The organism is Sphaerisporangium sp. NPDC049002 (assembly GCF_040649355.1).
Classification (GTDB): domain Bacteria; phylum Actinomycetota; class Actinomycetes; order Streptosporangiales; family Streptosporangiaceae; genus Sphaerisporangium.
Genome location: NZ_JBEZFH010000021.1, coordinates 1 through 57,671, shown reverse-complemented (window position 1 = coordinate 57,671; position 57,671 = coordinate 1). Strand labels below are relative to the sequence as shown.

Genomic DNA, 57,671 nt, shown 5'->3' with positions numbered 1-57,671 from the left:
CTGGTGGCCTTTACCACGCTGATGCTCCAGCTCGTGTGGCCGATCGCGTCGCTCGGCTACATCCTGGCGATGGCGCAGGAGGCGATGACCTCGGCCGACCGGGTCATGGAGGTGCTCGACACCGAGCCGGAGATCGTCGGCGGCGCGGAGGTGATCGAGCGGCCGCGCGGGCACCTGCGGTTCGAGGGGGTCGGCTTCCGGTTCCCCGGCGGCGAGCGGCCCGTACTGCGGGACGTCTGGCTGGAGGTGCGGCCGGGGGAGACGGTCGCGATCGTGGGGGCCACCGGCTCGGGCAAGACGACGCTGACCGCGCTGGTGCCGAGGCTGGCCGACGTCACCGAGGGCCGGGTCACGATCGACGGGCGGGACATCCGTGACCTGACGCTGCCCGCGCTGCGGTCGGTGGTCGCCACCGCCTTCGAGGAGCCGACGCTGTTCTCGATGAGCGTGCGGGAGAACCTCACACTCGGCCGGGGCGAGGCGGCCGAGGAGGAACTGCGGGAGGCGCTCGATATCGCCCAGGCCACCTTCGCCTACGACCTTCCATGGGGGCTCGACACCCGGATCGGCGAGCAGGGCATGTCGCTGTCCGGCGGCCAGCGGCAAAGGCTCGCCCTGGCCCGCGCGGTGCTCAGCAAGCCGAGGATCCTCGTGCTGGACGACACCCTGTCGGCTCTCGACGTCGAGACCGAGGCCCTGGTCGAGCAGGCGCTGCGCGGGGTGCTCGCTGACGCGACAGGCCTCGTCGTGGCGCACCGCGCGTCCACCGTGCTGCTCGCCGACAAGGTCGCGCTGCTCCGTGACGGCACCATCACGCACGTCGGCCTGCATCGCGACCTGCTGTCGAAGGTCCCCGAGTACCGGGAACTGCTCGCGCAGGACGCCGGCCTCGACCACGAGGAGGCGCTGCGATGAGCCGTACGGCCACCGGCGCGAAGGACGGCGCGCGAGCGAGCACGGCCGGCGAACCGGGACGTTGGCGCGGCGTCGCCGCGGAGAAGCAGGAGGACCTGCCGGACAAGGTGTCGGTGCTGCTGCGCGCGCGGTCCCGGCGGCTGCTCGGCGACCTGCTGCGCCCGCACCGGCGGGCCATCGCCCTGCTGATCGCGATCATCGTGGTCTCGAACGCGGCCGGCCTCGCGATCCCGTACCTGGTGAAGGTCGGCATCGACACCGGCATCCCGCCCATGCTGCGGCACGAGGACGCCGCCACGCTGCTCGTGGTCGTCGCGGCGATCCTGGCCGCCACGCTGACCCAGGCGCTGACCCGCCGGGTGTTCCTCCGGATATCTGGGCAGATCGGGCAGGACGTCCTGCTGGAGCTGCGCCGCCGCGTCTTCGACCACTTCCAGCGGCTGTCGATCGGGTTCCACGAGCGGTACACCTCGGGGCGGGTCATCGCCCGGCTCACCTCGGACATCGACGCGATCGCCGAGATGCTGCAGTCGGGCTTCGACAGCATCGTCACCGCCGTCCTCACCCTGTTCGGCACCGCCGTCCTGCTCCTGGTGCTCGACCTCCCGCTCGGCGCGGTCGCGCTGGTGCCGCTGCCGATCCTGCTCCTGTTCACCCGGTGGTTCCGGCGTGAGTCGAGCGTCGTCTACCGCCGTACCCGTGAGGCGGTGGCGCTGGTCATCGTCCACTTCGTGGAGTCGATGACCGGGATCAGGGCGGTCCAGGCGTTCCGCAGGGAGCCGCGTAACCAGGCGATCTTCGAGGAGCTCAACACCGGCTACCGGGACGCCAGCGCGAGCAGCATGTACCTGGTGGCGGTGTTCATGCCGGGCATCAAGCTGATCGGCAACGTCACGGTCGCGGCGGTCCTGGTGTACGGCGGCCGGCTCGCGCTCCACCACGCGGTCTCGGTCGGCGTGCTCGCCGCGTTCCTGTTGTACCTACGGCAGTTCTACGAGCCGATGCAGGAGATCTCCCAGTTCTACAACACGCTCCAGTCGGCGGGCGCGGCGCTCTCCAACCTGTCCGGCGTGCTGGAGGAGCGGCCCGTGGTGGCCGAGCCCGAGCATCCGGTGCCGCTCGCGCGCCCGCGCGGTGCGGTGCGGTTCGAGGGGGCCGAGTTCTCCTACATCGACGGCGTGCCGGTCCTGCCCCGGCTTGACCTGGAGATCCCCCCTGGGCAGATCGTCGCGGTCGTCGGGGCGACCGGCGCGGGCAAGACGAGCGTGGCGAAGCTGATCGCCCGCTTCTACGACCCGACGGCGGGCCGCGTGCTGCTCGACGGCGTCGATCTGCGCGACCTCGACGAGGCCACGCTGCGGCGGGCCGTGGTGATGGTGACGCAGGAGAACTTCCTGTTCACCGGGACGGTGGCGGACAACATCAGGTTCGGCCGTCCGGACGCCACCCCGGCCGAGATCGAGGAGGCGGCCCGCGCGATCGGCGCGCATGAGTTCATCGCGGCGCTGCCCGACGGGTACGGGACCCAGGTGGGCAAGCGCGGGGGCCGCATGTCGGCCGGGCAGCGGCAGTTGGTGGCGTTCGCCAGGGTCTTCCTCGCCGATCCGGCCGTGGTGATCCTCGACGAGGCGACCTCCAGCCTGGACGTCCCCAGCGAACGTCTCGTCCAGCGCGCCCTGCGCACGGTCCTCGCCGGCCGCACCGCCCTGATCATCGCCCATCGTCTGTCCACCATCGAGATCGCCGAACGGGTGCTCGTCATGGACGCCGGCCTCATCGTCGAGGACGGCCCCCCGGACCGCCTCATCGGCGAAGCCGGCCGTTTCGCCGGCCTCCACCGCGCCTGGCTCGACAGCCTGGCCTGAGTACCGTGACGATCCGTGACCGGGGGATACGGCAACACCGGCGTACCCGCCCACCAGGGGGGACGCGAGCTCACCATCGGCCGTCCTGACGACCCGGACGAGGCCATGGCCGACATCTGCGCGGGCGAGTTGATCGCTCTCATCCAGGGTGGGCGATCCTCCGCCGGAACGGCCCGGGCGCGGCTGGCCCGCCGCGCGCACGAACGCGCCCGGGGCGGACGCGCCCTCGTCCTGCAACGGGCGATCGGCCTTGAGATCGAGATCCCCGTCCCCATCGACCAGCTCACCCCGGCCCAGCTGACGCAGCTCAAGTTGGAGGTCGCCCAGGAGTACGTCGCCGGACTCAAGTTCAAGCAGGGGCACCGGATGACCGCCGTCGGTATCCGCGACACGGTCGGCGGCGTCGCGTACGGGCGGATCCAGAATCCCGCCAACGGCTTCCGGGTCGACGCCGATCATGACAACCGGGTGACACCCGCGAACCCGATGACGACAGACTGGCCGGTCCGCCAGGGCAGCCGGGACTCGATCATGGAGATCGTCATGGAACCCCCGGCGACCACCCAGGCGTCCCTCACCGCGACCATGAACAACATCGACGCCTTCGTCACCCAGATAAACGCGCAGACCAACAACCTCACCACCCGCTGGGTCAACGCGTTCCCGTCGCTCGGCACGCCCACGATGCCCCTACCGGTCAGCGTGGGGCCCGTCGACTACACCGACACCGGCACGCACCCGCCCCTCCGGCTGCCCCTGCACAACTTCCAGGGCAGCATCCAGGTGAACATCGGCATCGACCTGCGCGAGTACCACAGCCTCCTGAAGTGGTACGTCGAGTCCGACTACGCGACGGCGGCCCGGGTGCCCGACCCGCTATCTCAGGCGATCTACCGCGACATCAAGGAGCACATCCGCGAGGCGATCGAGATCGGGCGGACGCTCACCGACCAGGCGTACTCGGCCGCGACCACGGCGGAGCGCCAGCAGGCGGGCAACTTCCGCGGCCTGCGCGGATGGCTCACCCACCTCGCGCTCTATCTTCGCCGCGGCGCCCTGTCGATGGCCAACCTTGGCGGTTCGGCGAAGAACCTCGCGCCGGTCCTGATCAAGAGCCCGAACTCCGTCATCACCACATACGGCATGACCCTGGCGGAGCGGAACCACTTCATCAACAACAAGACCACTCTGATGAACGCGCTGTTCAACGCCACGGGACGCCCCGGCGACGTCGGGCAGCCGCTCGCCGCCATCGACGTCTTCGCCGCGTCGCCGGGCGACACCGACGCCGACGCCCTGACGGACCTGACGGCCGGAGCGGCCGACGTCGCGCTGACCGGCAAACCCGTGCCCAACCCGACCGGAGTGGGCGGCACGCGCATGGGCAACGCCGCGGTCCAGGGCCTGCCCGCCGTCCCGCCCGGCAACGTGGGCGGCGGCGCGAACACCCGCGGCGGCCTGGTCGCCGAGTTCCGGACGCTGCCCGGCTTCTACGACGGCCCGGCCCAGTGGCGAGCCGTCGCGCAGGCGTTCTTCGACGCGGCGGAGACCCGCAACGCCCGCGACGGCATCTCCGACAACTGACGACCCACCCCTCCCTCAATGGATCCAGAGCGCCGGGCGACCCCTCCCCGGCGCTCTGGAATCAAGCGGACGGGCAGACCAGTCCTCGGGCCTGGTGGTTCATATAGGTGAACTGCTTGACAGTATATGGAACCAGGCTGAGAATGGGCCCCGACGTCCGGTGAGAGAGGGGGAGTCGCCGTGCCGGCTCATGTCAGCCAGACGCCCGGCGCGGGCCCCGCCGCCGGTCTGAGTTTCGAGACCCTCACCCCGACGGCCCTCCTCGACAGGGCCGCGGCGGTCCACGCCGGCCGTACGGCGGTGATCGACGGGCCGCTCCGGCTGACCTACCGCGAGCTGCACGATCGGTGCCTGCGCCAGGCGGGCGCGCTCGCCGGTCTGGGCGTGCGGCCGGGCGATCGTGTCGCCGTGCTCGCCGCCAACAGCCCGCTGCTGCTGGAGTCGCATTTCGGCGTGCTGTACGCGGGGGCGGTGCTGGTCACCCTCAACATCAGGCTCTCGGCCGGGGAACTGCGTCACATCGTCGAGCACTCGGGCGCCAGGCTGCTGCTTTTCGACCCCGAGTTCGCCGAGCTCGCCGCGGCGGTCGCCGGGCCGCTGGACGGGCTGCGGACCGTGGGCCCGCGGGAGTACGAGCGGCTGCGCGCCGGCGCCGCGCCGCACCAGGTGCCCGTGGCGGACGAGCGCGCGCTGATGGCCCTGAACTACACCAGCGGAACCACGGGTCATCCCAAAGGGGTCATGTACCACCATCGGGGCGCCTACCTCCAGGCGCTGGCGATGGTCGGCCACTTCCGCCTCACGCCGGAGGCCGTCTACCTCTGGACGCTGCCGATGTTCCACTGCAACGGCTGGGCGTTCCCCTGGGCGGTCACGGCCGTCGGCGGCGTCCATGTCTGCCTGCGCAAAGTCGACCCGCCCGAGGTGTGGCGGCTGATCGCCGCCGAGCGGGTCACCATGCTGTGCGCCGCGCCCACCGTGCTGATCTCCCTGGTCGAGGCCGCTCCCGCCGCGCTGGACGGCCACCAGGTGACGGTCGCGGTGGGCGGCGCGCCGCCGTCGCCCACCCTGCTCGAAGGCTGCGCCCGGGTCGGCTTCGACGTCACCCACCTGTACGGCCTGACCGAGACGTTCGGCCCGGCGGCCATCTGCGACTGGCGGCCGGAGTGGTCGGCCCTGCCCGCCGGCGAGCAGGCGCTGCTGCGCGCACGCCAGGGCGTCTCCAACCTGGTGTCGTGCGCGATGCGCGTCCTCGGCCCCGAGGGCCTGGACGTGCCGTGGGACGGGGAGACGATCGGCGAGGTCGCGCTGCGGGGCAACACGGTGATGCTCGGCTACTACCGGGACGAGGAGGCCACCCGGGCCGCCGCGCCCGACGGCTGGTTCCGCACCGGCGACCTCGGCGTGCTGCATCCGGACGGCTACCTGCAACTGCGCGACCGCGCCAAGGACATCATCGTCTCCGGCGGCGAGAACATCTCCTCGATCGAGGTAGAAGCGGCCCTGGCGAGCCATCCGGCGGTCCTGGAGGCGGCGGTGGTCGGCGTTCCCGACGACCACTGGGGCGAGCGTCCGGTGGCCTTCGTGACCCTCAGGCCTGGCACGGAGGCCTCGGCGGAGGAGCTGCGCGCGCACGTGCGCGGCCGGCTCGCCGCGTTCAAGGCACCGGACCGCATCGAGTTCGGGGAACTGCCCAAGACGTCCTCCGGCAAGATCCGCAAAGTGCCGTTGCGGGCCCGGGCCAATGCGCGCTAGCGCCGCCGGTCATGGGCGTGGACCACCGCGCGTGGGCGGTCGGGCGACCCTTGCCGGGTCTTCCTCCGCGCGTCAGCGAAGCGGGTAAGGTACCTCTAGCCGAACCCCGGTTTATCTACATGAACGGCCTTCCATCCTCATGAACCCACTCGTCAAGTCGGCGGACCGCACCCTCGCCATTCTGGACCTGCTGACCGACCATCGCGACGGCCTGACCCTGACCGAGATCCAGCGCCTGCTGGAGCTCCCCAAGAGCAGCACCTACACGCTGCTGGTCACGATGGCCACCCGGGGGTTCCTGGAACAGGACGCCGAGACGCGGCGCTTCCGCGTCGGCATCCGGCTGTGGCAGGCGGGCCAGAGCTACGTCGCGGTCGCCGACCTGGAGAAGGCGGCGCTGCCGTACATGGAGGAGCTGCGGGACACCTTGAACGAGACCGTCCAGCTGGCCACGCTCGACGGCACCGACAACGTCTACATCGCCAAGGTCGACCCCGACCACCAGCTGCGGCTCGCCTCCCGTGTCGGCGTCCGGCTGCCGGCGTACGCCACCGGCATCGGCAAGGCCCTGCTCAGCCAGCTCGGCGACGAGGAGATCCGGGAACGGTTCGCCGAGGTCCGCTTCGTGCAGTACACCCCGCAGACCATCACGTCGCTGCCCGACCTGCTCGCCGCCGTGCGCGAGGTGCGCGAGAACGGCTACGCGACCGACAACTCCGAGTACACCCCCGGTGTATTCTGCATCGCCGCCTCCTTCAGCGGCCACCGGGGCGGCGGCCGCGCCGCGATCAGCGTCTCGATCCCCGAGATGCGCAAGACGCCGGCGCTCATCGCCACGACCATCGAAAACGTCCGCTCAACCGCCCACCGGCTCTCGTCGCGCATGGGCTTCCAGGATGGCGCGGGCGGCAACACCTAAGGACTGACATGGAACTCTTCCGGTTCGGCCCCGCCGGGTCAGAACGCCCCGCCGTCCGGCACGAAGGCCGCGAGTACGACCTCACCCCGCTGACCGCCGACCTCGACGGCGCGTTCTTCGCGGCCGACGGCATCGAGCGGGTCGCGGCCGCACTGGCCACGGGCGAGCTCGCGGAGACCGGCACGGCCGGGCAGCGCATCGGCTCGCCCATCGCGCGGCCGGCCGCCGTGGTGTGCATCGGGATGAACTACGCCGCCCACGCGGCCGAGTCCGGCGCCGCCCCGCCGGAGCACCCCGTGGTCTTCCTGAAGCACCCGGGCTGCGTGGTCGGCCCCGGCGACGAGGTGGTCCTGCCCCGCGGCTCGGTCAAGACCGACTGGGAGGTCGAGCTCGCCGTGGTGATGAAGCGCACGCCGCGTTATCTGAGCGACCCCGCCGAGGCCCTCGACTACGTGGCGGGCTACGCGCTGTCCAACGACCTGTCGGAGCGGGCGTTCCAGATCGAGGTGTCGGGCGGGCAGTGGTCCAAGGGCAAGTGCGCCGAGACGTTCAACCCGCTCGGCCCGGTGCTGAGGCCCGCGGCCGAGATCCGGCCCGACCGGCTGCGGCTGCGCTCCTGGGTCAACGGCGAGCCACGGCAGGACTCCAGCACCGCCGACATGATCTTCTCGGTGCCCGAGCTCATCGTGCATCTGAGCCACCACATGCTGCTGCTGCCCGGCGACGTCATCAGCACCGGCACGCCCGAGGGCGTCGGCCTCTCCGGCCGCTTCCCGTACCTGAAGGCCGGCGACGTGGTGAGCATGGAGATCGACGGGCTGGGCCGGCAGGAGCAGAAGGTGGTCGACTACCAGCCCGCGCCCTGAGGGGGAGCCGCGCCCGTGAGCGGCCGGGACACGCGGACCAGCCGCGGCCCCGGCCGATTCCGGTCACCGACCGGGGACCGCCGCGACGACGCCGTCCGGGTAGCGGGTGAGCTGGCCGGCGTCGTACAGGGTCAGCGGCACGTCGGCCACCCTGCGGACCCGCTCGTGGGCCGCCATCGCCTCGTAGATGTTCTCGCAGATCCCGATCGGATGGTCGGTGTCGAGGTTGCGGCGGGTGAAGTAGGCGTCGGTCACCGTGACCACGCCCGCCGTGCTGTCGATCTCCACGGCCATGGAGGCGCGGTGGTGCGAGCCGGTCCACCAGGTGCGGATCCCCGGCACGACCTCGTCCTCGTCGGCGAGCAGCCGGACCCGGTCCCACGCGTCGTGGGTGAGATAGCTCAGCACGTGCGGCGGCAGGCAGGCCCACCGGTCGTCGTGCGGGTGCCGCTTGGTCCGGTGGAAATGGGTCCAGCCGCGCTCGGTCAGGCAGAACCGCGCGTTCGGGAACAGCGGGATGTTCGAGGTGGTGTAGAGCTGCAACGGCGTCAGCAGGACATGGGTGACGTCCTCCAGCGCGACCCCGTGCGCGGCCAGCTGGTCGGGCAGCCACTGGCCCTGCTCGCGCCGCATCGCCGCGCGCTCGCCGAGGAAACCGGCCCACTGCTCGTTCATCGGGCCGAGGTCCTCGGCCGGCCCCGTGCCGACGAGCGCGGTGACCCCCTCGCCCTGGATCAGGACGGCCTGGAAGGCCAGCCGGTACCACTGGTCCCAGTCGGACATCCAGTAGACCTCGGGCCCCGGCACGTCTCCGTCGCCCAGATGAAGCAGGCGTACACCGAACATCTCACTCCTCTCCCCACGGGCGCAGCAGCGCCTTGACGACATCCTGGCGACCCCCCATGAGCTCCCCGAAGATGGCCGCGCCGTCGGCCAGGTCGAAGCAGGACGTCCAGTCCAGCGCGAGGTCCCCGGCGAGCCGCACGGCCTGGGCGAACTCGGCGGCGGTGTAGCAGTACGAGCCGACGACGTGCTTCTCCTCGCGGACGATCTGCTGCCCGTCGAAGGCGGCGTCGCTGCTGAGCAGCCCCACCCACACGGCGGTCCCGCCCGGCCGAAGGTGCTGCACCGACATGCGGTGCGTCGCCGCCGCGCCGACGGCGTCCACGACGATGTCGAACTCGCCCCGCAGGGACGTGGTGACGCCGGTCGCGCCCAGCCGGCCGGCCACCTCCAGCCGCTCCGGCGACAGGTCGCAGACCACCACCTGGTCGGAGAACCGCCTGGCCACGAGCATGGAGACCAGGCCGATCGTGCCGGCGCCCAGCACCGCGACGCGGGCCCCCTCGGCAGGACGTGCGAGGTTCAGCGCGTGCACGCCGTTGGCCAGCGGCTCGATCACCGCCGCCGTCTCGAACGACATGGACGGCGCGAGCGGATGCAGGGCCTTCTCCGGCACCGAGACGTACTCGGCGAACGCCCCCGGCCGGTGGATGCCCAGGATGGCGCGCTCGCGGCAGAGGTGGTCGCGGCCCATCAGGCACAGGTCGCACGCCCCGCAGCTCAGCAGGGGGTTGACCGTGACCCGGCGGCCGTCGGGGGTGGTCCCGGCGAACTCGTGGCCCATGATCAGCGGTGGCCGCCGGAAGCCGCTGTCACGGATGCCGTGCAACTCGCTGCCGCAGATGCCGACCGCGCGGACCTTGACCAGGACCTCTCCCTCGACCGGCTGGGGATCCTGGACGTCGAGCAGCTCGACGGTGCTCGGCTTGGTGAAGACGAGGGCGCGCACCGTCTCAGCCCGCCGTCGTCAGCAGGTCGCGCATGATCTCGGCGGCCCGCCGCTGGAGCATCGGGAGCGACCGCGTCGAGAGGTAGGCGACATGCGGGGTCACCAGCACGCGGTCGTGCCCGGCCAGCTCCGCCGAGACCCCGGACGGCGGCTCCCCGGCGAGCACGTCCAGCGAGGCGAAACCCAGCGTGCCCGCGGAAAGCGCGGCCAGCAGCGCGTCCTCCTCGACCAGGGCTCCCCGGGCGGTGTTGACCAGATGCCCGGCCGGGCCGAGCGCGTCGAGCACCGTCCGGTCCACGATGCCGCGGGTCTCCTCGGTCGAGGGCACGTGCAGCGTGAGGTGGTTGACGGCCGCGGCCAGTCCGGCCAGCGTCGCGTGCCCGGTGACGCCGGGCGGAAGGTCGGCCACGTACGGATCCCACACGTGTACGGGGAAGCCGAGCGCGGCGGGATCCACGATCGTCACATCTTCTGTCGCAAACCCACGGGGCTTACCCAAACGTGTGCGAAGCACCTCGTCGGTGAATCTAACCATGAATGAGACGATTGAGTTCGGAGTGTAGTAAGAGCCGCTTTCCTTCCGAAGCTCTGGATCGTAGAGCTCCAGGAAGTTCTCATACAGATGAAGGTAGGAGTCGGCCGATCCATCGCTGATCTGATCCCAGTTGACCGCTCCGATGACCCGCAGCAGCGTGGTGGCCACGATGCTACGCCCTTCCACCGTGTCCGCGGTCAGCACGCTCAAGGCCTTGCCCATGAGCGAATGCTTCTTCCCGAGCAACCGTGCAATGTCGGCCAGATGGGACCCCTGAAAGCCGATGCCCTCTACTCGGGCGAGCAGAAGGGCGAACGTCACGGTCTGGGCGTAGGCATCGGCGAACTTCTCCCCTGCGAGACCAGGAAAGAGAAGCCGACCCCAGTCATCCGCGAGCTCACTGAAGACCTTGTCGCGCTCCTCTCCGCGCCTCTCTCGATCCAGCGAGTCAAGAACTTCGCCGCGAAGTACCCGGCACAGGCCGGCGACGGCTTTGACAAGCTGCCGGATGCTACGGGGGGGCTCGGGCTCCCACAGTAAGAACTCCGAGATAACCCGCACGAACTCACCGTCAACGGGTTGTAACTTGTCGGCGGCCTTCCTGAGATCTCCATGGAATCGGGCGACCTGGCCGACCAGCTCCCCGCTTCGGTAGAGCGCCCATTGCGTACCATCGGTGTACAGGACGTTCGGCAACAGCTGGAGTATGGCCCATTGTTTCCTTTCGTGAGGGTTGGGCTTGCCCCATGTGGACGGAACCCCTCTGCCGGGAGCCTTGACCTCGATATAGCCCACCCGGGCACCGGCCACGTTCACCGCGTAATCGGGCCGGACCCCGAGCGTTGTGAGCGTAGCCTCTCCCAGCATGACTACATCCACCCCCAGAACGACTCCCATATCCGTGATGAGAGCTTCCAAAGGAGCCCGGAGTTGATCTTCTCGACCTCCGATGTCTCCCTGTAACTTCGGCGTGACATGCTTGCCAAACTTCGAGACAGCGGCCTTCGCCTTGACGAGCAGCGGAGCCGTAAGAGTGTGTTTCCGGGCCATATCAACCATGAACCCGGACTGATCGCGGGTAGTCCAGATTGCCGGACCGGGACAGTTATGTGTCGCCGCCGACGATCAATAGCGACTTACTTAGCCAAACCAGGGCAATTAGCCTTCGAGTGGCAACGATGGGCACACTATTTCGCCCGGCGGTGTAGTGCACCGCGTGAGGGTGACCGATGAGGGTGGGCGTCCCGTGCCTGCCGCCCACCAGCGGAGCGGCGCCGATCCGCACACCGTCCAGCGCGTGCGGGCCGCGTCGTCCCATCCCTCGATCAGACCTGAGGCCCGCGGTGCGCGACCTCGCGGACGACAAGACGATCGTGGAGGTCCCTGCGGACGTCCTGGCACTCGCCCAGGAGCACCGGTGACCCAACTCGTGACGCGAAGAGTTCCTCGCCCTCTTCACCCGCTTCAAGCACACCGCGTTCCGGCGCGGACTGCATGACCGTTACGACGTGCCCGCCGAGCGGCGGCGACCCATCGAGCGAATCGGGATCACGGGTCCAGGCATGGACCGGAAGACGGACGCGAGTTCCACGCCCCCGAAACGGCGTCCGGCAAGGGCTTGGCTGCAATACCGACGTGCCCGTACCGAACCCATCGCACGGCTCAGGCGGGCAAGGGCTGGACGCCCTTGCCCGCCTGATCTGCTGCTGGGCCACCCAAACGCGGACTGCCGCTCGACCGAATGTTCCTTACAGGCTGCGGCACGAACTGGTAGAAAATCAAGCTTCCGGAGACGTTCCAACGCCACGCTGACATGCGACGGCTTGAACAGAGCCCCCGTACGGGCGGACCACTCCCGGATGTGCGTGCTCAGATCGCCGGCGTTCGTACCGCCGGTCTCGACGGCCGCCCAGTGAACCATGGCCAGCAGTTCGAGGCCGTATGGAGTCTCGAACCCCTCGATGAGGCGAGCGACCCTGCCAACCCTCGCGACTGTCGCATCGTCCTGGGTGAGGACCTGGTCGGACTCCTCGGCCGCCCCTGGCAAGAGGTATATCCGGGAATCCTGTGTCCGGTCGCCGTAACCACGGATGAAGTGGGCCTCTAGCTGCTGGAGCGCGTGGTTCAGGTTCTCTGCGTATGGACCGTACTTGCCCTTGGCGAACCGCAGGCGAAGCGACTGCCCGCACTCCTGTAGGAAGTAGGCCAACTTCTGCGCCTCAAGAGCAGACAATCGATAATCAGGCATGAGATACCGCCCGAAGAGGGCAAGAAGAGCGGCATGGTTGACAGTCAATGTCGGACGTTCCGTGCGCACAGGCTCATCACTCCGGACGGACCCTCCCAGGGCTAGGCGATACCCTCGGTGCTGGCGGTCGTGTCAATCGAAATGGCAGCTGAAATCCGCCAGTCAGCTCATGTGAGCAGGCCGAGCATGACGTGAAGCGCTTCGTCGATCTCCTCGATCTCCGCAGGGTCCAGTCGACCCGCGAAGTCACCGAGCCTGCATGTGTCCACGGCCTTGAGCTGATCAATGAGGACCCGGGTGGTCTTGCCGTTCAGCTCGATCTCAGGCCGGAATGTCATCGGACGCGCACTGGTCGATGTCGGTGCGATGATCAGGGTGGAGAGTGAGGCGAGCGCATCGGATTGCAGTAGGACGGCGAAGCGCTCGCCGCGCTGCTCGTGGCCGACCGCTTCACGTGGCATCCGCAGGCGATAGACGTCACCGCGCACAGTCTTCGCCCAGGTCGTATCGAACAGAGCGAAGCTCCGCCAAGTTCTCTGGGTCGTGGGCGAGCTCCTGAGCTTCCAACCGGGCCACTTCCATACGCCTGAGGCGGTTGGCGATGAGAAGAGCTTCGCGGACCACATCGGTGGCGGACCTGCCGTCAGCGGTCAGCTCGGCGAGGGCCTTCTCGGTCTTCGCGTCGATCTGTACGGTGAGCACAGCCATATCCTCACTGTACGACGGCTCCACCCGCAGACGTTTGACCGAATTCCGTAATCAAGTCGCTACACAAAGCGATGATCATCGCATCCCGGGCAGCCTAGATGCCTCGCGTTGGTGCGTCGTCGCTGCGTGGGCCGGCGTCAGCGAGCAGAGCGCGGATCTCCTCTGCTCACCGACGCCTCGATCGAACGTGTCGGGCGGGCTGGATCAGCCCACCCCCGCCCGTTCCGTGGATCCACCACCGTGGTGGAGGCCCAAATGCGAAGGCCGGGTGCTCTCTGGAGTCAGAAGGCCTGCCAAGGGCCCGTTTCCGTTGTGGCGTGACCGCGGAGCCGTAGGATCTCGCGGAAGTCGGCCTGGCGTCTGGCCAGGCCGTGGACGAGCATCACCTGGCGCGCCGAGACCTCGTCGGCGATGTCGAGCAGTCCTCTCTTGTCGGCGTGTGCCGACAGCCGCATCATCTCCACCCGTGCCCGCAGCGGGATCTTCCTCTCCTCGCCCATGTCGTCGAGGACCAACTGCGGCGCCCCACCCTGTACGGCGTCCAGCAGCCGCTTACCCGGCGCCTCCTCGTCCTGGTATCCGGACAGGAACAGGGCGCTCTTCGCGTCCGGCAGGATCTCGGCCGCCCAACGGACGGCCGGACCTCCGGCGAGCATCCCCGACGTGCTGATCACCACGCCTCGGGTGAACTCGTCCATGTCGCCGGGACGGGCACGGCCCACGTTTTCCCCGAAGACGGACAGTGGAAGAGGACCACCGGCGGTCACCGTCTCGAAGGACCTGGCGATGTCGGCTGCCATGCCGTCGAGGAGGACCGGCACGTGCGGGAGGCGGTCACGCATGATCAGGGCCAGTTCCTGGGCGCGGCCGAGGGCGAAGGCCGGGATGAGCACCCGGCCGCCCCCCGCGTACACGCTCTCGACGGCCCTGACGAGCGCGCCCACCAGGTCACCCCGGTCCTGGTGGTCCTCGGCGCAGCAGGTGGACTCCATGACGAGCAGATCCGCGTACCTGGCCGCCTCGGGGATGGCGTACCCCCCGACGCTGTGCTGCCGGAACCCCGAGATGTCGCCGGTCACGACGACGGTGGAGTCGCCCGCCCGGACCACCACGCCGGCGGCCCCGAGGATGTGACCGGCCGGGAACAGCTCGACCACGAGGTCGCCGATCTTGCGAGGCACGCCGAAGGCCAGTTCCTCGCTTCCCCCCGTCGCCCTGGTGATCGCCTCGCGGGGGTACAGCGGTTCCACGTGCGTGCCCCACGTGCTCGCGAGCCTCTGCCGCTGCCGCATGATCTTCACCGAGTCGGCCCACATGGCCGGCATGAGCTGTGTGGTCTCCGGGGTGGCGATGATCCGCAGGTCCGGCAGCCGGTCCGCCAGCGCCGGGACGTACCCGCAGTGGTCGTTGTGGGCGTGCGTCACGACGACGGCGTGGAGGGGACCTTCCAGCGCCTGCCCGATGCCCGGAGGCGGCAAGGACGGGTCGCCCGGAACCAGCCCGGCGTCGATGAGAACGCGGGTTCCACCTGCTTCGACCAGCAGGCAGGAGCCGCCGATCTTTGTCCCGCCGCCCAACGGCACGACCCTAAGGTCACGTTCCCGGGTCACGGTGACCGCTGCCGCACTCGGCTTCGGAGGGTCGACGAGCGCTTGGAGTGCCTTCACGAGCGACTCGGGGCCGATACCGGCGGCCTTGGCCGCCACCTCCAAAGGCGAGGGGGGCCGCTCGACCGGCTTTGGCCGATGGGGATCACGGGTGCTCGGATCGCCCTCGGGCTCGGGCGGCTCCTCCTGCAGTAACGCGAGGAGCACCGAGGTCATGGACTTCGGGTCACGCAGCCGCCGGCGCGTCGCCGCTAGCTCGGAGTCCAGGAGATCGGCCCGTTCTGTCGCCTCACGCGCCGCTTCGCGGAACGTCTCCACGTCCGCCAAGGCGTTGCGGTGCCGCCCGTTCGCCGTGCGCAGCCTCTCCTTCAGCTCCGCGTTCTTGTCGTTCAGGCGGCGCAGCCTGCGGTCGGCGGCATTGCGGGACGCTCTCTCCGTGACCGCCCCGGCGATCCGAACCGCCACGGCCCGCACCGCAGGATCGGGGTGAAGCACGAGCTGGGCGAAGTCGCGTTCCGTCCGCTGCGAACCGGGGACCCGCAGCCGATCCAGGCTGACCCGCCGCAACTCCTCCGAGGAGATGAGCATGTCGAGCAGGTCGGTCCGGTGGTCCGCGACGAATCGGTCCGCGTCACCTCCGTACCCTGCCAACGCCGGACGGGAGAGCACCACCTCGGCCGCCGTACGCAGTAGCGGCGCTAACAGGTCCGTCATGAGCCGGCCTCCAGCCGCTCGCTTACCGCGGCGAGGACCGGCTCGCAAGCGAGAGTGCCGTCCGCCCTCAGGTCCAGCGCGCCAAGCGATCTGAGGACTTCGACCAGGGCGACCCAAGACGGATAGCCGATGGCCTCAAGCCGGTCTCGGTGCAGGGGCCCGGACGGTTCCTCACCGGCCATCTCCAGGTAGGTGGCGAGGTCGTCGGGCCGATCCGGGCCGACGTCGATGAGGTGCCGCCACGCCTGCCAGAGCGTGGGGTCCCTGAGCACACCGGTCGACCGGACGAACTCCTCGGCGTTCTCCCGTATCCAGGCACGGCACCCTTCGAGTGCCTGCTCCCGGTCGGAGAAAGGTCGCTCGACGAGCTTGCTGACCAGCAGCGGCCAGCCGCCGGTGGCCTTCAGAAGGGCTTCCTGGCCGGCCGCGTCACGGTAGCCGAGGCCGGCGTCGTCCATCCACTGGCGCACGACCGGCTGGTCGTAGCGCCGCAGTTCCATGTGCCAGACGCGCCGAGCCGGTTCCTCGGCGCCCGAAGCGACGGCGAGCCAGACCGGGACCAGTTCGGGCGGTGCCACCAGCGCGACCGCGAGCGTTCCGGCGCCGCCCGTGGACACGGCGGCGGTCGCCGTCTTGATGATCTCCGTCGCCTGCTCGGCCGAGCGGCCAGCGAGGTCGACGACGACCACGTTGTGGCCGCCGCCGTCCCTGCTCCGCTGCACGGCGCCCTCGAAGGTGCCTTTGTTCGACTGCACCCGCCGGACGTGGGCGATATGCTGCCGCCCGGCCTCCTCCAGAGCAAGGCCGACCCGCTCGATGTGCAGTGCCGCGGAGCCGGTGATCAGATGAAGGCTGTCACGGCACTCGAACAGGCGACTCACCTGGGCACCGGTGAGGGGGGACAGATCCGGGCCGTTCCGATAGAGGGCCCGATACGCATAGGCGTCGAAGGAATCGGGCTGCTCGAACTCGTTCGCCCTCGATAGGACGGTGTCCACCTCTTCCGCGCCGCCGAGCAACGTGAGCACATGGGGCGTCCGGAGGCGGTACCCGTCGGCGTCCGACGACAGCACCCCGAGGTTGACGCACTCCTCCAGCAATCCGCGGAAGCCGTCGCTGGTGCAGTTCTCGAAGCCGGCGGCCCACCAGATGAGGCACTCATCCCTCAACTCCTGGATGCTGACCGTCTTGTCCGTTCCGTAGGCGAGGGCGTGGAAGGCGACGACATAGGCGATCACCTTGTAGCGCTTGTCCAGGTCCAGCGTCCACTCGAACCGGTCGCGGAAGCCGACCTCAAGAGCTCTGTCCCGCCAGACGGCGGCCAGGTCGTCTGAGGTGATCTCGTAGGGAAGTCCGCCGCCCTGGATGGGGATGTGCCGCAGCCTCTGGAGCAGGGCCGCCGCGAAGAGCTGGATGAGCGCCGGAGCGTTGTTCGCTTCCGCGATGACCCGCGCCGCAAGGGTCGGAGGGAAACGGAAGCCGAGCGCCATGAGCGGGCGCGTGAGTAGGTCGAAGGCGTCCTGCGGGTCCAGCGGCCCGATCGGGATGGGGGCTCCCAGGTGGGGGAACGGCTGGTTGGAAAGGCTCTGGAACCGGGCGGTCTGGTGCAGGCCGGCGAAGACCACCTTCACCCGTCCGTCGGTGTCCTGCATCAGGTCGCGCAACGCCTCCACATTCGCGAACTTCGCGTTGGCGGCATCCCGGTTAAGGAAGGCGTCCGCCTCGTCGAGCAGGATCAGCAGCTGTCGGGCCGAATCCTGGTCCGCCCACTGCTTGACCGCCTGGCAGATCTCCGCGCGGTCCTTGAGCGTGGCGCCGGACTGCGGAAGCACCCCTGCCTCGGCCAGCCGGGGCGCCAGCCGCAGCCACAGCATGCTCTCCGGCACGATCTTTCCGATCTCCTGGATGGTCTCCAGGATCACGACACGGCCGGGATCGCTCCTGCGTAGCGTCCGGGCGGCCTCGCGCAGGAGCGCCGACTTGCCGAGCTGGCGCCCGCCGTACACGATCGACGAACCCGAGGCGCTGATCACGCTCGACAGCTGCGACGACCGACCGTAGAACATCTCCATCGGCACATCCCCCGTGGGCGCGTAGGGGTTGGCCGCGCTGAACGGTGCGAGCAGGCTCACCGTGGCGGTCCAACCGGCCTCCGGCAGGGCGGCCAGATAGCTGATCGCGGCATCGTCGATCACCGCGGTGACGGGGCGGGGCCGCCTGCGGCCTGCCATGGTCAGCTGCTCGCGCTGCGCCGGGGAAAGCACGCCGAAGTAGAAGACCAGGATGGTCCGGTCCTGCGGCTCATCCTTGAGCCACTCCATGAGCTGCTGCGGCCCCGGCCTGCGCCAGACGAACAGCAGGCGCATGCTGCCACCCGAGGGGCTCATCTTCGACCCGAACTCCGGCAGCAGCGCGTCACCGTAGCGTACGTCGTTCAAGGTCACCCAGAGCCTGTCCTGCCCCTCCCCTGCTGGCACCAGACGACCCTCCAGACCGATCGTCCGCAGCACAGCCTGGATGGCCACACCCCGATTGCTCGGCGCCTTTGGACTCTGAGCCAACGACTTCCAATAGCGCAGCCCTTCTTTGGACTCCTCACGACGACCGGGCGGCATAGCCTGGACGCTCAGCCCTGCCTCGGACATGACGCGGTGCAGGTCGGGGTCGGTGACCTCCCGGCCGCTTTGGATTGCCTCCTTGAGCTTGGTGACCCACTCGTCGCTCTCCTGCTTGCGTGCCCGTCCCCCGGAGGAGAGCAGCGACATACTTTCGAACGCCTCGGGGAAGCGAGGGAAGAAGAGGCCGAAGTGGTCTACCGTCTTGTGGACGGCGGGAAGCGGCCGGCCAGCTTCGGCCTGCTGGAGGAACTCCCGTGCGGTGGTCAGGTCGCCGACGGCGAGGTGCTCCCTGATGCGGGAAGCGGCGGCCCGTACGTCGGGGTGGTCCTTGCTCTTCTGGGTGAGCAGCCTCTCCTCGTCGGCGATGCGCCCGGCACGGATGGACGCCGCTTCCGACTCCAGCAGTGAGATCTTCTCGGCGACGACGCCGAAGTCCTCACGCTCGGATCGCTGCAGGGTCTTGAGCCCGCTCGCGATCCTCGTCGCGTCGGTCTCGGAGAGAACACCGTCCTTGCGCCAGCCGGCGAGCCGGTCCAGAACCTCCTCGACCGCCTTGTTACGCCGTTCTCCGGCCTCGGCGACGAGCGTGTCCCTCCTGTGCCGCAGTTCGTTCCCCAGATCGGGGTCCTGATGGGAGACCACATCCGCCACCGCGCGCGTGCCCTCGTGGTCGAGACGGGAAGCCCTGGCGTCGAAGGCACCGCGCCAGTCGAGGACGTCGGCCATGGCGATCTGGGCGAGCGTCTGGGAGGCAGGGTCGCCGTGGGGACGGAGGCCGTCCGCGTCGAGCAGGATCTCGGGAGCGAAGAGGAGATCCTGGTTGAGCACGGCGGCCACCGAGGGTTCGGCCTCACCGAGCGCCTCACCGTCGAGCAGGTGCAGGGTGTCGTTGATCAGGTGCGTCGCGCCCGTCGCGGCGGCGGCCAGAACCGGGTCGGCGTCCACACACAGTGCTTCAAGCTCCGAGTGAAGCTCGCTCCGATGGCGGCCAATGGCCTGCCGGAGTTCGGCCAGCCCTCTGGCCAGCCATTCGTCGGAGCCGGACGGACGGCGGGCCTGCACCTCACGCACAGCGGTGGCCCAGTTCGCGACGTTCTCCAGTGCCTCGTCGATCATCTCGACGAGCTTGGCCCGCGCACCTGCGATGATCTTGGTGTTCCGTGTCGTCCTGGAACGCTTGGCCTCCCCATCGATCAGGCGGTCGACCACCCCCGCTTCGCGCAACTCGTCGAGCTTGCGGACGGTCTCCTGCAGTTGCCCGATGTCGTCACGGGCCGCGACGCCGACCAGCTCGCCCACGGCCCCTTCCGGTTGGATCAGCGACTTCCACACTTCGGTGGCGAGGGGATACTTGATCCTTCTGTGTGGCCCGTCTTCCAGAAGGTTGGCGCAGGCCGCCACGGCGTGGGCCTGGGCCCGCTCGGCCCGGGCGACGTCACGCATCTGACCCGACAGGCCAGGGACGAGGTAAACGCCGGACCGCAAGGCCTGGCTGAACGCCGCACCGCACGCCGTCAGAGCCTGACGCCCCATGACCGTGGAGGCGAGTTCGTCCACCAGGCGTGCGGATTCGACGGTGGGATGCACCAGCCCGGCCCGGATCGAGGCCGCCCACGCCAGAAGGCGACCGGCGGGATCGTCGGCCATACCGGCGGTCGTGATCTTCCGGGACGTCTCGGTGAAGGCCGCGGACAGCCGACCGGCGAATGAGCTCATATCGACGGCCAGCGCCGCGCAGCGCCGGGCCGCGATCTCGGCCACCGGACGCCCTGCGGCCTTCCTGATCCAGGCGGCGAGCCCGAACCGCTGTGCGCCGAGCGCCGCGGCCTCCGCCTCCGCGAACGCGGCGCAGGGCGACACCTCGGGGGCTGCGACGGGCTCTGCCGGCGGAGCCTGAAGCGCCTCCTCCAGGATGGCCTCCGGCACCGCGGCCCGCTCGGTCGGCGCCTGGCGCGGCTCGACCGGATGCGCCGTCGATCGGGACCCGAACCTGTCCGCCAGCATGAGGTCCAGGTCGGTGAGGTGCAGATCTTCCTCCGCGTCCGCCTCCATGAGGCTTTCACCGGTTGGCGGCGTGGAATCGGGACCGGCGTCCAGAGGCGGCGGAGTGCCGCCTTCGTCTTCGCCTTCCGCGTCACCGTCCGCCTCGTCACCGTGCGATGAGTGCCCGGTATCGGCCGCATGGATGGTCGAGGGCGGTCGCGCCACCGGGACGTCCATGCCGAGACGGCCGCTCACCGCGGCCCGGATCACCGGGTTCCACCGCGCGGGAAGTTCCTTCTTGGCTCGTTCCTCCAGTTCGTCCGCGAGGATCAGGACGGCATCCGGATCTTCCGACGAAAGTTGGATGAGCCGGGCCAGGGCGTCCAGTCCGTCCGTCGGCCCTTCGGCCGCCGCCTTGCGGACTTCGGCGAGCTGTTCGTCGAGTACAGAGGGCCCGTGGACGTGGATCAGCAGGCTGACCCGCTCGACCGTGGCCTGTGCGGCCTCCGCCTGGTCCAGCGCGCGTGACAGCTCGTCCAAGGAAGTCGCCGCGACCTCGACGTCCTCCAGGCTCTGGATCTGGTCATGAATCTCGTCGAACTCATGCACGACCCGCACGATGCGGTCGACGTCGGCACCGGTGGGACGGCGACGCTCATGGAGAACCCCACGGAGCCGCCCTGCGGCTTCCCATGCCTCCAGGTAAAGGTGGTCGAGCAGTTCGAGGGAGCGTCGCAAGCCCACCTGAGGAGGCTCGTCGTCGTGCTGGTGCTCGCCCATCGGCGCGTACTCCTCTTCGGTGGCCATGGCGGCTTCTCCGGTCATCTCCCCTTCAGGGACGGCATTCCGCTGAGCGAGTGCCGTGGCCACATCGCAGAGGACATCCACTCCCGCAGGAGCCGTCGGCAGGCCGAACGCCCCGGCCCGGACCTGGTCCCACAGCGTCTGCACGACGCTTCCGGCCTCGCCTCCCACCTCGCGCCCGGAACCGGCCAACATGCCCAGGGCGAGTGGTGAGAGTGGCAGGTCGCGTTGCATGACGGCCACGAGCGTGAGGTCGACCAGGCTCCTGGGCAGTGGGGCCATGATCTGCAACGCGATGCGAAGGCTCACAGCCTCCTCCAGGACCTTCCCGGCGGTCTCCTCGACCAGCAGAAGTCCGCAGTCTTCGGCCGTCAGATCGTCCGCGTTCCGAAAGGCATGGAAAATCGGCATGCAGAAAATCTCAATTAGAGGCGCCCGTTTACTGCCCGGAGTGCGCAAAACCCGAATGAGATTCGCCGTAACCGTCGAATTCATGCTTTTCTGGCTGGGCAGCCGCAACTGGTGGAAGATCATCTGCCGCACCTGCGGCGGATAGAGCCGAATGCCGGAGATCAGATCATCTGTGGTCAGTTTCGCGGCGACCGCGGTGATCACACTATCCAATTCTGAACATGCCGGGTATTCGGCGAGAAAACCCAGCGGTGCCCGGTCTTCGGGCCTATCCTCCTTGTGATGATGCGCCTTGTGACGGCCGCACCTGCACCGTTTCACTACCGAGGCCACCTCCATCCCTAGCGAAGCGCTAGAGCTGACATGAACGGGCGGACCCTCTCCCGCGATCCGTCCAGGCCGACCAGGTACCCCCCGAACCCAGTGTCGGCTCTGTGTACGGCACCGTACAGCGACACATTCGTTGCCGCAAGCGATTACCGTCCATTTGTGAGCCTAGTTCACGATACAGTCCGACATATCCGGATATACGGCCTACCTCGACCTTCGTGTGGACCCAGCTCGACCAGATCAGGGGGCGATGCGCGGGGACGTCCGGTCCGCAGGGAGCAGTGCCGCTACCGCGAATCGTCGATGCGGTGGCGATCTCCGGGTTTCAGTCCGGCAGTGGCAGGTATTCGAACCAGTCGAAGTCGGCGACGTTGTCGCTTGGGTGGCCTTCGCCGGAGACTTACATGCAGATGTAGGTGCCGATGAAGTCTCCGGCGAGCTGCACGCTCCCCACCTGAGGGGGTGAATTCCATGGCGGCGTGCACTGCGAAGTGGGCGTGCCGCTGCCGCCGGGCGACGAGGCTCGGATTGGTCCATTCGGTGAGCGACTCCGGCCGTCCCCGCAGCCGCACGTGCCCGGGGCGCTCGGTGAGCGTCCAGTACGGCTCGCGCGGCGTGCGCAGGTGCCGTGACGCGCCCGCTTCGCGGCTTCGGGTGCGTGTCCGGGGGCGTCCGCGCGGGACGACCCCGGACGGTGCTACCAGTGCTACCGCGTTGCGCAGACGGTTCCGTTGAGGGTGAAGACGGCGGGGAGGATGTTCGGGCCGCTGTAGTTGCCGACGAAGCCGATCGTGGTCGACGCGCCGGTCGGCAGCGAGCCGTTGTTCGGCTCGTTGACGACCTTGACGTTCGAGCCGTTCTGCGTCCAGACGGCGCTCCAGCCGCTGCCCAGGCTCTGCCACGTCCTGGGCCAGCTGAAGTTCAGGGTCCAGCCGTTGATCAGTGCGCCATTGTTGGTGATGTCGATGGCGCCGACGTAGCCGTTGCCCCAGTCGGACTGGTCGGTCAGCCGTACCGTGCAGGAACTGGAGGCGGGCGTGCCGGTCGTGAACGTGAGGGGCGGGGAGGCCGACGAGACGCCGCCGCCGCTGTCCCGCGCGACCACGTTGACCGTGTAGCCCGTGCCCGGCTTGAGGTTGTTGACGGTGAAGGAGTTACCGGCGGTCTCACCGAGCTGCTCGCCGACGGCTCCGTCGTGGCGGTAGACCTCGTACTTCACGATCGGGCGCGTCCCGGCGGAGGCGGCGGGCCAGGAGATCGTGGCGGTCTTGTCCGTCACGTTCGAGGCCGTCGGCTGCCCCGGCGCGCCCGGCAGTCCGGTCTGCGCAGAGCTGGGATGCACAACGATCGTGGTCAGCGACAGCGGCGGCAGCGTCCGGCTGGTCGCGCTCCCCGAGGTCGAGCCGGTGATGTCGGTGGCGCCGTTGGTGTGGGTCAGCACGACCGGCGCCCCGGAGGCCGGGTTGAAGCCGGAATAACCGATCGTGACCGGGAAGGACGTGTCGGGCGAGGTATTGATCAACAGGACCGCCAGATCGCCGTCGGGGCGGCGGACGGCGTGCGCGCTGACCTTCGCCTGGTCGGTGGCGGCCCGGATGAACTGGTCGCCGGGACGGGCGAACCTGCTCGTCATCTGCAGCGCGTAGTACGGCGCGAAGGGTGTGTTCAAGGCCGGCTCGCACACGCTGCCGTCGGAGGTGCAGGTCGCGCTCGACAGCAGGCCGAAGTCGCCGTAGTCGGTGTGCCCCGCGACCTGCGTGACACTGCCGATGCCGTTATGCACGTTCCACCAGTCGACCGTGAACACGCCGTTCGCGAGCAGCGTCGCGTAGGCGTCGGCGGCGGCGAGCGCACCGGGCTGGGTGTTCGTACCGTTGCTGCTGGTCCCGGTGTTGAACTCGGTCATCGAAATGCCGATCCGCTCCGACCCGGGCCCCGCGTACTCGGCGATCTGCCGGCGGGTGAGATAGATCATGTCGGGCACGCGGCCGGCCTTGTCCAAGGCGCCGGGGTACCAGTGCAGGACCACATAGTCGATCTTCGGTCCGGCGATCGACAGGACGACCTTGTTCCAGGTTCCGTCGTCGCCGCCGGCGACCAGCCCGTCGGGCCAGTCGCCCGCTGTGGTCAGCACAGCGCCGATCTTGATGGTCGGATCGACCGCCTTCATCGCCTCGGCGTAGGCGACGACGTTGCGCGCGTACTCGGCCGGGCTCTTGTCGGCGTGGTCGTCGGCCTCCCAGGCGGAGCCGTAGTGGCCGTTGCCGTAGTTCTCGTTGCCGATCTCCCAGTACTTGACGCCGTACTTCTTGGTGACGTTGGCGTAGCGGACCCAGCCGGCGGCCTCGTTGGCGGTGCCGGTGCCGTAGTTGGCGGTCACCATCGCCTGCGCCCCGGTGCGCCGCACGCCACGCATGAAGGTGTCGAAATCGGTGTTGGGAGCGACGTAGCCGCCGGGAGCGGTGTGGTCGGCCCAGTGATAGATGTCGGAGTAGGAGCCGCCGGGATAGCGCAGCAGTTTCACGCCCGCGTCCTTGAGCCGGTCCGAGGTCTCGTCGGTGCCCAGATTGCTGTCCCAGATCGCATGGTTGGTGCCGATGCCGGTTTCGGGGACGGTGGCGAGTGCGGCGCGCGCGTTGACGGTCACCGAGACCGGGGTGACGTCGTCGGCGTACGCGGGGGGAACGTTCAGGGCGACCAGGGTCAGCAGGACGGCGGACGCGATCCGTGAGGGGACATTGAGCATGGGCACACCTCGTCATGGGTAGCGGCAATTCAGTCGACGCCCCCTCCTGACCAGGGAGACCCCATGATCCTGCGGGCTGTGCGCCACGGGCGTCAACCGTCGGTGAAAGTTTCACTCCGTACGGTCGCCGTGCCGGGCGGATCGCTCCGTTTATGGGTGCAGGGCCGGGGCCGGCCGAATCGACCGGCCCCGGTTCGCTGAAGGCGGCGTCCCCGGGCACCTACGGCGCATTACCGCGGCCACCGCCGGTCCGGTCAGGCGCAGCTGGTCGCGGTGTAGGCGGCGTCGTAGGACGAGGTGACCTGCTTGCCACCGATCGTCGCGGTGCCCGTCACGTTCACCGTGCCGGCGGCGAGCCGCCCGGTCCGGGTGTTGAAGGACTGGTACGCCTGCTTGCCCGGGGCGACGTCGGCCACGGTCTTGGAACCGTAGGGGGTCGACAGCGTCACGTTCGCCGGCACCGAGGCGTCGTTGACGGCCGTCACCGCCACGTACGCCGACGTGCCCACGCAGCGGGATGAGGCGGTCGCGGTCAGCGGAACACCGAGTGCGGTTCCGCTGAGTGCCACCGTGGTCGGGCTGTTGGCGGCGGTGCTTCGGACGACCAGGTTTCCGGTGTAGGTCGTACCGGCGGTCGGCTTGAACGCCACGGACACGCTGCAGGAGGCACCCGAGGCAAGCTGCCGGCCCTGGCACGTGTCATCGGAGACGACGAAGCCCGCGGGCACTTCGACGGAGTTGACGGTGATCGTGGGCTGGCTGGTGTTGGTGAAGCGCACCGCCATCGGGTCGCTCTGCTCCCCGGTCGGCTGATTTCCGAAGCTGAGTTCGGTGGAGCTCGGGGTCAGAGTGGCGACGGTGTCCAGGACCAGGGCCGGCTCGCCCTTGTACACCAGACGCCAGTCCACACGCGCGAACGCGGCCGGGTCGATGGTCTCGTGTTCCACCACCCAGTCGATGATCTCGTCCCTCACCTCGGTGAGGGGGTTGAAGACGATCGGCGCGGTGGCGATGTGGGGCGCGTTGCCGCCGCCGTTCTGGCGGTAGTTGTTGGTCGCGACCACGAACTCCTGGGCGGGGTCCAGGGGCGCCCCGTTGAAGGAGAGGTTGATGATCCGCTCCCCACCGGGTTTGGAGACGTCGATGTCGTAGGTCAGTCCCCGTGCGACGTCGTAGTTGTACGCCGGGCCGTTACCGGTCACGGTGCCCGGCTTGTACGGGCCGGGAACCGACACCTGCTTCATGAACTTCGCCGACCACTCCAGGAAGTCCTTCATCTGGGCGCCGTTCATCTTCACGCCGATCAGCGTGTTGTCGTAGATGTACGCTCCCGCCATGTCACGGATCGTGACGTTCCCCTTCGGGATGACGGCCTTGGCGTCGAAAGGCGCAGCCAGGGAGAGGACCGGAAGGGATGCTTCGGGCGTGCCCGCCAGGCCCTTCTTCACGACCTCCGCCTGGACGTAGTTGATGAAGTCCAGTGCGGCGACGTCCTTGTAGTGGGCCTCCCGCATCGGCATGGTCCCGAGAGACGTGCCGATGACACCGTTGACGTGATCGACCACCTTCTGCTGCGCCGCGGCGGTCAACGCGATGATCTTCGGGTCGTCGGTCGCGGTGCTCGCCTGCAGCAGCTTGGACGACTTCGAGGCGACGCTCCACTGACCGTCGACCTTCGCGAGATCGATGTCGACCACACCGAGAACCTTGCCCCAGGAGCCTGCCTGGGTGACAAGCACCTGCTTACCGGTGGCCTTGTTGGTGACCAACTGCTGCGGGATCTCGCTGTGAGAATGCCCGGCGATGATCACATCGATGCCGGGGACCTCCTGGGCGAGCAGCGTGGAGGCATTCTCGGGGAACGGGATCTGGTCGCCGTACGACGAGCCCGTGCTGGTGCCGGAGTGGACGGAGGCGACGAGGATGTCCACACCCTGGTCGCGGATGATCGGTACGTACTTCTTCGCTTCTTCGACGATCCCGTTGAAGCGAAGCCGCCCTTCAACGTTGGACTTGTCCCAGATGGCGGAGCCGGGTGTGGTCAGACCGAGGATGCCCACGCGGATCGGATCGTGCCCCTCGATCGACATCGTCTTGATGATGTAGGGGGTGAAAGCGGGCTCGCCGCTGTTCCAGTCGTGAACGTTGGCGCCGAGTATCGGGAAGTCGACCTGCTTTTCGAACGCTCGCAGAGTCTCGATCCGGTAGTTGAACTCGTGGTTGCCCAAGGTCATGACGTCGTAGCCGATCGCGTTCATCGCCTCGGCCATCGGGTGGATCGTACCCATGGTGATCGGCTCGGTCCTGGCGTAGTAGCTACCCAGCGGCGTGCCCTGGATCGTGTCGCCGTTGTCGAGCAGCAGAGTGTGGTCTCGGCCCTTCTCGACCCGGACCTTCTCGATGAGGCTGGAGACCCTGGCCAGGCCACGCCCTGTGTCCGGTTTATCCGCGTAGTAGTCCCAGTTGAAGAGGTGGGTATGTAGATCGGTCGTGTTCATGACCGTGACGGAGACGCTGTCGTCAGAGCTCGGCTCGGCGTGGGCGACCGGCAGCCCGATCGCGGCGAGGCACGCGAGCAAAAGGGCGACGATGCCTACTCGTCTCTGGTAGGCGGTCGAGGCTGTTAACACGGGTGACGGTCCTTCCTGGCGGGTGATCAGGGTTCGCAAGTCTGGAAGAAAAGTACAAATCACGTCAAGCAGGCACATTGACGTACTAACGTGAACAATGTTGGACAATTATTTAGCGGGGAGATGGCCGGGGCGCGCACCGGGTTCATGCCTGCACCTGCGTTCGACGCGTCCTGGCATCAGCAAGCCCCGTTCACCTTTGTGTTGGGGCGGGCCAGGTCATCGAGGGCTGGGACAAGGGTCTGCGTGGCATAAGGTCGGTGGCCCGGCGAACTCGCCATCCCGGCCGCGGCGGGCCTACGGCGCAGCCGGAAAACGTGCGATCCCGCCGAATGAGTCGCTTGTCTTTCTGGTTGACCTACTCGCGGTTAAGGCCGCTCACTGACCATCAATTACTGACTCGTAACTGGTGACCAGAGGCCTTCTGGCGGAGCTTGATCATCCTGCGGCGCACCGATGGGGTAGTCGACGCAGCCGTGATCGCGATGGCCGAGCGCCTGCACATCACCGACGTCGCGACAGTCGACACGAAACTCGTCGGCATGTCCGTCAGTGTCTCCAAGATCAAGCCGATTTCCTGGCTCCTGCCTGACCCCTTCTGATTTCGTTCAACGTCCCTCCGGCGTCGGTGGGCAGGGCGCGCATCTCCTCTGCTCACCGAGGCCTCGATCGAACGGGTCGTGCCCGAGATCGGGGCTTCAGTGCGAAAGAGGGAGGTATTCGAACCAGTCGAAGTCGGCGATGTTGCCGGTGGGGTGGCCTTCGCCGGAGAGGTACATGCCGATGCAGGCGCCGATGAAGCCTCCGGCGAGGGAGGTGCTGAGGATCCGGCCGTCCACCGGGTCGCCCAGCGGGTGCCAGTCCCCCGGCGAGGTCGCGTACGACATCTGGTACTCCTGCTCGTGCGCCTCGACGCCGAGCCAGAGCCGGCCACCCGGCACGTCCGCCTGCGCGAGCGTGCGGTCGACGCCGCCCTCCCTCCTGATCACGACGAGGCCGCCGGTGGTCATCACCAGCAGGATGTGGAAGTCGTCGTTCTGAAGCAGGGCCAGACCGGCGCGTTCACCACCCGAGGGGGTGAACTCCATCGCGGCGTGCACGGCGAAGTGGGCGTGGCACTGCCGCCGGGCGACGAGGCTCGGGTTGGTCCACTCGGTGAGCGACTCCGGCCGCCCCCGCAGGCGCAGGTGCCCGGGGCGCTCGGTGAGCGTCCAGTACGGCTCGCGCGGCGTGCGCAGGTGGTTCCAGCCGGGCGCCAGCCGTACGGCGTCGAAGTTGTCGCAGGCGGGCTCGGCCGGCCAACGGTGCTGGGGAAGATCCGGCCCCTCGGCGGTGAGCTCGACCGGGCCGGGGACGGGCCACCCTTCCTCCCAGCGCACCCGGGTCAGGAAGGTCTCGCGGCCGAGGTTGTAGTGGTAGCCGCCGTACGGCCGCATGGCGAGGAGCACCATCCACCACTCCCCGCCCGGCGTCTGGACCAGGTCCCCGTGGCCGGTGCCCACGATGGGATGGTCGCGGCCGAGGTTGCGGTGGGTGAGCACCGGGTTGCGCGGGTTCCCGGTGTACGGCCCGGCCACCGTGTCCGCGCGGGCGACGCTCAGGGCGTGGTCGTGCTCGGTACCGCCCTCGGACACCAGCAGGTAGTAGGTGCCGTCGACCTTGTAGAGGTGCGGCCCCTCGGCCCAGATCGCGCCCTTGACCGCGCCGTCCCAGAGCACGTGCTCCTCGCCGACGAGCTTCATGCCGTCGAGGTCCAGCTCGCGCAGCCAGATCTCGGTGTGCCCCTCGTACCGCTGGGGCCGGGCGGGGCGGGTGCCGTGCGCCCACACCCGGCCGTCGTCGTCGAAGAACAGGGACGGGTCGAACCCCTCGGTCTCCGGCAGCCAGTAGGGCTCGCTCCACGGCCCGGCGGGGTCGGTGGCGGTGACGAGGAAGTTGCCCGTCTCCATCAGCCCGTCCACCAAGGTCGTGATCATGTAGAAGACGCCGTCGTGGTGTCTGAGCGTGGGCGCGTAGATGCCGCCGCTCGGCCGTACGCCGTCGACCGGGAGCTGGGACGCCCGGTCGAGCACGTGCCCGATCTGCCGCCAGTGCGTCAGGTCCTTGCTGTGGAAGATCGGCACGCCGGGGAACCACTCGAAGGTCGAGGTCACCAGGTAGTAGTCGTCGTCCACCCGGCAGATCGACGGGTCCGGGTGGAACCCCGGCAGGATCGGGTTGCTGAAGCGCACCGCACGCGGCCTTTCTCGTTGATCGTCTTCCGGAGCCGGGCCGGTAGGAGGACCACTCCCCGTACCTCCCGGAGCCCGGCCGGTACGGGAACCGATCCCCCGTACCGGCCGGTGCCAGGGTCAACCGGTCAGTTCCAGCACCCCCCAGCCGGCCGTGCTCAGGTACGACTGGCCGGAGGAGTCGTTCCAGGTCACGGCTGCCGTACGGGCGGCGGCGGTCGCGTCGTTGACCTGGATGTCGAAGCCGAGGAGGCCGCCCTTGGCCGGGGTGATGGTCGGCAGCTTGATGGACGCCTCGACGACGTAGCCACCAGGCACGACCTTCGCCGCGCTCGTCAGGTTGTCCTTGACGGCGAAGGCGTCGAAGGTGCCGCCGACGGTCCGCTTCCCCGAGAAGGAGACGCGGTACTGCCCGTCGTCATCGTCATATCCCTTGGTCTTGCCGTTCCCGGGGTCGACGAAGATCTCGACGGAGTCCTGCTCCCACGGGTTCGGCGACGCCTCGCTGAGCGCCGGGTCGGTGACGCGCGCGAGCACGTACAGGTGCCCTGAGTCCCACAGCGCCCGTACGGTGGCGGTGGCGCCTGTGGTGCCCTGGATCCAGGTGGCGGTGCGGATCTCCGGGGCCCTGGCCCAGGCGGCGTCGGCGACCCCGTCGACGACCGGCGTGCCCCGTGGGGCCGTGGTCTGACGCACCGCCGCGGTGAGGGTCAGCTCGCCCTTCCAGGAGACCTCTCCCTTGGCGTCGTGCGCGACCAGCTCGAAGGGGACCTTCCCGCCGAGCGCCGCCTCGGCGGGAAGGAGCGCTTCCACGCGGTAGCCGCCCTTGGCGGCCCGCGTGTCGAACCATCGGGCACGCCCGTCGCGCTTCATGACGTACGCGGTGCCACCGAGCCGCACGGTCACCGTGTCCGCCTTGTCGCACGTCGGGTCGCGTACCTCGGCCAGCACGGCGAGGCCGGCGGTCGACCAGCGGGCCTGGAACCCGGCGGCGAGGTCGCCCACCCGGGCGATCGGCGCGTCGGGCAGCAGGTCCCACTGCCGCTCGCGCTCTCCGTCGACCTTGACGGTCGCCTTCGGCGCGTCGAGCCTGCGCGTGAGCGGCGGCAGGCGGGACGGGTCGGCCACGCCCCAGTACGCCGGCTTGGCCTGGAGCTCGTCGTCGAACAGCAGCGGCGGGTTGAGCCGGGTGATCGGGAAGGACGACAGCCAGGTTCCGTCGTCGCCGAGGCCCCAGACCGTGACCGACGACAGGTGGGAGGCCTGACGGCGGAAGACGTCGAAGATCTCCTTGTACCGGTACCCCTGCTGGGCCAGGACCTCGGCCGGCACGGCGGTGTAGGAGGAGACGAAGTCGGTGTAGACGCTGACGTCCAGCTCGGTGACCTGCTGGTCGACCCCGAGTCCTGCGAACAGCTCGATGGTCTTCTCGATCTCCGAGGCCGGGGCCTGTTCGATGTTGACGTGGAGCTGGTGGCCGACGGCGTTCACCGGCACTCCCTCGCCCCTGAGCTTCTTCACCAGGTTGTAGACGGCCTGGCGCTTGCGCGGCAGCTCGGTGTTGTAGTCGTTGAGCACCAGCTTGGCGGCCGGGTCCACCTCGTGGGCGACGCGGAACGCCGTGCGGATGAAGTCGTAGCCGGTGACCAGGAACCACGGGCTGCGGCGCATGCCGTCGGGCTGGTTCTCGTCCACGACCTCGTTGACCACGTCCCAGGTCTGGATCCTGCCCTTGTAGCGGCCGACGACCGCTCTGACGTGGTTCTCCAGCCGCTTCAGCAGCAGCGCCTTGTCCGCCGGGGTGGCGGTCAGGTCGCGGTCGCCGTCCTTGAACACCCAGTCGGGGGTCTGGCTGTGCCAGGCGAGCGTGTGACCTCGGAACTTCAGGCCGTGCTCGGTGGCGTAGTCCACCAGGTAGTCGCCGTCACCGAAGGTGAACTCGCCCTCGCGGGGCTCTGTGGCGTCCCACTTCAGCGCGTTGCCCGGGGTCACGCTGTCGAAGTGCTTGGTGAGCAGGCGCCCGTGCTCACCCAGGGTCTGGGCGCGCGCGACGGCCGCTCCGACGTCGAAGGAGAGCTTGTCCTTGAGCGAGGGGATACCGGTCTCGATCGGCTTCGGCGGCACGTACGCCAGTGTGAAGTCGTCGATCGAGAACGGGAAGGCGCCGCTTCCGGACTCCACGTAGACGCTGAGGAAGTCCACGTCGTAGGCCGGCGTGTATGAACCTTTCAGCTCCACCCACTGCCCGGCGGTGATCGCGGTGGGCGCCACCACCCGGTCGTAGCTCGCGGTGCCGGCGAGGCGCCGCTCCACCGACAGGCCCAGCTCGCCCGAGGCCGTGTCCGGCCCGAGCCGCACCCACAGCGACAGCGTGTACTTCGATCCCTTGGTCATCTTGCCGAGGACGTTGAGCGAGGGGCCGTCCCAAGAGGCCGACCTGCCCGTGGCCAGCAGGCTCGCGGCGCCGCCGTGGGCCTCAGCCGTGCTGACCGTCAGCGTGGCCGAGCCGCGCGACGTCCATCCCTGCGCGGTGCCGCTCTCGAAGTCGCTGGTCACGCCCGACTGCCCGGGATCGGTGTCCGTGGTGATCGTGATGTCGTCCAGGTAGTACTCGCCGGTGGCGTCCGAGCTCTCGGCGTACAGCTGCAGCTCGGTGGAGTCCTCTGTGTAGGTGTACGTGCCGGCGATCTCCGTCCAGGCCGCGTCGGTGACCGTGGCGGCGCCGACCCGCTCGTAGGTGGTCGTCCCGCCCGCGGGGGTGCGCTGCGCGGTGAGCGCGATCGTGCTGGACGGCTGCCCGGCGGCGAGGCGGGCGTAGGCGGTGACCGCGTACGTCACCCCCTTCTCCAGCGGCGGGCTGATGGTGGCGCCGTGCCAGGTCGCGGTCCTGCCGGTGGTCAGCAGGGAGCCGCTCCCCGAATGGGCGGTGTCCGGGGCCACCCTGACCGCGACCCCGGAACCCCGTGGCCCCCATCCCTGCGTGGTGCCGTCTTCGAAGTCATATTTCGCAATCTGCACGGCTTGTTCGGCCTGCGCCGCCAGGGGCGAGAGCACGGACAAGGGAAGGCATAACAGGACAGCCGCCACCCAGGAACGGGGTAAGCGCATGCTGGTCTCCTCAAAGGTCAGGTAGATGAGCCAGGTCGTACGAGGTTGGAGGTCAGGAGGTCGATCAGGGGGTCGCGGCGCACGCAGTTCCCGAGCGCGAAGGAGTCGGCCAGGGCGACCAGTTCGCCGTCGTCCAGCCCGGCGAACAGGGAGGCGTACTCGGGCACGAGCGCCTGCGCGACGAGGATGTGCCGGATGAGGTCGTCCACCTGGTAGCGGGCGCCCCAGGGATACGGGTCCCACAGGGGGAACTCGCTCTCCATGAGCCGGTGCAGCGGCGCCAGGACGTCGCCCGACTCCTCCATGGTCGAGCCCCACCGGTCGGCCCCGAGCCGCTTCTTCTTGGCCACGAAGTCGCCGAAGCGGCGCAGGTACGGCCCGTCGGGGTCGGCGTGCACCAGGCCCTGGAGCCCCACGTCCTTGTACGTCCACAGCGACCAGCCGGCCTCGTACCCGTCGAAGATGTCCAGCTGGTCGGCGAGGATCTGGTAGCGCTGCTCGTCCACGGCCGGGTCCCCGGTGTAGACCGGGCCGAACTCCCCCACCCACAGCGGCGTGCCGGTCTCGCGCTGGAAGGTCGTGCGCTTCTCGAAGGCCCGCTCAAGCTGCCCTCGGTCGACCCACTCGCCCCGCGTGTACCCGGGGTAGGGCCCGCCGTGGGCGAACCCCGCCAGCGCGTAGTCGTGGCAGACGAACACCGTGTTCTCGTACACCTCACGGAAGATCGAGAAGTCGGTGGAGTAGGTGTTGCCGTCGAGGAAGAGCACGTGGGAGGGGTCCACCGCGCGCAGCGCCTTGACCAGGCGGTCGTAGAAGGGCCCGATCACCCGCCCGGCGGCGTCGCCCGGCTCGTTGACCGGGTTGTACCCCGCCACCCACGGGTGGTCCTTGTAGTGGTCGGCGATCGCCTCCCACAGGTGGACGGCGCGGTCCTGGAAGTGCCGGTGCCGCCAGAACGACGCCACGTGGGTGGGGTTGTCGGAGTGCCAGTGCTGGTTCTGCGCGCCCGGCAGCGCGTGCAGGTCGATCACGCTGTAGATGCGCCGCTCCGCCAGCAGGCCGATCACGCGGTCGAGCCGGCGGAACCCGCTTTCGACGATCTCCATCGGCCGGTCGTCGGACTCGAAGTGCCGGTAGCTCACGGGGATGCGCACGCAGTTGACGCCCATGCCTTCGAGCAGGGCGGCGTCCTCGGGGCCGAAGAAGGACGTCAGCAGCCGGTCGAAGAACAGCTCCTGCCGCTCCTCGCCCAGCACCTTGCGCACGGCGTCGCGCATCGACGACTCGTCGGCCGGGTAGCCGGTGATGAAGTTCTCCATGTTCATCCAGCCCCCAAGGCCCACCCCCCGCAGCCGCACGGAGGTTCCGTCGGCCTCGACGAGGCGGGATCCGGACACACGCAGGGTCATTCCGCACTCCTTGGTGATAAGCCGTGAAGGCCGTGAAGCTCGATGGACCGTGGAAGGCGCGGGGTCATCCCTTCGTCGCTCCCGCCGTGAGGCCGCCGATGAGCTGCCGCTCGGCGACGGCGTAGAACGCCAGGGCGGGCACCATCGCGAGCACGACGTAGGCGAGGATGCGAGCCGTGTCGGAGGAGTACTGGCCGTAGAACTGCTGGACGCCGAGCGGGATGGTCGACCAGTTGGGGTCGTTGAAGATGACCAGCGGCAGGAAGAAGTTGTTCCAGCTCGCGACGATCGCGAGGACCGAGACGGTGGCCAGGGCGGGCCGGGCCATCGGCAGCAGGATCCGCCAGAAGAACCCGAAGCTGGTGCAGCCGTCGATCGTCGCGGCCTCCTCCACCTCGCGCGGGATGGTCCTGAAGAACGACCGCAGGACGATGATCGTCACCGGCAGCCCGAAGGCGGCCTGCGGCAGGACCACCCCGAACGGGTTGTCCAGGAGCCCGAGGGTGCGCAGGAGGATGAACAGCGGCAGGATCGCCACCGCGAACGGGAACATCAGCCCGACGGCGAACAGCGTGAACAGCAACTCCCTGCCCCTGAACGCGAAGCGGGCGAACACGAACGCCGCCATGGCCGCCAGGCCGACGGTGATGACCATCGTCGCCAGCGCGATGAACGTGCTGTTGACGAGCTGGCGCCAGAACGAGCCCGAGGCCAGGATGTCGGTGTAGTTCTCCGGCACCCACGGCGAGGGCAGTCCGAAGGGGTTGGTGGAGAGCTGGCCGGTGTCCTTGAAGCCGCCGACCACGCCGAAGACGAACGGCACGACGACGAACGCGCCGAGCACCAGCACGATCGCGTGCAGCGAGAGGGACCTGAGCCACGGGAGCCGGACGGGAGCGGCCGGCCGGGCGTGGCCGGGCGTGCGGGCCGGCGCCTGGGCGGGCGCGGTCATCGCTGGTCTCGCATGGTGGTGATCGCTCCTTCGGTGTCGCGGCGCAGGACGAACCGCTGGTAGCCCAGCGCGAAGACGAGGCTGATGAGGAACATCACGACGCTGATGGCACTGGCGTAGCCGACCTGGGACCGCTTGAAGCCGAACTGGAACATGGTCACGGCCATGGTCTCGGAGGAGTGGATCGGCCCTCCGCTGGTGAGCACCCACACCAGGTCGAACAGCTGGATCGCCCCGATGACCGACAGGAAGACGCTGATCCTGATCGTCGGCCCGAGCAGCGGCAGGGTCACGTAGCGGAACTGGGTCCAGCTCCCCGCCCCGTCGATCGAGGCGGCCTCGCCCAGCTCCTTCGGGATGCCCTGGCGGCCGGCCAGGTAGAGGATCATGTGGAAGCCGAAGTACTTCCACGTCATGACCAGGAACAGCGACATCATGACCGTGGACGGCTCGGCGAGCCAGCTGGACCGCAGCGACTCCAGGCCGGCGGCGCCGAGCATCTGGTTGGCCAGGCCCGCTTCCGGGGAGAGGATCATGGTGAACAGGACGCCGGTGATCACCTCCGACAGCACGTACGGGGCGAAGAACAACAGCCGGTAGAACGCCCGCCCGCGCATCTTCTGGTTGAGCAGCATGGCGATGGCCAGCGCGAGCGGGAGCTGGACGGTGATCGACAAGACGATCAGGACCAGGCCGCGCCGCAGGTCGCCGACGAACACCTCGTCGGCGAACATCCGGGTGAAGTTGTCGAGCCCGACGAAGTCGGACGGCATCCCGCCCAGGCCGTTCCACTTGAACACGCTGGTGTACATGGCGACGGCGATCGGCGCGAGGACCAGCAGGCCGAACAGCACCAGCGCGGGGAGCAGGAAAAGCGTGATCGTCGCCAGACCCCCGAACCGGCGACGGCGGGCCGACGGGGTGGCCGCCGGCCCGGCCGTCCTCGGCGACCCCGCCGTGGGCGCCGGTCGTTCATCCGTTAGCGCCGGACGTGTCATCTCACTCCACTCCGCCCGCGGGCCGGGCGTCCCGCCCGGCCCGCCCGTCGTCACCTACTCGGACTTGGCCGTCTGGGTGATGGCCTGCGCCACCTGGTCGGGAGTCTTGGAGCCCGCGATGAGCGCCGCCACGCTGTCGTTGACCTCCTGGCCCACCGCCGGCGGGTAGGCCTGGTCGAGGTACAGCTGGAACCCGCTGGCACCGGCGAGCGTCTTGGCGACCACCCCGAGGTTCACGTCCTTGACCGCGTCCTCCTCGCCCTTGAGCACGGGCAACAGCGCGTTCATCTCGACCGCCTGGCGGTGGTTCGCGCTCTCGGAGATGAACTTGAGGAAGTCGGCCGCCTCCGGGGGCGCGTTCACGCCCACCGCGAACCCGTTGCCTCCGCCGAAGGCGTCCGTCGCCGAGCCCTTGCCGCCCTCGACCGAGGGGAATCCGAAGAAGCCGAGGTCGTCTCCGAGTCCCTTGCCGGCGTCCTTCTGGACGACCGGAGCCCACTGGCCCATCAGCTCCATGGCGGCCTTGCCGTTCCCCACGGTCGCGGCCTGGCCGTCGGGGGTTCCGTAGCCGGCGCCGAGGAAGCCCTTCTGGAACGGCTGGAGGTCGACGAGTTCCTTCAGCCGCGCGCCGGCCGCCACGAAGTCGGGCCCTGTGAAGTCGTCGTCGATCGCGGCCTGCTTGAGCGCGTCAAGGCCGGCGATGCGCATGGCCAGGTAGGCCCAGTAGTAGTGGCCGGGCCACTTCTCCTTGCCGGCCAGGGCGATCGGGGTGATCCCCGCGGCCTTGAGCTTCCTGACGGCGTCGAGGTACTCGGTCCACGTGGCCGGCGGCACGGTGACGCCCGCCTTGGCGAACAGCGCCTTGTTGTACCAGAAGCCCACCATGCCGATGTCGTAGGGGATCCCGTAGGTCTTCTGGTCGAACTGGTACGCCTGGAGCGAGGCCGGGGTGAAGTCGGCGATCCAGGTCGCCGCCTCGGAGGTGAGGTCCTTCACGAGCCCGGCGTCGATCTGCTGCTTGAGCACACCGCCGCCCCAGGTGGTGTAGATGTCGGGCGTCTTGCCCGACTGGGTGACCGTCGACAGCTTCGCCTTGAAGGCCTCGTTCTCGATCGGTACATTCTTGATGGTGACGTTCGGGTGCAAGGCCTGGTACTCCTTGACCTTCTTGGCCCAGAACGACTTCATCGGCTCGGTCGTGGAGATGTTCCACCACTCGACAGTGACCTTCGCGGAGGACGAGGAGGTCCCGCCGCCACTGTCCCCCGTGCTCCCCTGGCCGCCGCAACCTCCGAGAAACAGCCCGGCAGCCGCCAGTAACACCACACCTCGCCGACTCAACGACATCTCTGTGGTTCCCTTCCTGATCTACGAACCCGCTGCGACAGCCGGGAGACTCGCGCTCTGAAACTTTCTTTTGCACCCCCGAATATTTCGTGACCCGGAGAGTACGTAAAGCGCTCGTTACACGTCAATAGCCACGCGCGCCTCGTTGGGGATACCCAGGGCAGCCCACCCGGGAATGGACGGCCCCGCGAACGGGACCCTGCGAGGAAATTCCGAAAGCTTTCGGATACACTCCGTCGCATGTCAGCGAAGAGGCGGGTCACCATCGCTCTGATCGCCGAGGAGGCCGGGGTCTCGGTCCCCACGGTCTCCAAAGTCGTCAACGGTCGCCCCGAGGTCGCACCGGAGACGCGCCGGCGAGTCGAGCGCCTGCTCCACGAACACGGTTACAAGCGGCGCACCGGCCAGGGGGACGGCCCGGTCGGTCTGGTCGACCTGGTCTTCGCCGAGATCGAGAGCCCCTGGGCCATCGAGATCATCCGCGGGGCCGAGACCGCCGCCCGCGAGGCCGAGGCCGCGGTGGTCGTCTCGGTCCTGCACACCCACTCGGGGCCCGGCCGTGACTGGCTCGACCGCATCGCGGCCCGCCGTACGGACGGCGTGGTCCTCGTGGCCTCGCGGCTGACCCGCCGCCAGCACGGCCAGCTTCTGGCCCGTTCCATCCCCTTCGTCATCGTCGACCCGGAGGGGGAGCCCGCCCCGGACGTCGCCTCGGTCGGGGCGACCAACTGGCACGGCGGGCTGGCGGCCACGCGCCACCTGCTGGAGCTGGGCCACCGCCGCATCGGCATGATCGGCGGGCCGCCCGAGATGCTGTGCAGCCGGGCGCGCATCGACGGCTACCGCGCCGCCCTGGAGACCGCCGGGGTGACGGTCGACCCGGAGCTGATCCGCAACGGCGACTTCCTGGTGGACTCCGGCCACGTTCACGGCAAGGCGTTCCTGGAGCTGCCCGACCCGCCCACGGCGATCTTCGCGGGCAGCGACATGCAGGCGTTCGGCGTGTTCGAGGCGGCGCGGCGGGCCGGGCTGCGCGTCCCCGACGACCTGAGCGTGGTCGGGTTCGACGACCTGCCGCTCGCGCGCTCGGCGTGGCCGCCGCTGACCACGGTCCGCCAGCCGCTGGAGGAGATGGCGGCCCTGGCGACCCGCATGGCGCTGGAGATCTCCCAGGGAGAGTCCCCGGAGACCCGGCGGGTCGAGCTGGCGACCGATCTGCTGGTCAGGGACAGCACCGCCCCGCCCCGCCCCCGGTAGCGCCGGGCACCCGCCGACCCGAAAGCTTTCGCACCTCCGCCGGGTCAGTGGCGCGAGGTCTTGACGGATGCCGCGAACCCGCCTAGGTTTCAGGGCGCGAAAAGTCTCGTAAATCTTCTGAAACTTTCGGAAGGACTCCGGGTGCCCAGACGAGCGCATGCCACCATCGCCGCCATGCCGCCATCGACCCCGCGCTCGCCGACCACGATCGTGCCCGGCGGCAGGGGGCACGCCGGATGATCCGCGTCGCCATCGTCGGCACGGGCGGCATAGCGGGCGCGTGCCACCTGCCCGCCCTCGCCGGAGAACGCCACAGGGCCGAGGTCGTGGCCGCCGTCGACGTCGACGGCTCGAGGGCCAAGTCGTTCTGCGCCGAGCACGGGATCCCCCAGGCCTACACCGACCTCGGCGAGATGCTGGCCCGCGAGCGGCCCGACCTCGTCCACATCTGCACACCGCCCTACATCCACGCGCGCCAGATCGTGGAATGCCTGCGCGCCGGGACGTGGGTGTGGTGTGAGAAACCGCTGTGCCTGTCACTGGCGGAAAATGATCGGATCACGGCGGCGGAGCGCGGCACCTTCGCCGCCGTGGTCTTCCAGCACCGCTTCGGCTCGGGGGCCCGCCATCTGCGCCGCCTGGCCGCGAGCGGGGAACTCGGCCGCCCGATGGTCGCCCTGTGCGTGACCGCCTGGTACCGCGACAGCACGTACTACTCGGTGCCGTGGCGCGGCACGTGGGAGACCGAGGGCGGCGGCCCGACCATGGGGCACGGCATCCACCAGATGGACCTGATGCTGTCGGTCCTCGGCGACTGGGAGGAGATCCGCGCCATGGCCCGCCGGATCGACCGCCCTGTGGAGACCGAGGACGTGTCCATGGCGTCGGTCAGGTTCGACAGCGGCGCCATGGCCTCCGTGGTCAACAGCGTGCTGTCCCGCCGCGAGGAGAGCTACCTGCGCTTCGACTTCGCCGAGGCCACCGTGGAACTCAGGCACCTGTACGGCTACGACAACCGCGGCTGGACCTGCACTCCGCCCGAGCTGTGGAACCCCCCGGACGACGTGCCGAGCTCCCACGCCGCCCAGCTCTCGGCCCTGCTGGACGCCTACGAGCGAGGCGAGCGACCTCCGCTGAGCGGCGCCGAGGGGCGGCGGACGCTGGAGTTCGTCACCGGGCTGTACGCCTCGGCGTTCACCGGCAGGCCCGTGCGGCGGTCGGAGCTGACCGTCGACAACCCCTTCTACCATCGCCTCGACGGAGGTTCGACCCTGTGAACGGCACCAGCGCCCCCGTGAGCCACCCGCTGAAGGACACCGGCACCGAGCTGGTCGCCGAGGCGGACGGCGTCGAGCTGATGCGGTACGTCTACCGGCCCGAGATGCCCGCCTTCGAGGGGTCCAAGCCGTACTTCCACCCGCTGCGAACGCCGGCGGGCGACGTCGTCACCGCCTACCGGCCGCACGACCACCGCTGGCACAAGGGCCTGCAGATGACGGTCTCCCACCTGTCGGGCCAGAACTTCTGGGGCGGCGTCAGCTACGTGCGCGAGCGGGGCTACGCCGACCTGCCGAACGTCGGCACGATGCGCCACGAGGAGTTCACCTCCCCCGGCCGCGAGCGCCTGACCTGGCACACGCAGGCCGGAGAGCACTGGGTGGACGAGGTGCGGGAGCTGGCCGTACGGGACACCGAGGACGACTCCTGGGCGCTCGACTTCTCCACCTCGATCACCAACGTGCGCGGAGAGCCGCTGCGCTTCGGCAGCCCGACGACCGAGGGCAGGCTCATGGCCGGGTACAGCGGGCTGTTCTGGCGGGGCCCGAGGTCCTTCGCCGACGGCCGGGTGATCGCGGCGGACGGGCAGGGCGGCCCCGAGATGATGGGGCGCACCGCGTCCTGGCTCGCCTACACCGGCGAGCACGACGAGGTGGACCGCGCCTCGACCCTTCTGTTCCTCGCCGCACCCGGCACCACCTGGTTCGTGCGCACCACCCCCTTCGCCGCCGTGAACCCCTCCCTGGCGTTCTTCGAGGAGGTCGAGCTGCCCGCCGGCGCGACCTTGCGCCACCGCTACCGCGTGGTCGTCGCGGACGGCGCCTGGGACCGCGACCGGCTGGAGGCGTACGTGCGCGCCCACCCCCTGGAGGTGCGTCCATGAGCTTTCCCGGCGGCGTCGGCGTGTCCGGGCTGCGGGTCTACGACTGGTCCTCGGCCGACGGCGTCTGCGGCGGCTCTCCGCACATGCACCTGCTCTGCTCGGAGGCCTACATCGTGGTCGAGGGCACCGGGTCGGTCCAGACGCTGACCTGGGAGGGGTACGCCGTGACGCCCCTCGAACCCGGGGCCGTGGTCTGGTTCACCCCCGGGACCGTCCACCGGCTGGTCAACGACGACGGGCGGCTGAGGATCGTGGTCGTCATGCAGAACAGCGGCCTGCCCGAGGCCGGGGACGCGGTCTTCACCTTTCCGCCCTCCGTGCTGGCCGACCCGGTCATGTACGGCGAGATCTCCGCGATCACCGACGCCGAGGGGGCGCGGCGCCGCCGTGACGTGGCGATCGAGGGCTTCCGGGAGCTGCGGGACAACGGGCGCGACGCCCTGGCGGCCTTCCACAGCCAGGCGGCGCGCATCGTCTCCGGCAAGCTGGACGCCTTCGAGAAGCGGTGGAGGGAGGGGGCGCACCAGGCCGCCGAGGTCACCGGGGTCCACCTCCAGGCGCTGCGCGAGGGCGACGCCGGCCACCTCAGGCAGGCCCGGGTCATGACGGCCTCCCCCGAGGCCCGGCTCGGCATGTGCGGCAGGCTCGACACCTACCTGCTCGACGGCTGACCGGGCACCGCCGGCCGGGGTCCGGCCCCTTGGGCTCCGATCTCGGTGGAGCACGCCGTCAGGGCACGGACCGGATCTTCCACACCAGGCCCGCGCCGACCAGCGCGAGCGCGGCCGCGGTGAGGAAGAGGACGGGATAGCCGCCGAGGCTCGCCACGATCGGGCCCGCGATCACCGGGCCGAGCACCTGCGGGCCCGTGTTGGCGACGTTGATGACCCCGAGGTCCTTCGCCCGGCCCGAAGCGGCCGGGAGCACCTGGGTGACCAGCGCGTTGTCCACCGAGAGGTAGATGCCGAAGCCGACGCCCATGATGACCGCGGCCACCATGACCATCGTCCACTCGGGCCAGAAGGCCATGATCACGGCGGGCACCGCGCTGATGACGCCCGAGACCGTCACGAGGGTCTTGCGGCGGCCCAGGCGATCGGAGACCACGCCGCTGACGACCGTGGTGAGCACGACGGTCGCCGTGTAGATCAGGATGAGCACGAGCAGGCCGTCCTCGGCCTTCTGGCCGGGGAACCGCCGCTCGTAGTGGACCGCGTCGGTGAGGAAGTAGAGCAGGTAGAGCAGGGCCATGGCGTTCCCGAGCTGCATCAGGAACCGGGTCAGCCAGGCCCAGGCGAAGTCCGGGTGCTCGCGCGGGCTGATCCAGAAGCCCCGCAGGAACTCCCTGACGTCGAAAGGCCTCCGGTGCGCGGCGGGCAGCCGCGCGTCGGGGGTGGTGAACACGAACGGAAGCACGCACAGCGGGACCAGCGCGCCGATCAGCAGGTATCCGGACCTGGTGGTCGTGGCGACCATCGTCACGACCACGACCGCCAGCACCACCCCCAGCGTCTGCGGGACGCCGATCCACCCGGACACCTGGCCGCGCTGGCTCACCGGCACGTGGTCGGGCACCCCCGCCGTGAGCGAGGCCTGCATGGCGTTGAGCCCGGCCTGCGCCAGGCACCAGCCGATCGCCACACCCGCGACCGTGCCCTGGAAGGCGAGGAAGGCCAGGCCGAGACCGCCCGCCACCGCGCCCGCCAGCGTCCACGGGTGGCGCCTGCCGAAGCGGCCCGCCGTACGGTCGGACAGGGCGCCCGCCACGGGGCTGAGGACCAGGGCGACGGCGGCGCCGAGGCCGGTCACCCAGGCCAGGGCGGCCTCCTTGCCCGCGGGGTCGGCCGCCGCGATCTGCTGGGGCAGCAGCACCTGCAGGGGGCCGAAGAAGGCCATCCACAGGGCGAGGTTCGCCAGCGAGATGAACGTGATCCAGCGCGGCCCCACCCGGCGCACGGGCTCGGCGAGGGCGACAGGGACGCCGGCCGGCGGCGTGACCGGGGGAACAGTACTCACCAGCGTGGCTCCTGGTAGTGAGGGGTGCCGGGATCTTGGTCGCACCGGCCCTCCCGCTGAAGACCTGCCATCCGCCGGCCCGGCTCGACGACCCCGAGATCATATCGGTGGCCGAAGGGCGGTCAGGGCCTGCGGGCCACCACGACCTCGGTGGCGATCTCCTCTTCCCAGACTCCGCTCGGGTGCGCCTCCGCCAGCGCCTGGCCGAGGGCTTCCACGAACGCCGGCAGCCGGTCGCCGAGGCGGGCCGGGGTGGAGTAGGAGTACGACAGCTGCAGCCCGATCACGGCCTCGGCGTCGCGGCGGGCCGTACGGTGGAAGGAGGCGCTGGTCAGGTCGTGGAAGGGAGACTCGGCCAGCAGCTCGACGTGGTGGCGCGCCGATCTGTGGTAGCAGTCGGTGCCGGCACGCCACTCAAGGCCGAAGCTCTGCCGCACGGCCTGCGCCACGGGCTCCCAGGGCGGCTCGACCGGGTCGCGGGCCGGCCCGACCAGCACGACGGCCCCGGCCGGCGGGAGCAGGGCGTCCAGGTCGGCGAGCACCCGCGCCCGGTCCATCCAGTGGAACGACCGGCCCATGACGGTGTGGTCGACGCGCCCGAGCGGCAGGGCCGTCAGGCGGCTCGAATCGCCCTTCAGCCAGGTGATGTTCGCGGTGGGCGCCTGGCGCGCTCCCTCGGCGAGCATGTCGTCGCTCGGATCGACGGCCACGATCGCGCCGGCGAACCGGGACAGGGGGATCGCGAGCGTGCCGGGGCCGCAGCCGAGGTCGAGCACCCTCGAACGCCTGCCGAGGGACAGCTCGCTCGCGATGTGACCGACCACCTCGTCGCCGTACCCGTGGCGGTATCTGCTGTAGTGCGCGGCGGCGCTGTCGAACAACAGCCCAGGTTCCACGCCGACAAGCCTACGACCAGGCGACGCGTGGTCGTCTCCCCCTGCCCCCGCCCGCCTCCGGGACGCTTTGCGCGCGCATAGGTGGCACCATGGCTCCGTCCGTTGAACGCGAAGGAAAGGTCATATCGCGGTGAGGCGACTCCTTACGGTCCTGCTGGTGGCCTGCGCGGCGCTGGCCGTGGCCGTCGCGCCCGCCCAGGCTCACAACGTGCTGACGGGCAGCGATCCGAAGGACGGCGCCCGGCTCGCCTCCGTGCCCGGCCGGGTTACGCTGACCTTCGACCAGCCGGTCAGGGCCGACTTCGCCCAGGTCGCGCTGACCGGCCCGGACGGCGCGGTCTCCAAGGCCCCGGTCGAGGTCGTGGACAACACGGTGACGGCCACGCTTCCGGTCACGGCGGCGGCCGGCGCCTACGTCGTCGGCTACCAGATCGTCTCCAACGACGGCCACCCGGTCAGCGGGAAGGTCGGCTTCACCGTCGCCGGCGGCGCCGCCCCGGCTCCCACCCCCGCGCCCGCGGCCGTGCCCGCCACGAAGGATCCGTCCGCCTCGGCGGTTCCCCCGGCGAGCGGCGGCGGCTGGGTGTGGGGGCTGCTGGTGGTCGCGCTGCTGCTCTCCGGCCTCGGCATCCTCGTGGTCGCCCGCCAGGGGCGCCAGGCGAAGGGACAGGGCGCGTGAGCACCACCGAGCGGGCCGAGACGGCCGGGCCGGCGAGCGCGGCGGAAACGGTCACGGCCGCCGGGGAGGCGCGGTGGCGGCCGGTCTGGGGGGCGGCGGGCGCCGCGCTCCTGGCCGTGCTGGTGGCGAGCTGGTGGACCTCGCCGGGGGCCGTCCCGGGGATCGCGGTCCCCGGACCGGTCGTCGAGTACGGCCTGCCGGTCGTCCGCCTGGTCCTCGACCTGTGCGCCCTCGCGACCGTCGGGCTCAGCCTGCTTCCCCGGTTCCTGGGCTTCGACGATCCGCACCGCACCGAGCCGGTGCTCACCAGGGCCCGGAGCTGGGCGGTGCTCGCGGCGTTCGGGTGGGCCGTCGCGGCGCTGGTGGCCATGGTGCTCAGCGCCGCCGAGGTCACCCCCGGCCGCGTGCCCGACCCCGCCGCGTACGTCAGCGTGATCGGCTCCGGCCAGGGGCTGGTGATCAGCGCCGCGTGCGCCCTGATCTACACGTGCTTCGGGCTGCTCGCCGTGCGCTTCGGCGAGAAGGTGCCCGCCGAGCTGCGCGTCGTCGTCGCGGTGTTCGGCCTGCTGCCCCTGCCGGTAAGCGGCCACGCCTCGAACTGGTACTGGCACGACCTGAGCATGGTCTCGATGGAGCTGCACGTCGTCGGGGCGTCGGCGTGGACGGGCGGCCTCGTGGCGCTGGCCGTGCTGCTGACGACCGACCGCGACCTGCTGGCCCGTGCCCTTCCGAGGTTCTCGCGGCTGGCCACCGTCTCGCTGGTCGTGGTGACCCTCTCCGGCCTGTTCAACGGCCTGGTGGAGCTGGGGCTCTCACCGGCCACGCGGCTGCCAGGGTCGCTGTTCACGACCCACTACGGGCAGCTGGTGGTCGCCAAGACCATCCTGGTGTGCGCGGTGGGGGCGCTCGGGGCCCACATCCGCTGGCGCCTGCTTCCGGGTGTCGCGCGGCGGCAGGCGACGGCGTTCGCCGCCTGGGCCGCGCTCGAAGCCGGCGTCATGGGCCTGGCCTACGGCGTCGCCGTCGCGCTGACCCGCGCCCCGGTCGCCTGACCGGGAGGCCGCCTTTCGGCCCGGGCCGCGGTCGCGCGGCCCGGGAAGGCGGCTACGGCGTGGCGGGGGCGACCGGCGCCGGGAGGGGGCTCGGGGTCGCGGACGCGCCCGAGCGCCTGCGGCCGTACCACTCGACGCCGAACCACGCCGCGCCGAGCACGACGGCGGCGACCGGCGCCGAGGCGAGCATGTAGGGCGGGGCGTCCAGCAGGCGGTCCTGCACGGCGAGCCCGCCGTAGACCGCTCCTGTGACCACCAGGGCGCCGAGCGCCGCACGGGCCGCCGGGATCCGCACCAGGAACGCCAGGTCGACGCAGACGGCGGCGGCGAGCAGGAAGAACGGGACGGCCGACGGCGGGAAGTGGAAGACGACGAGCAGCGGCCAGATGGCGGCGCGGAAGCCGACGTACACGGCGGCCACCGCCGTGGCCGCCCACCTGCGGCCGATCAGCCTGTGCGCCACGACCAGCACGAGCACCGCCGCGATGCCGAACCACAGGGGATACACCCAGTCGGGGACGGGCAGCGAGAACTTCTCCACCATGCCCCGGTCTACCGGGCGGCCCATCTGGTTGGCGGCGAAGTCGAGCAGGCTCGGCTCGGCGTACACGAACTGGGGCCCGCGATCCCAGGAGGCGAGCTCCAGCACGCCGTACTCCTGGTGCTCGCTCGGGAAGAGGATGTTCTCCAGGAAGAAGGCGAAGAGCGCTCCAAGGACGATCGGGCGCTGCCCGCCCTCGGGCGCGTAGAGGTACCACCCGCGGATCACTCCGGCGATCATGAACGCCGTGCCGACGTAGAGCAGCATGTGGGAAGGGCTCCACGAGGTGATGTCGACGCCGTTCACCCTGTGGTTGATCAGGTCGATCGGGACCGCGATCAGGAACGCCCCGGTGCCCCACTGGATCAGCCTCTGCGCCGTGCGGTCGACGCCGTACCCGGTGTAGCTGTGCACGATCACCAGCGCGACCACGATGGCCGTGCCGGCGCTGTTGAGCAGGTGCGGTGGAGCGAGGTCGTCGCGCAGCCACTTGAAGTGCCAGGAGACGTCCCAGGAGGCGCCGAAGACCTTCAGCACGAATGCGACGATCCAGCCGAGGTAGAGGACCCGGAAGAGGTCCGGCGGGGTCTCCCTGCCCGCCTCTCCCCTGGTCCAGTAGGGAAGGGCCCACTCGACCCAGCGAGTGGCCTTGTCCTTGATAGCCGCACCTAACTTCACGCGATGAAATGATGCCGGTCCTCGACATGCTCCGCAATCGGGGACTTCCCCGAGATAACCCGCATCCACCTCGGGCGAGGCGTCTCAGCGATCTCTCAGCGGCGATAAGTAGGCTCTCGGCATGAAGCTTGCGGGGAGGCGGCCGGCGGCGTTGATCGTCGCGGCGCTACTGGTCCTGGGCGCGGCGGTGTGGGCTCTTTGGCCGTCACCGGCGCCGGTGACGGGGTTCGACCAGGCGATCCCGGTCGTCGACGGGCCGCGTGACGACCAGCGCGTGACGCTGGACACCACCTTCTTCCCCCCGGCCGGAGGCGGCAGGGCGCCCGCGGTGCTCCTCGCCCACGGGTTCGGCGGCAGCAAGCAGAGCGTGCGCGACGAGGCCGTACGGCTGTCGCGGGCGGGCTACGCGGTGCTGACCTGGTCGGCGCGGGGGTTCGGCGCCTCCACCGGGCAGATCGCGCTCAACTCCCCCGACTACGAGGTCAAGGACGTCAGGCAGCTGATCGACTGGGTCGCCAAACGGCCCGAGGTGCTGCTCGACTCCCCGGGCGACCCCCGCCTCGGCATGGCAGGAGGCTCGTACGGCGGGGCGATCACCCTGATGGCCGCCGCCTACGACAGCAGGATCGACGCGATCGTCCCGCAGATCACCTGGTACGACCTGGCGGACGCGCTCTTCCCCGACGCCACCGGCCAGGGGCCCGAGAAGGGCGTCTTCAAGCGCATGTGGGCCGGGCTGTTCTTCAGCAGGGCCGTCGACTCGCCCCTCGCGCCGGGGGCGGCGGGCCTCACCGGCGCGGCGGGTACGGGCGCGACCGGCTCCGGCACCGGCGGCGGTGCGCGCCCGCCGGGCGGTACGGGCGCGGCGGGCGGTACGGGCGCGGCGGGCGGTACGGGCACGGCGGGTACGGGCACGGCGCCGGGCGGGCCGTCCGACCCGGTCGACCTGGCCGCGCAGGCGCAGGAGGTGCGGTGCGGGCGGTTCCTGCCGGAGATCTGCCAGATGTACCAGCAGGTCGCGGAGAGCGGCCGCGCCACCGCCGGAGCCGTCGAGACCCTGCGCAGGTCGAGCCCGATCTCGGTGCCCGGCAAGATCCGCGTGCCGTCCCTGCTGATCCAGGGCAAGCACGACTCGCTGTTCCCCCTCGGCCACGCCGACGCCAACGCCAGGGCCATCGCCGCCACCGGCGCCCCCGTGGAGGTCGCCTGGTTCGACGGAGGCCACGACGGCGGCGACGCCGAGACCGACTGGGTGGCCGACCGCACGATCGGCTGGTTCGGCCACTGGCTCAAGAAGGACGGCAGCCCCCTCGGGGACGCCTTCACCGTCACCCGCGACGGCGGGCGCGACCCGGGCACGCGCCGCCCCGTCCTGGTCCACGCCGGCACCGGCCGCTATCCCGGGCTCTCCGGCACCGCGCGGCCGGTGGTCCGGCTCGCGGGGCCGGACCAGCAGGTGGCCAGCCCGCCGGGCGGCTCCCCCGCCTCGATCTCCACGGTGCCGGGCCTGGGCGGGCTGCTGGGCAACCTCGGCGGGGCCGGTCTCTCGATCGACATGCCAGGGCAGAGCGCCGCCTTCGACTCCGCGCCCCTCACCGCGCCCCTGGAGGTCACCGGCGCGCCCGTGGTGAAGGTCCGGGTACACGGCGAGGGCGAGGTGACGCTGTTCGCCAAGCTGTACGACATCGGCGGGCAGCGCCCCGCGCTGCCGCAGGGCCTGGTCGCCCCGCTGCGGGTCACCGCGACCCAGGCGGGCACGCCCGTGTCGGTCACGCTTCCGGTGATCGACCACCGGTTCGACGTGGGGCACCGGCTGCGGGTCGTGCTGAGCACCACCGACATGGGATACGCCTCCCCCGCCGCCCCGGCGGTCCACCGCGTCGGGCTGGCCTCGCCGGACCTCGCCGTGCCCACGGACGCGTCGCTGACGGCCGCCGCCACCGGCCTCGCCTGGTGGATCTGGGCGCTGCCGCTCGCCGCGCTCGTCGTCGCGGCCGTCCTGCTGCTGCTCGGGCGCGTCCGCCGCACCGGCGAAGCCGACCCTGAGCTGGCCGGGGTGCCGCTGCAGATCACCGGCCTCACCAAGAAGTACCGCGGCGGCGAGCCGGCGGTGGACGACCTGTCGTTCCGCGTCGAGCAGGGACAGGTCCTCGGCCTGCTCGGGCCGAACGGCGCGGGCAAGACGACGACGATGCGCATGCTGATGGGCCTGATCCATCCGGACGCGGGCGAGATACGGATCTTCGGGCACCGGGTGACGCCGGGCGCGCCGGTCCTGTCGCGGCTCGGGTCGTTCGTGGAGGGCCCGGGCTTCCTGCCCCACCTGACCGGCAGGGAGAACCTCGACCTGTACTGGCGGGCGACCGGACGTCCGAGGGACGACGCCCACATGGAGGAGGCGCTGGAGATCGCCGCACTCGGCGCCGCCCTCGACCGGGCGGTGCGCACGTACTCGCAGGGCATGCGCCAGCGCCTGGCCATCGCCCAGGCCATGCTCGGCCTGCCCGACCTGCTCGTCCTGGACGAGCCCACCAACGGCCTCGACCCGCCGCAGATCGCCGAGATGCGCAAGGTCCTGATCCGCTACGCCGCGCACGGCCGCACGGTGATCGTGTCGAGTCACATGCTGGCCGAGGTGGAGCAGACCTGCGACCACGTGGTCATGATGCACCGTGGCCGCCTGGTGACGACCGGCCCGGTCAGCGACCTGCTCGGCGGCGCGGTCTCGTCCAACGGCTCGAAGGGGCGTCTCGAAGACGTCTTCCTGGACCTGATCGGAGACAAGGCGTGACCTCGGTACCGAGCACCGCGAACGCGGCAGGGCCGCGCGGGGATGGCGCGATGGACGCCGCGTACGCGCCGGGGCGCACGCTGCCGCTGCGGGTGGAGATCGTCAGGCAGTTCAAGCGGCGCCGCACGCTGGTGATGTTCGGCCTGCTGCTGGCGCTGCCGTGGATCCTCGTGGTGGCGTTCTCCCTTGGTCCCGCGCCCGCGCAGCAGAACTCCCTGAGGCTCTCCGACCTCGCCACGCAGGGCGGCCTGAACTTCGCCGCCTTCACGCTCTCGGTGTCCGCCACGCTGCTGCTGGTGGTCGCGGTGGCGCTGTTCTGCGGCGACACCGTGGCGAGCGAGGCGAGCTGGTCGTCGCTGCGCTACCTGCTGGCGGCCCCGGTGCCGCGCGACCGGCTCCTGCGGCAGAAGCTGACCGTCGCCCTCGGGTACTCGGCGGCGGCGGTGATCGCGCTGCCGGTCATGGCGCTGCTGGCGGGCACCGTCGCCTTCGGATGGAACGACATCCGCCTGCCCGGCACCGGTGAGACGATCGCGGCCTCCTCGGTGCTGCCCCGGTTCGGCATCGTCATCGGGTACGCCCTGGTGAGCCAGCTCGTCGTCGCGGCGCTGGCGTTCCTGCTCTCGGTGAGCACCGACTCCCCGCTGGGGGCGGTGGGCGGGGCGGTCGGGCTCGTCATCGTGAGCAACATCCTCCAGGCGGTGGAGGCTCTGGGCGTGGTGCGCGAGTTCCTGCCGACCTTCTGGAGCACCGCCTGGCTGGACGCGCTGGCGCCGCAGCTCGACTGGAGCGGCATGATCAAGGGGGCGTCCCTGTCGGTGACGTACGCCGTGATCCTCGTGGCCCTGGCGTTCCGCCGCTTCCGCCGCAAGGACGTCGTCTCCTGACCGCGTACGCGGCCATAGCCCGACAAATGCCCCTAAAACCGAAAAAGGGCATTTATGGCTTCATATCCGGCAACGCCGGATAGGTGGGACGCTCCTCTGCCCCGCCGGTTTCGTACTCCTGGGACGGGTGCGTAAGGTGACTTTCGCGAGACGAATGTCCGTTTCCGCAAACATAGTTGGCGATATTCTGGAATGATCCTCTCGGTAATCCTGTCGGACATCGAGAATGACGGACAGAGACTGATGCCCCCCATCGATCAGATAACGACTTTCACATCCGAACACCGGGTTGAAACGGCCATCATCTGCGTGTCCGCCCTGGTGCTTCTGGTCCTTGCGTACTTCGCCCTTCGCGCCGCCTACCGCGCGTCGGCGCGGGCCTTCCGCCGGTTCGCCGAGAACCGCCCGGCGGAGGACATCCTCACCATCGTCGCGGCCAGCATCGCCACCGGTGTGTCCGCGCAGGGCATGTGGCGCTTCTCCGGTGACGTGCTCGGCTTCGACGGCCCGCTGAGATTTCTGCTCTTCGCGTTCATCGAAGTCGCCGTGATCACCAGCGCCGTGCGGGCCCGCCGCAACATGCGCGAGAACTACTCCGCCGGCATCGACGGCATCGCCGTGTGGGCGCTCACGAGCCTGTCCGCGGTCCTGTCCAGCCTGGACGCGCGCAGCCTGGCAGAGGCGATCTTCCGGCTCGCCGCCCCACTGGTCGCCGCGTGGCTGTGGGAGCGCGGCATGGCCATCGAGCGCCACCGCATCACCGGGCGCTCCCGTATCAAGTGGCGGCTGACGCCCGAGCGCGCCATGGTCAGACTCGGGCTGGCCGAGGTGAGCGACCGCACCGCGAGCGAGGTGGACGCCCACCGCAGGCTCACCCGCGTGGCCCTGGCCGCCAAGCGCGCCCGCGCGCTCCGCGAGGCGGGCGCCTCCGACCGCAAGATGCGCGCGGCGCTCGGCAGGCTCGACCGCATGATGGACCAGGCCGTCGAGCACACCGGGCTCGCGGTCGACTCCGAGCGCCAGGAGGCGCTGCTGTCGCAGATCGGCGCGCTGTACAACACCAGCGCCCTGATCGACCTGCGCCCGCCGGTCCCGTGGGGCCCCGAGCCCGAGGAGCCGCCGAGGACGCACGCGCTGCCCGTGGCCTCCTCCCCCGTCGCCGCGTACATCGCGGACGACGACGAGGACGCCGAGATGGTCGACCCGGCCCCGGCCGTGGTGGACACCGCCCAGCGGGCGGCGCTGATGCGCGCGGCCCGCGCTTACTGGGACAAGCAGATCGACCGCAAGTTCGTCCCGCGCGCCGCCGACATCGCCAGGGAGACCGGCATCTCGCTGACCACCGCCCGCGAGTACCGCGCGCTGTGGAAGCTGGAGCCGCGGGCCCACGCGCTGATCGAGATCGCGTACAACGAGCACGGCATCGTCGACACCGGCACCTTCCCCGCGATCGTCGTGCCGGACGGGCCCGACGGGGCCGACCGGCCGGAGCGGGTGCTCTCGGTGAACGGCTCCGCTCCCTCGGCCGACCCGGTCGGCGCCTGAGCGCCACCCGCGAGGGCGGGACAGGGAAGGATCATGGAATGCGCGGCCCGGAGGCGGATGTCGTCCTCCGGGCCGGAACGCCCTTCCCGCGGATCTCAGTCCCAGTGCGGGGGGCGCTCCTCCAGCAGCCAGGACACGTCGTCGTCGGACGTGGAGCGCCACTCGCCCCAGCCCGTGTCGGTGTCGTCGCCCGTCTGGTCGGGCAGAACCGGCAGCCCCTCATCGGAGAGGTCCACCGGACGCAGGTCATCCGGCTCTCGCACAGTCACGGCACAATGCTACGTGGCCACTGGAGCGGCCGATCATTCCTTGCGCCAAGATCTCCCCTGTCACCCCCCAAAAGTGATGCCAGGTGCGGTCCCCGGAGCAGTCACCTCAGGAGACGCATCTCGGGCGTACATCGGCGGCACAGGGACAGGTAACGCCCCGCGCGGGTACGATGCCGAAGCAGGTAGCACGCCGGAACGACCCCCCCGTGAGGCGGCCCATGGCAACGCCGGCAGGATGGCGCAGAGAGGGAAATCTCCCCGCGGAGCTCACCAGCTTCGTCGGCAGAGACCGGCTGCTCGCCACCATCAGGCAGCGCCTGCACGGCTCCCGCCTGGTCACCGTGACGGGCATCGGCGGGGTCGGCAAGTCCCGCACCGCCCTGCGCGTCGCCCACCAGGTCACCTCGCAGTTCCCCGACGGCGTCTGGTACGTCGATCTGTCCCGGCTGCAGGACCCCACCATGGTCCAGCACGCCGTCAGCGCGGCGCTCGGCATCGCCGACCAGTCGGCCCGGCCCGAGGCCGAGGCTCTCACCGAGTGGCTGAGCCGCCGCGACGCCCTCCTTGTGATCGACTCCTGCGAGCACCTGCGCGAGGCGTGCGCCGGGCTCGTCGACCAGCTCCTGCGCAGCGCCGAGCACGTGCGGGTGCTGGCGACCAGCAGGCAGTCGCTCGGCGTGCTGGGCGAGGAGTCGATCCCCGTGGCGCCCCTGCTGGTGCCGGGCGACGACGACCTTGAGAGCCCGTTCGTCAACGAGTCCGTGCAGCTCTTCGCCGAGCGCGCGTCCGCCGTCGTCCCGTCCTTCTCCGTCGACGAGGACAACATCACGGCGGTCTCCGAGCTGTGCCGCCGCCTCGACGGCATCCCACTGGCGATCGAGCTGGCCTCCGTCCGCCTGCGCGCGCTGTCGGTGGAGCAGATCCTGGCGCTGCTGACCGACCGTTTCAGCCTGCTCGCCGGCGCCAGCCGCACCGCGCTGCCCCGCCACCAGACGCTGCGCGCGGCCATCGGGTGGAGCCACGAGCTGTGCGAGCCCGCGGAGCGGCTGTTGTGGGCCCGCCTGTCGATCTTCGCGGGCGACTTCGAGCTGGAGGCCGCGCGCTACGTCTGCGCCGGCGAGAACCTCCCCGCCGAGAACGTCATGGAGCTCATCACCGGCCTGGTGGAGAAGTCCATCCTGCTGAGCGGCAACGAGCGTTCCGGGGTCCGCTACAGGCTCATCGACACCCTGCGCGGCTACGGCAAGGAGTGGCTCGACAAGCTGGAGGAGACCGAGTGGATCCGGCGCCGCCACCGCGACTACTACCTCCAGCTCGCCGAGCGGGGCGAGCACGCCTGGTCCGGGCCCCGGCAGGTCTACTGGTTCGGCCGCATGCGCCAGGAGCACGACAACATCCGCGCGGCGCTCGACTACTGCCTCCGCGACCCACGGGAGGCGCGCACGGGCCTTGAGCTGCTGTCCTCGCTGTGGTTCATGTGGGTCGCCTGCGGGTTCGCCCGCGAGGGCCGCCTCTACCTGGAGCGGGCCCTGCACAACTGCCCGCAGCCGAGCAAGGAGCGCTGCAAGGCGCTGTGGGTGCTCGCGTACGTCCGCAGCGCCCAGGGCGACACCGAGGGCGCGCTGGAGGCGGCCGAGCAGTGCGCCACCGACGCGGTCCGCGTCGGCGACTCGATCGCGGTCATCCTGGCGACCAAGATGCAGGGGACGGCCGCCTTCCTCCAGGGCGACCTCCACAAGGCGACCGCCCTGCTCGGGGTGGCGATCGAGTTCCACCGCAGCGGGCGCGAGCTCAACCCCGGGCTGCTGCCCGCGATCGTCGAGCTGGCGGTCGTGCTCACCCAGCAGGACGAGCTGACCGAGGCCGAGTCGCTGCTCCGCGACTGCCGCCAGCTGTGCGCCGAGCGCGGAGAGCTCTGGCTGCGCTCCTACGCCGTCTGGGCGACGTCCGACATCGAGCGCATGACGGGCCGCACCGACGACGCCGTGCTGAGCGCGCAGGAGTCCCTGCGGATCAAGCGCCACTTCCACGACGTGCTGGGCGCCGTGCTGGCGATGGAGACGCTGTCGCAGCTCGCCGTCGACAAGGGCGACCCCGCGCGGGCGGCGCGCATTCTCGGCGCGGCGCAGGCCAACTGGCAGCTCTTCGGCCTGCCGCAGTTCGGCTCCCCGTTCTTCAGCACCGAGCACGAGCAGTGCGTCAAAGAGTGCAAACGCGTCCTCGGCGAGGAGTCCTACCTCGACGTCTACCAGCAGGGCTCCAAGATGAGCTTCGAGGAGGCCGTCAGCTACGCCATGGGCGAGATCGACCCGACCCCGGTCGCCTGACCCCGCGCCACGGCCCGCCGGGCGACCGGGCCCGCCGGGTCAGCCGTGCCCGTGGCGCATGACGCGCTCGGCCGACGCGCCCTGCCAGGCCCTGGTGTACCTCGTGCTCGTCAGGGAGTAGGCGATGCTCCCGCTGATCCAGTGCTCCAGGCCCATGATGTAGGCCGCGACGGCGTCGGAGTTCAGGTCGTCCAGCGCCGTGCGCAGGTCGACCATCCGCTGGATCGCTTCGTCGCGCATCCGGCCGATCTGGTTCATCGCATGCTGGATCGACCGGTGCCGGTGCCTGGCCAGCACGCTGACCAGGTTGTTCCGGGAGTTCACGCCGGTCCGCTCCTTGGGGTAGGACAGGAGGTCGTTGTCCCACACGACCACGTCGTTGGCGCTCTCGGTGATCGCCCGCACATCGGGGTGCCGCCACTCGCTGGGGGTCAGAGGCCGCCCGGTGGCGACGTCGATCAGCGCGAAGACCGTCAGCATGGCCCCGGTCCTTCGCCGCATGAAGATGTAGTCGCCGTAGGTGGGGACCACGGCGTCCTCGCGGTTGGCCGCCTCCCACACCTGCGCGAACAGGTAGTCCTTGGTGACCGAGCGCCACCGGTCGAGCTGGTCGGCGTCGGCCGCCGCGCCGACGCGGGCCTTGATGTCGTGCAGCGCGCGGGCGAACGGGTTCTCCACGTGCGCGACGTCCACGGGATCGTCGAGGTCGTCGAGGACGGCGAGCAACTGCGGCAGCGCGCGGGCGATCTCCGCCGCGCGGCGGTCGGACTCGCAGAAGGCGTCGTCGAAGGCGAACAGCCAGACGCACCAGTCGGTGACCAGCCGGAGCATGTCGTTGCCGGCGTAGGGATATGTGCGGGCGCCCAGCCTGCCGTAGCTCGCCTCGCGGTACCGGTCCAGCTCCGCCGGATCGTCGATCATGTGGCTGGCGACCAGCCAGGAGAAGGTCTCCTCGTTGACCTGGTCAACGTACGGGCTGATAAGGCTGGGGAACGGACACGACAAAGGCGGGAGAAGGAGCCTGGACGGCGCTAAATCAGCCATCTCCACATCATGGCAACAAAAACTCCGCATAACTACAACGCAACATCCCCAGATGTGCAGCGTTATTTATGTTTGTGCCCGAACCATTTGAGGAATTCGGCATGTCCGAACATCCGGGCGGTGTCGACGGCGGACGGTGTGCCGGCGAACGGGTCGGCCCCGGCGTCGAGCAGCGCGCGCACCACCTCGGGCTCCTTCTTGAAGACCGCCCCCGCGAGCGGGGTCTGCCCGCGATCGTTGACGCGCCCGGGATCGGCGCCCCGCGACGCCAGCGCCCGGACCGTCTCGGCGTGCCCCGGCCCCGACCGCGGGCGGCGACCTGCTCGCCCGGCGGAATCCCCAGGACATCCCATAGGTTCTCTCTTGAGAGACGAAAGAAAGGCTGGGACCCAAGGTGTTCGACCCGACGGATCTCTACCGGCTCAGCGGTGACGTCCCTGAGCTGACCGATCCGGTGCTGCTCTACCACTTTGAGGGTTTCGTGGACGCCGGAGGAGCCGGAAGGCTCGCCGTCGGCCACCTGCTCGCCGAACTGGAGCACCGGGTCGTGGCGACGTTCGACGTCGACCGCCTCCTCGACTACCGGTCGCGGCGGCCTCTGATGACCTTCGACACCGACCGCTGGGTCGACTGCGAGGCCCCCGAGCTCGCCGTCCACCTGGCGAACGACGCGACGGGCACACCGTTCCTGGTGATGAGCGGCCCGGAGCCCGACCGCGAGTGGGAGCTGTTCACCGAGGCGATCGGCGCTCTGGCCACCCGGCTGAACGTCGGCAAGCTGGTGACCATGCACGGCATCCCCATGGCAGCGCCGCACACCCGCCCGCTCGGTGTGACCGCCCACGGCACGAGGCCTGAGCTCGTGAGCGGCCCGGGCGGCCCGTTCGGCAGGATCCAGGTGCCGGGCAGCGCCGCCGCCCTGCTGGAGCTGCGGCTCGGAGCACGGGGCCACGACGCGCTGGGCTACGCCGTGCACGTTCCCCACTACCTCGCCCAGGCGGAGTACCCGAGGGCGGCGGTGACGGCCCTGGAGGCCGTCACGCGCAGCACCGGGCTGGTGTTCCCCCTGGCGGCCCTGAAGGACGCCGCCGAGAAGACCACGGCGGAGATCGAGGAGCAGATCATCGCCTCGGCGGAGCTGTCCACGGCGATCCAGGGCCTGGAGCAGCAGTACGACGCGTTCACCGCCGGCTCCGAGCGTGAGAACCTCATGGCCGAGACCACTCCCATGCCGACGGGTGACGAGCTGGCCGCGCAGTTCGAGCGCTTCCTCGCCGAGCGCGACGAGAGGGACTCGTGATCAAGGTAGGCCTGGTCGGCTACGGCCCGGCCGGGGAGTTCTTCCACGCGCCGCTCATCGCCGCGACGCCCGGCATGCGGCTCGACGCCGTCGTGACGCGGGATCCCGAGCGGGCGAGCCGCGTCGGCCGCGACCACCCGGGCACCCGGATCGTCCCGTCGGCCGAGAGCCTGCTCGGGCTTGATCTCGACCTCGTGGTGGTCGCGTCGCCGAACAGCACCCACGTCCCGCTCGCCACGCTGGCGCTGTCGGCGGGGCTCCCGGTCGTGGTGGACAAGCCCCTGGCCGCCACCGCCGCCGAGGCCCTCGACCTCGCACGGCTGGCCCGCGAGCGCGACCTGATGCTGACGGTGTTCCAGAACCGCCGCTGGGACGGCGACTTCCTCACGCTGGCCACGCTCGACCTCGGCGAGGTCCACCGTTTCGAGTCGCGGTTCGAGCGCTGGCGGCCCGTGCCCAAGGGCGGCTGGCGGGAGAACGGCGGCCCGGACGAGCTCGGGGGCCTGCTGTACGACCTCGGAAGCCACCTGGTCGACCAGGCCCTGCGGTACCTCGGCCCGGTGACCGACGTGTACGCGGAGACCGACATCCGGCGGGCCGGGGTGCGGGCGGACGACGACGCGTTCATCGCGCTGACCCATGCGAACGGCGCCCGGTCCCACCTGTGGATGAGCGCCGTCGCCGGGCAACTCGGGCCGAGGTTCCGCGTGCTCGGGTCGCGCGCGGCGTACGTCAAGTGGGGCCTGGACCCGCAGGAGGAGCGGCTGCGGGCGGGAGAGCGCCCGGGCGGTCCCGGCTGGGGGGCCGAGCGGCCCGAACAATGGGGCGTGCTCGGCGTCGACGGCGACAGCCGCGCGGTCGAGACCGAGCCCGGGGCCTACCAGGAGTTCTACGCCGGCGTGGTGGCCGCGCTGAGGGACGGCGCCCCGCCGCCGGTCGATCCGCGCGAGGTGGCGGCGGCGCTCGCCGTGCTGCACGCCGCGCGGACCTCCGCGGCCGAGCGGCGGGTCGTCCCGCTCACGTCCGGCGCCGGGTCGCCCGGCCCGGACGGGCGCCAGGGCTCAGGCCCGACCTGATCCTGCTGGCCTCGCTGCTGCTCCAGGCGCTCGGCCTCGTGCTGCCGCTGTCATCGGGAGTGATCGTCTACCGGATC

General features: G+C 70.1%; 42 protein-coding genes and 1 pseudogene (1 of these 43 running past the window's edge). 20 read left to right on the top strand and 23 right to left on the bottom strand.

Features of this window, described 5'->3' with window-relative positions; all coding sequences use genetic code 11:
- The 6 genes from AB0B89_RS07530 to AB0B89_RS07505 all read left to right on the top strand — a co-directional run.
- Positions 1-915: the 3' portion of an ABC transporter ATP-binding protein gene (locus tag AB0B89_RS07530; protein ID WP_358549606.1), read on the top strand. Its footprint begins 888 nt before the window's first position; 915 of the gene's 1,803 nt are visible here — the last part of the coding sequence; its start codon lies off the left edge, out of view; its stop codon occupies positions 913-915.
- Positions 912-2,780, top strand: a complete 1,869-nt coding sequence (locus AB0B89_RS07525) for an ABC transporter ATP-binding protein (RefSeq protein ID WP_358549603.1) — start codon at positions 912-914, stop codon at positions 2,778-2,780. Before AB0B89_RS07530 ends, AB0B89_RS07525 begins: the two co-directional genes overlap by 4 nt.
- Before the next feature lie 15 nt (positions 2,781-2,795).
- A complete protein-coding gene (locus tag AB0B89_RS07520) occupies positions 2,796-4,364 on the top strand; it encodes a hypothetical protein (protein WP_358549600.1) in 1,569 nt (522 codons plus the stop codon).
- A gap of 180 nt (positions 4,365-4,544) precedes the next feature.
- A complete protein-coding gene (locus AB0B89_RS07515) occupies positions 4,545-6,119 on the top strand; it encodes an acyl--CoA ligase family protein (protein WP_358549597.1) in 1,575 nt (524 codons plus the stop codon).
- Between the two features lie 139 nt (positions 6,120-6,258).
- On the top strand, positions 6,259-7,038 hold the full coding sequence (locus AB0B89_RS07510) for an IclR family transcriptional regulator (protein WP_358549594.1): 780 nt from the start codon (positions 6,259-6,261) through the stop codon (positions 7,036-7,038).
- A gap of 8 nt (positions 7,039-7,046) precedes the next feature.
- Positions 7,047-7,904 carry a fumarylacetoacetate hydrolase family protein gene (locus AB0B89_RS07505; RefSeq protein WP_358549591.1) on the top strand — a complete coding sequence of 286 codons (858 nt, stop codon included), beginning with the start codon at positions 7,047-7,049 and terminating at the stop codon, positions 7,902-7,904.
- A gap of 63 nt (positions 7,905-7,967) precedes the next feature.
- Here AB0B89_RS07505 and AB0B89_RS07500 read toward each other — a convergent pair whose 3' ends face one another.
- The 3 genes from AB0B89_RS07500 to AB0B89_RS07490 are packed head-to-tail and all read right to left on the bottom strand — an operon-like array spanning position 7,968 to position 11,128.
- A complete protein-coding gene (locus AB0B89_RS07500) occupies positions 7,968-8,750 on the bottom strand; it encodes a hypothetical protein (RefSeq protein ID WP_358549588.1) in 783 nt (260 codons plus the stop codon).
- Position 8,751: 1 nt separating this feature from the next.
- Entirely contained in the window at positions 8,752-9,696 is a 945-nt protein-coding gene (locus AB0B89_RS07495) for an alcohol dehydrogenase catalytic domain-containing protein (protein WP_358549585.1), read from the bottom strand.
- A gap of 4 nt (positions 9,697-9,700) precedes the next feature.
- Positions 9,701-11,128, bottom strand: coding sequence for an NAD(P)-dependent oxidoreductase (locus tag AB0B89_RS07490; protein ID WP_358549582.1), 1,428 nt, complete (start codon positions 11,126-11,128; stop codon positions 9,701-9,703).
- A 332-nt stretch (positions 11,129-11,460) separates the two neighbouring features.
- Between AB0B89_RS07490 and AB0B89_RS07485 the strand changes: the two genes are divergently transcribed.
- On the top strand, positions 11,461-11,652 hold the full coding sequence (locus tag AB0B89_RS07485) for a hypothetical protein (RefSeq protein WP_358549579.1): 192 nt from the start codon (positions 11,461-11,463) through the stop codon (positions 11,650-11,652).
- 80 nt (positions 11,653-11,732) lie between these two features.
- Here AB0B89_RS07485 and AB0B89_RS07480 read toward each other — a convergent pair whose 3' ends face one another.
- The 8 genes from AB0B89_RS07480 to AB0B89_RS07445 form a co-directional block, all read right to left on the bottom strand.
- Complete coding sequence (locus AB0B89_RS07480; protein WP_358549576.1) at positions 11,733-12,527, bottom strand: hypothetical protein; 795 nt, start codon at positions 12,525-12,527, stop codon at positions 11,733-11,735.
- Between the two features lie 119 nt (positions 12,528-12,646).
- Positions 12,647-12,967 (bottom strand): type II toxin-antitoxin system PemK/MazF family toxin, encoded by a 321-nt coding sequence (locus AB0B89_RS07475; protein ID WP_358549573.1) that lies wholly within the window; start codon positions 12,965-12,967, stop codon positions 12,647-12,649.
- Complete coding sequence (locus AB0B89_RS07470; RefSeq protein WP_358549570.1) at positions 12,957-13,187, bottom strand: hypothetical protein; 231 nt, start codon at positions 13,185-13,187, stop codon at positions 12,957-12,959. The genes AB0B89_RS07475 and AB0B89_RS07470 overlap by 11 nt, the downstream gene beginning before the upstream one ends.
- Before the next feature lie 281 nt (positions 13,188-13,468).
- Positions 13,469-15,508 carry an MBL fold metallo-hydrolase gene (locus AB0B89_RS07465; protein WP_358549567.1) on the bottom strand — a complete coding sequence of 680 codons (2,040 nt, stop codon included), beginning with the start codon at positions 15,506-15,508 and terminating at the stop codon, positions 13,469-13,471.
- On the bottom strand, positions 15,505-21,324 hold the full coding sequence (locus AB0B89_RS07460) for an ATP-binding protein (protein ID WP_358549564.1): 5,820 nt from the start codon (positions 21,322-21,324) through the stop codon (positions 15,505-15,507). Before AB0B89_RS07460 ends, AB0B89_RS07465 begins: the two co-directional genes overlap by 4 nt.
- 617 nt (positions 21,325-21,941) lie before the next feature.
- Positions 21,942-22,226 (bottom strand): hypothetical protein, encoded by a 285-nt coding sequence (locus tag AB0B89_RS07455; protein ID WP_358549562.1) that lies wholly within the window; start codon positions 22,224-22,226, stop codon positions 21,942-21,944.
- A 134-nt stretch (positions 22,227-22,360) separates the two neighbouring features.
- Positions 22,361-24,400, bottom strand: a complete 2,040-nt coding sequence (locus AB0B89_RS07450) for a cellulose binding domain-containing protein (RefSeq protein WP_358549559.1) — start codon at positions 24,398-24,400, stop codon at positions 22,361-22,363.
- Between the two features lie 254 nt (positions 24,401-24,654).
- Positions 24,655-27,030 carry a 5'-nucleotidase C-terminal domain-containing protein gene (locus AB0B89_RS07445; RefSeq protein WP_358549556.1) on the bottom strand — a complete coding sequence of 792 codons (2,376 nt, stop codon included), beginning with the start codon at positions 27,028-27,030 and terminating at the stop codon, positions 24,655-24,657.
- A gap of 434 nt (positions 27,031-27,464) precedes the next feature.
- Here AB0B89_RS07445 and AB0B89_RS07440 point away from each other — a divergent pair, with 434 nt between their 5' ends.
- Positions 27,465-27,632 (top strand): hypothetical protein, encoded by a 168-nt coding sequence (locus AB0B89_RS07440; protein WP_358549553.1) that lies wholly within the window; start codon positions 27,465-27,467, stop codon positions 27,630-27,632.
- Positions 27,633-27,728: 96 nt separating this feature from the next.
- On the opposite strand, the gene AB0B89_RS07435 is transcribed toward AB0B89_RS07440, so the two are convergent.
- The 6 genes from AB0B89_RS07435 to AB0B89_RS07410 all read right to left on the bottom strand — a co-directional run bounded on the left by AB0B89_RS07435 (position 27,729) and on the right by AB0B89_RS07410 (position 37,051).
- The gene (locus AB0B89_RS07435; protein WP_358549550.1) at positions 27,729-29,261 is read right to left on the bottom strand and encodes a glycoside hydrolase family 43 protein; all 1,533 of its coding nucleotides are present in this window, start codon (positions 29,259-29,261) and stop codon (positions 27,729-27,731) included.
- Positions 29,262-29,381: 120 nt separating this feature from the next.
- The gene (locus AB0B89_RS07430) at positions 29,382-32,369 is read right to left on the bottom strand and encodes an endo-1,4-beta-xylanase (RefSeq protein ID WP_358549548.1); all 2,988 of its coding nucleotides are present in this window, start codon (positions 32,367-32,369) and stop codon (positions 29,382-29,384) included.
- Between the two features lie 17 nt (positions 32,370-32,386).
- Positions 32,387-33,778, bottom strand: a complete 1,392-nt coding sequence (locus tag AB0B89_RS07425; RefSeq protein ID WP_358549545.1) for a cellulase family glycosylhydrolase — start codon at positions 33,776-33,778, stop codon at positions 32,387-32,389.
- Between the two features lie 64 nt (positions 33,779-33,842).
- Positions 33,843-34,730, bottom strand: coding sequence for a carbohydrate ABC transporter permease (locus tag AB0B89_RS07420; RefSeq protein WP_358549543.1), 888 nt, complete (start codon positions 34,728-34,730; stop codon positions 33,843-33,845).
- On the bottom strand, positions 34,727-35,728 hold the full coding sequence (locus AB0B89_RS07415) for a sugar ABC transporter permease (protein ID WP_358549540.1): 1,002 nt from the start codon (positions 35,726-35,728) through the stop codon (positions 34,727-34,729). The genes AB0B89_RS07420 and AB0B89_RS07415 overlap by 4 nt, the downstream gene beginning before the upstream one ends.
- A gap of 54 nt (positions 35,729-35,782) precedes the next feature.
- Complete coding sequence (locus AB0B89_RS07410; protein ID WP_358549537.1) at positions 35,783-37,051, bottom strand: extracellular solute-binding protein; 1,269 nt, start codon at positions 37,049-37,051, stop codon at positions 35,783-35,785.
- A gap of 264 nt (positions 37,052-37,315) precedes the next feature.
- Here AB0B89_RS07410 and AB0B89_RS07405 point away from each other — a divergent pair, with 264 nt between their 5' ends.
- The 4 genes from AB0B89_RS07405 to AB0B89_RS07390 all read left to right on the top strand — a co-directional run bounded on the left by AB0B89_RS07405 (position 37,316) and on the right by AB0B89_RS07390 (position 41,164).
- Positions 37,316-38,332 (top strand): LacI family DNA-binding transcriptional regulator, encoded by a 1,017-nt coding sequence (locus AB0B89_RS07405; RefSeq protein ID WP_358549534.1) that lies wholly within the window; start codon positions 37,316-37,318, stop codon positions 38,330-38,332.
- A 236-nt stretch (positions 38,333-38,568) separates the two neighbouring features.
- Positions 38,569-39,609: a Gfo/Idh/MocA family oxidoreductase gene (locus AB0B89_RS07400; protein ID WP_358549531.1), complete on the top strand. Its 1,041-nt coding sequence runs from the start codon at positions 38,569-38,571 to the stop codon at positions 39,607-39,609.
- The gene (locus AB0B89_RS07395; RefSeq protein ID WP_358549529.1) at positions 39,606-40,493 is read left to right on the top strand and encodes a PmoA family protein; all 888 of its coding nucleotides are present in this window, start codon (positions 39,606-39,608) and stop codon (positions 40,491-40,493) included. Before AB0B89_RS07400 ends, AB0B89_RS07395 begins: the two co-directional genes overlap by 4 nt.
- Entirely contained in the window at positions 40,490-41,164 is a 675-nt protein-coding gene (locus tag AB0B89_RS07390) for a cupin domain-containing protein (RefSeq protein ID WP_358549526.1), read from the top strand. Before AB0B89_RS07395 ends, AB0B89_RS07390 begins: the two co-directional genes overlap by 4 nt.
- Positions 41,165-41,222: 58 nt before the next feature.
- Here the strand turns inward: AB0B89_RS07390 and AB0B89_RS07385 are convergent, their stop codons facing one another.
- Positions 41,223-42,509 (bottom strand): MFS transporter, encoded by a 1,287-nt coding sequence (locus AB0B89_RS07385; protein WP_358549523.1) that lies wholly within the window; start codon positions 42,507-42,509, stop codon positions 41,223-41,225.
- Positions 42,510-42,631: 122 nt separating this feature from the next.
- Complete coding sequence (locus AB0B89_RS07380) at positions 42,632-43,405, bottom strand: class I SAM-dependent methyltransferase (RefSeq protein WP_358549520.1); 774 nt, start codon at positions 43,403-43,405, stop codon at positions 42,632-42,634.
- A gap of 130 nt (positions 43,406-43,535) precedes the next feature.
- On the opposite strand from AB0B89_RS07380, the gene AB0B89_RS07375 reads away from it, so the two are divergent.
- On the top strand, positions 43,536-44,084 hold the full coding sequence (locus AB0B89_RS07375; protein ID WP_358549517.1) for a copper resistance CopC family protein: 549 nt from the start codon (positions 43,536-43,538) through the stop codon (positions 44,082-44,084).
- Positions 44,081-45,136, top strand: a complete 1,056-nt coding sequence (locus tag AB0B89_RS07370; protein WP_358549514.1) for a CopD family protein — start codon at positions 44,081-44,083, stop codon at positions 45,134-45,136. Before AB0B89_RS07375 ends, AB0B89_RS07370 begins: the two co-directional genes overlap by 4 nt.
- A 52-nt stretch (positions 45,137-45,188) precedes the next feature.
- Here the strand turns inward: AB0B89_RS07370 and AB0B89_RS07365 are convergent, their stop codons facing one another.
- Positions 45,189-46,355, bottom strand: a complete 1,167-nt coding sequence (locus tag AB0B89_RS07365) for a hypothetical protein (RefSeq protein ID WP_358549511.1) — start codon at positions 46,353-46,355, stop codon at positions 45,189-45,191.
- A gap of 121 nt (positions 46,356-46,476) precedes the next feature.
- On the opposite strand from AB0B89_RS07365, the gene AB0B89_RS07360 reads away from it, so the two are divergent.
- From AB0B89_RS07360 to AB0B89_RS07350, 3 genes are all read left to right on the top strand, one after another.
- The gene (locus AB0B89_RS07360; RefSeq protein ID WP_358549509.1) at positions 46,477-49,146 is read left to right on the top strand and encodes an alpha/beta fold hydrolase; all 2,670 of its coding nucleotides are present in this window, start codon (positions 46,477-46,479) and stop codon (positions 49,144-49,146) included.
- On the top strand, positions 49,143-50,033 hold the full coding sequence (locus AB0B89_RS07355) for an ABC transporter permease subunit (RefSeq protein ID WP_358549506.1): 891 nt from the start codon (positions 49,143-49,145) through the stop codon (positions 50,031-50,033). The genes AB0B89_RS07360 and AB0B89_RS07355 overlap by 4 nt, the downstream gene beginning before the upstream one ends.
- Before the next feature lie 309 nt (positions 50,034-50,342).
- The gene (locus AB0B89_RS07350; RefSeq protein ID WP_358549503.1) at positions 50,343-51,578 is read left to right on the top strand and encodes a hypothetical protein; all 1,236 of its coding nucleotides are present in this window, start codon (positions 50,343-50,345) and stop codon (positions 51,576-51,578) included.
- A 95-nt stretch (positions 51,579-51,673) separates the two neighbouring features.
- Here AB0B89_RS07350 and AB0B89_RS07345 read toward each other — a convergent pair whose 3' ends face one another.
- Positions 51,674-51,847, bottom strand: coding sequence for a hypothetical protein (locus AB0B89_RS07345; protein ID WP_358549609.1), 174 nt, complete (start codon positions 51,845-51,847; stop codon positions 51,674-51,676).
- Between the two features lie 218 nt (positions 51,848-52,065).
- Here AB0B89_RS07345 and AB0B89_RS07340 point away from each other — a divergent pair, with 218 nt between their 5' ends.
- Entirely contained in the window at positions 52,066-54,174 is a 2,109-nt protein-coding gene (locus tag AB0B89_RS07340) for an AAA family ATPase (RefSeq protein ID WP_358549500.1), read from the top strand.
- 39 nt (positions 54,175-54,213) lie between these two features.
- Here AB0B89_RS07340 and AB0B89_RS07335 read toward each other — a convergent pair whose 3' ends face one another.
- The gene (locus AB0B89_RS07335) at positions 54,214-55,218 is read right to left on the bottom strand and encodes a 4-epi-cubebol synthase (RefSeq protein ID WP_358549497.1); all 1,005 of its coding nucleotides are present in this window, start codon (positions 55,216-55,218) and stop codon (positions 54,214-54,216) included.
- Positions 55,219-55,280: 62 nt separating this feature from the next.
- A pseudogene (locus AB0B89_RS07330) lies at positions 55,281-55,514 on the bottom strand (ankyrin repeat domain-containing protein); the annotation flags it as partial.
- A 98-nt stretch (positions 55,515-55,612) separates the two neighbouring features.
- On the opposite strand from AB0B89_RS07330, the gene AB0B89_RS07325 reads away from it, so the two are divergent.
- Positions 55,613-56,518 carry a PAC2 family protein gene (locus tag AB0B89_RS07325; RefSeq protein WP_358549494.1) on the top strand — a complete coding sequence of 302 codons (906 nt, stop codon included), beginning with the start codon at positions 55,613-55,615 and terminating at the stop codon, positions 56,516-56,518.
- Complete coding sequence (locus tag AB0B89_RS07320) at positions 56,515-57,594, top strand: Gfo/Idh/MocA family oxidoreductase (RefSeq protein WP_358549491.1); 1,080 nt, start codon at positions 56,515-56,517, stop codon at positions 57,592-57,594. The genes AB0B89_RS07325 and AB0B89_RS07320 overlap by 4 nt, the downstream gene beginning before the upstream one ends.
- Positions 57,595-57,671 lie beyond the last annotated feature (77 nt).

Coding starts and splice junctions, on each gene's coding strand:
- AB0B89_RS07525 (WP_358549603.1), top strand. CDS start 912: ATGAGCCGTACGGCCACCGGCGCGAAGGACGGCGCGCGAGCGAGCACG.
- AB0B89_RS07510 (WP_358549594.1), top strand. CDS start 6,259: ATGAACCCACTCGTCAAGTCGGCGGACCGCACCCTCGCCATTCTGGAC.
- AB0B89_RS07505 (WP_358549591.1), top strand. CDS start 7,047: ATGGAACTCTTCCGGTTCGGCCCCGCCGGGTCAGAACGCCCCGCCGTC.
- AB0B89_RS07500 (WP_358549588.1), bottom strand. CDS start 8,750: ATGTTCGGTGTACGCCTGCTTCATCTGGGCGACGGAGACGTGCCGGGG.
- AB0B89_RS07490 (WP_358549582.1), bottom strand. CDS start 11,128: ATGGGAGTCGTTCTGGGGGTGGATGTAGTCATGCTGGGAGAGGCTACG.
- AB0B89_RS07485 (WP_358549579.1), top strand. CDS start 11,461: ATGAGGGTGGGCGTCCCGTGCCTGCCGCCCACCAGCGGAGCGGCGCCG.
- AB0B89_RS07470 (WP_358549570.1), bottom strand. CDS start 13,187: ATGGCTGTGCTCACCGTACAGATCGACGCGAAGACCGAGAAGGCCCTC.
- AB0B89_RS07465 (WP_358549567.1), bottom strand. CDS start 15,508: ATGACGGACCTGTTAGCGCCGCTACTGCGTACGGCGGCCGAGGTGGTG.
- AB0B89_RS07460 (WP_358549564.1), bottom strand. CDS start 21,324: ATGCCGATTTTCCATGCCTTTCGGAACGCGGACGATCTGACGGCCGAA.
- AB0B89_RS07450 (WP_358549559.1), bottom strand. CDS start 24,400: ATGCTCAATGTCCCCTCACGGATCGCGTCCGCCGTCCTGCTGACCCTG.
- AB0B89_RS07430 (WP_358549548.1), bottom strand. CDS start 32,369: ATGCGCTTACCCCGTTCCTGGGTGGCGGCTGTCCTGTTATGCCTTCCC.
- AB0B89_RS07425 (WP_358549545.1), bottom strand. CDS start 33,778: ATGACCCTGCGTGTGTCCGGATCCCGCCTCGTCGAGGCCGACGGAACC.
- AB0B89_RS07420 (WP_358549543.1), bottom strand. CDS start 34,730: ATGACCGCGCCCGCCCAGGCGCCGGCCCGCACGCCCGGCCACGCCCGG.
- AB0B89_RS07415 (WP_358549540.1), bottom strand. CDS start 35,728: ATGACACGTCCGGCGCTAACGGATGAACGACCGGCGCCCACGGCGGGG.
- AB0B89_RS07405 (WP_358549534.1), top strand. CDS start 37,316: ATGTCAGCGAAGAGGCGGGTCACCATCGCTCTGATCGCCGAGGAGGCC.
- AB0B89_RS07400 (WP_358549531.1), top strand. CDS start 38,569: ATGATCCGCGTCGCCATCGTCGGCACGGGCGGCATAGCGGGCGCGTGC.
- AB0B89_RS07390 (WP_358549526.1), top strand. CDS start 40,490: ATGAGCTTTCCCGGCGGCGTCGGCGTGTCCGGGCTGCGGGTCTACGAC.
- AB0B89_RS07360 (WP_358549509.1), top strand. CDS start 46,477: ATGAAGCTTGCGGGGAGGCGGCCGGCGGCGTTGATCGTCGCGGCGCTA.
- AB0B89_RS07340 (WP_358549500.1), top strand. CDS start 52,066: ATGGCAACGCCGGCAGGATGGCGCAGAGAGGGAAATCTCCCCGCGGAG.
- AB0B89_RS07335 (WP_358549497.1), bottom strand. CDS start 55,218: ATGGCTGATTTAGCGCCGTCCAGGCTCCTTCTCCCGCCTTTGTCGTGT.